Origin of the sequence: Lysinibacillus sp. NPDC096382 (assembly GCF_044762845.1) — a bacterium.
GTDB lineage: Bacteria > Bacillota > Bacilli > Bacillales_A > Planococcaceae > Lysinibacillus.
The window spans coordinates 1-57,671 of the sequence record NZ_JBIWFC010000013.1 but is presented as its reverse complement, the minus strand read 5'-3'; the positions used below and the strand labels follow the sequence as shown (position 1 = coordinate 57,671).

Annotated in this window: 55 protein-coding genes, 3 pseudogenes and 1 riboswitch (1 of these 59 running past the window's edge); of the genes and pseudogenes, 8 read left to right on the top strand and 50 right to left on the bottom strand. The window is 35.8% G+C overall.

Annotated elements, in window-relative coordinates:
* The 9 genes from ACIQZA_RS17170 to ACIQZA_RS17130 all read right to left on the bottom strand — a co-directional run.
* Positions 1 to 134: the 5' portion of a hypothetical protein gene (locus tag ACIQZA_RS17170; protein ID WP_402884020.1), read on the bottom strand. 58 nt of this gene lie to the left of the window's left edge; 134 of the gene's 192 nt are visible here — the first part of the coding sequence; it begins with the start codon at positions 132 to 134; the stop codon falls past the left edge of the window.
* A gap of 1,002 nt (positions 135 to 1,136) precedes the next feature.
* The gene (locus ACIQZA_RS17165; protein WP_400934957.1) at positions 1,137 to 1,733 is read right to left on the bottom strand and encodes a protein kinase; all 597 of its coding nucleotides are present in this window, start codon (positions 1,731 to 1,733) and stop codon (positions 1,137 to 1,139) included.
* Between the two features lie 287 nt (positions 1,734 to 2,020).
* Complete coding sequence (locus tag ACIQZA_RS17160) at positions 2,021 to 2,485, bottom strand: GNAT family N-acetyltransferase (protein ID WP_402884019.1); 465 nt, start codon at positions 2,483 to 2,485, stop codon at positions 2,021 to 2,023.
* Positions 2,486 to 2,689: 204 nt separating this feature from the next.
* Entirely contained in the window at positions 2,690 to 3,115 is a 426-nt protein-coding gene (locus ACIQZA_RS17155) for a MaoC family dehydratase (RefSeq protein WP_400934954.1), read from the bottom strand.
* A gap of 707 nt (positions 3,116 to 3,822) precedes the next feature.
* Positions 3,823 to 4,200: a CPBP family intramembrane glutamic endopeptidase gene (locus ACIQZA_RS17150; RefSeq protein ID WP_400934952.1), complete on the bottom strand. Its 378-nt coding sequence runs from the start codon at positions 4,198 to 4,200 to the stop codon at positions 3,823 to 3,825.
* Between the two features lie 238 nt (positions 4,201 to 4,438).
* On the bottom strand, positions 4,439 to 5,482 hold the full coding sequence (locus tag ACIQZA_RS17145; RefSeq protein WP_400934950.1) for a phosphotransferase family protein: 1,044 nt from the start codon (positions 5,480 to 5,482) through the stop codon (positions 4,439 to 4,441).
* 12 nt (positions 5,483 to 5,494) lie between these two features.
* Positions 5,495 to 6,271: an SDR family oxidoreductase gene (locus tag ACIQZA_RS17140; protein WP_402884017.1), complete on the bottom strand. Its 777-nt coding sequence runs from the start codon at positions 6,269 to 6,271 to the stop codon at positions 5,495 to 5,497.
* On the bottom strand, positions 6,268 to 7,503 hold the full coding sequence (locus ACIQZA_RS17135) for an acyl-CoA dehydrogenase family protein (protein ID WP_400934948.1): 1,236 nt from the start codon (positions 7,501 to 7,503) through the stop codon (positions 6,268 to 6,270). The genes ACIQZA_RS17140 and ACIQZA_RS17135 overlap by 4 nt, the downstream gene beginning before the upstream one ends.
* An 831-nt stretch (positions 7,504 to 8,334) precedes the next feature.
* Complete coding sequence (locus ACIQZA_RS17130; RefSeq protein ID WP_400934945.1) at positions 8,335 to 9,222, bottom strand: LysR family transcriptional regulator; 888 nt, start codon at positions 9,220 to 9,222, stop codon at positions 8,335 to 8,337.
* A gap of 140 nt (positions 9,223 to 9,362) precedes the next feature.
* Here ACIQZA_RS17130 and hutG point away from each other — a divergent pair, with 140 nt between their 5' ends.
* The gene (gene hutG / locus ACIQZA_RS17125; protein WP_402884016.1) at positions 9,363 to 10,319 is read left to right on the top strand and encodes a formimidoylglutamase; all 957 of its coding nucleotides are present in this window, start codon (positions 9,363 to 9,365) and stop codon (positions 10,317 to 10,319) included.
* A gap of 5 nt (positions 10,320 to 10,324) precedes the next feature.
* Entirely contained in the window at positions 10,325 to 11,509 is a 1,185-nt protein-coding gene (gene gltS / locus ACIQZA_RS17120; RefSeq protein WP_400934942.1) for a sodium/glutamate symporter, read from the top strand.
* Positions 11,510 to 11,580: 71 nt separating this feature from the next.
* Here the strand turns inward: gltS and ACIQZA_RS17115 are convergent, their stop codons facing one another.
* The 21 genes and pseudogenes from ACIQZA_RS17115 to ACIQZA_RS17015 all read right to left on the bottom strand — a co-directional run bounded on the left by ACIQZA_RS17115 (position 11,581) and on the right by ACIQZA_RS17015 (position 30,871).
* Positions 11,581 to 12,093, bottom strand: a complete 513-nt coding sequence (locus ACIQZA_RS17115) for a GNAT family N-acetyltransferase (RefSeq protein ID WP_402884013.1) — start codon at positions 12,091 to 12,093, stop codon at positions 11,581 to 11,583.
* A gap of 220 nt (positions 12,094 to 12,313) precedes the next feature.
* Complete coding sequence (locus tag ACIQZA_RS17110; RefSeq protein WP_402884012.1) at positions 12,314 to 13,579, bottom strand: polysaccharide deacetylase family protein; 1,266 nt, start codon at positions 13,577 to 13,579, stop codon at positions 12,314 to 12,316.
* A gap of 468 nt (positions 13,580 to 14,047) precedes the next feature.
* Positions 14,048 to 14,887: a D-alanyl-D-alanine carboxypeptidase family protein gene (locus ACIQZA_RS17105; protein ID WP_402884010.1), complete on the bottom strand. Its 840-nt coding sequence runs from the start codon at positions 14,885 to 14,887 to the stop codon at positions 14,048 to 14,050.
* Between the two features lie 237 nt (positions 14,888 to 15,124).
* Positions 15,125 to 15,736, bottom strand: coding sequence for a histidine phosphatase family protein (locus ACIQZA_RS17100; RefSeq protein WP_400934936.1), 612 nt, complete (start codon positions 15,734 to 15,736; stop codon positions 15,125 to 15,127).
* Positions 15,737 to 15,781: 45 nt separating this feature from the next.
* Positions 15,782 to 18,037, bottom strand: a complete 2,256-nt coding sequence (locus ACIQZA_RS17095) for a poly(ethylene terephthalate) hydrolase family protein (RefSeq protein WP_402884009.1) — start codon at positions 18,035 to 18,037, stop codon at positions 15,782 to 15,784.
* A 133-nt stretch (positions 18,038 to 18,170) separates the two neighbouring features.
* Positions 18,171 to 18,329: pseudogene (locus ACIQZA_RS17090) on the bottom strand (ATP-binding protein); the annotation flags it as partial.
* Complete coding sequence (locus tag ACIQZA_RS17085) at positions 18,287 to 18,571, bottom strand: sensor histidine kinase (RefSeq protein WP_402884007.1); 285 nt, start codon at positions 18,569 to 18,571, stop codon at positions 18,287 to 18,289. The gene ACIQZA_RS17085 and the pseudogene ACIQZA_RS17090, both read right to left, overlap by 43 nt.
* A 105-nt stretch (positions 18,572 to 18,676) precedes the next feature.
* Positions 18,677 to 18,874: a hypothetical protein gene (locus tag ACIQZA_RS17080; protein WP_400934931.1), complete on the bottom strand. Its 198-nt coding sequence runs from the start codon at positions 18,872 to 18,874 to the stop codon at positions 18,677 to 18,679.
* A gap of 100 nt (positions 18,875 to 18,974) precedes the next feature.
* Positions 18,975 to 19,397: a DUF3995 domain-containing protein gene (locus ACIQZA_RS17075; RefSeq protein WP_402884005.1), complete on the bottom strand. Its 423-nt coding sequence runs from the start codon at positions 19,395 to 19,397 to the stop codon at positions 18,975 to 18,977.
* Between the two features lie 226 nt (positions 19,398 to 19,623).
* Positions 19,624 to 20,133, bottom strand: coding sequence for a TetR/AcrR family transcriptional regulator (locus ACIQZA_RS17070; protein WP_402884032.1), 510 nt, complete (start codon positions 20,131 to 20,133; stop codon positions 19,624 to 19,626).
* Between the two features lie 383 nt (positions 20,134 to 20,516).
* On the bottom strand, positions 20,517 to 22,205 hold the full coding sequence (locus ACIQZA_RS17065; RefSeq protein WP_402884003.1) for an AAA family ATPase: 1,689 nt from the start codon (positions 22,203 to 22,205) through the stop codon (positions 20,517 to 20,519).
* A 175-nt stretch (positions 22,206 to 22,380) separates the two neighbouring features.
* The gene (locus ACIQZA_RS17060) at positions 22,381 to 23,358 is read right to left on the bottom strand and encodes a helix-turn-helix transcriptional regulator (RefSeq protein WP_402884002.1); all 978 of its coding nucleotides are present in this window, start codon (positions 23,356 to 23,358) and stop codon (positions 22,381 to 22,383) included.
* A 510-nt stretch (positions 23,359 to 23,868) separates the two neighbouring features.
* A complete protein-coding gene (locus ACIQZA_RS17055; protein ID WP_400934923.1) occupies positions 23,869 to 24,186 on the bottom strand; it encodes a YbjQ family protein in 318 nt (105 codons plus the stop codon).
* 12 nt (positions 24,187 to 24,198) lie between these two features.
* Positions 24,199 to 24,678: a nucleoside 2-deoxyribosyltransferase gene (locus tag ACIQZA_RS17050; protein WP_402884000.1), complete on the bottom strand. Its 480-nt coding sequence runs from the start codon at positions 24,676 to 24,678 to the stop codon at positions 24,199 to 24,201.
* A 10-nt stretch (positions 24,679 to 24,688) separates the two neighbouring features.
* Positions 24,689 to 25,123 (bottom strand): GNAT family N-acetyltransferase, encoded by a 435-nt coding sequence (locus tag ACIQZA_RS17045; RefSeq protein ID WP_142509502.1) that lies wholly within the window; start codon positions 25,121 to 25,123, stop codon positions 24,689 to 24,691.
* A gap of 249 nt (positions 25,124 to 25,372) precedes the next feature.
* Positions 25,373 to 25,702, bottom strand: coding sequence for a hypothetical protein (locus tag ACIQZA_RS17040; RefSeq protein WP_400934918.1), 330 nt, complete (start codon positions 25,700 to 25,702; stop codon positions 25,373 to 25,375).
* A gap of 192 nt (positions 25,703 to 25,894) precedes the next feature.
* On the bottom strand, positions 25,895 to 26,956 hold the full coding sequence (locus tag ACIQZA_RS17035) for a suppressor of fused domain protein (RefSeq protein WP_402884031.1): 1,062 nt from the start codon (positions 26,954 to 26,956) through the stop codon (positions 25,895 to 25,897).
* A 267-nt stretch (positions 26,957 to 27,223) separates the two neighbouring features.
* A complete protein-coding gene (locus ACIQZA_RS17030; protein WP_400934914.1) occupies positions 27,224 to 27,772 on the bottom strand; it encodes a hypothetical protein in 549 nt (182 codons plus the stop codon).
* Between the two features lie 1,116 nt (positions 27,773 to 28,888).
* Positions 28,889 to 29,662, bottom strand: a complete 774-nt coding sequence (locus ACIQZA_RS17025) for a MerR family transcriptional regulator (protein WP_402883998.1) — start codon at positions 29,660 to 29,662, stop codon at positions 28,889 to 28,891.
* A 12-nt stretch (positions 29,663 to 29,674) separates the two neighbouring features.
* Positions 29,675 to 30,013 carry a magnetosome magnetite crystal formation protein family gene (locus ACIQZA_RS17020; protein WP_402883996.1) on the bottom strand — a complete coding sequence of 113 codons (339 nt, stop codon included), beginning with the start codon at positions 30,011 to 30,013 and terminating at the stop codon, positions 29,675 to 29,677.
* A gap of 429 nt (positions 30,014 to 30,442) precedes the next feature.
* Positions 30,443 to 30,871, bottom strand: coding sequence for a GNAT family N-acetyltransferase (locus ACIQZA_RS17015; protein ID WP_402883994.1), 429 nt, complete (start codon positions 30,869 to 30,871; stop codon positions 30,443 to 30,445).
* Between the two features lie 142 nt (positions 30,872 to 31,013).
* Here ACIQZA_RS17015 and ACIQZA_RS17010 point away from each other — a divergent pair, with 142 nt between their 5' ends.
* Complete coding sequence (locus ACIQZA_RS17010) at positions 31,014 to 31,490, top strand: GNAT family N-acetyltransferase (RefSeq protein WP_400934911.1); 477 nt, start codon at positions 31,014 to 31,016, stop codon at positions 31,488 to 31,490.
* A gap of 489 nt (positions 31,491 to 31,979) precedes the next feature.
* On the opposite strand, the gene tlp is transcribed toward ACIQZA_RS17010, so the two are convergent.
* The 5 genes from tlp to ACIQZA_RS16985 all read right to left on the bottom strand — a co-directional run bounded on the left by tlp (position 31,980) and on the right by ACIQZA_RS16985 (position 34,683).
* Positions 31,980 to 32,216 carry a small acid-soluble spore protein Tlp gene (gene tlp, locus ACIQZA_RS17005; RefSeq protein ID WP_053595505.1) on the bottom strand — a complete coding sequence of 79 codons (237 nt, stop codon included), beginning with the start codon at positions 32,214 to 32,216 and terminating at the stop codon, positions 31,980 to 31,982.
* Between the two features lie 304 nt (positions 32,217 to 32,520).
* A complete protein-coding gene (locus ACIQZA_RS17000) occupies positions 32,521 to 32,868 on the bottom strand; it encodes a YhjD family protein (RefSeq protein ID WP_400934910.1) in 348 nt (115 codons plus the stop codon).
* Entirely contained in the window at positions 32,861 to 33,193 is a 333-nt protein-coding gene (locus ACIQZA_RS16995) for a YolD-like family protein (RefSeq protein ID WP_402883992.1), read from the bottom strand. Before ACIQZA_RS16995 ends, ACIQZA_RS17000 begins: the two co-directional genes overlap by 8 nt.
* 13 nt (positions 33,194 to 33,206) lie before the next feature.
* Positions 33,207 to 34,466, bottom strand: a complete 1,260-nt coding sequence (locus ACIQZA_RS16990; RefSeq protein WP_402883990.1) for a Y-family DNA polymerase — start codon at positions 34,464 to 34,466, stop codon at positions 33,207 to 33,209.
* Positions 34,456 to 34,683 carry a transcriptional regulator gene (locus tag ACIQZA_RS16985; RefSeq protein WP_400934906.1) on the bottom strand — a complete coding sequence of 76 codons (228 nt, stop codon included), beginning with the start codon at positions 34,681 to 34,683 and terminating at the stop codon, positions 34,456 to 34,458. Before ACIQZA_RS16985 ends, ACIQZA_RS16990 begins: the two co-directional genes overlap by 11 nt.
* 260 nt (positions 34,684 to 34,943) lie before the next feature.
* Between ACIQZA_RS16985 and ACIQZA_RS16980 the strand changes: the two genes are divergently transcribed.
* Together ACIQZA_RS16980 and ACIQZA_RS16975 are read left to right on the top strand one after the other, a co-directional pair.
* A complete protein-coding gene (locus ACIQZA_RS16980) occupies positions 34,944 to 35,273 on the top strand; it encodes a hypothetical protein (RefSeq protein ID WP_402883989.1) in 330 nt (109 codons plus the stop codon).
* Between the two features lie 230 nt (positions 35,274 to 35,503).
* Positions 35,504 to 36,112, top strand: a complete 609-nt coding sequence (locus ACIQZA_RS16975; RefSeq protein ID WP_400934903.1) for a DUF998 domain-containing protein — start codon at positions 35,504 to 35,506, stop codon at positions 36,110 to 36,112.
* 555 nt (positions 36,113 to 36,667) lie between these two features.
* On the opposite strand, the gene ACIQZA_RS16970 is transcribed toward ACIQZA_RS16975, so the two are convergent.
* From ACIQZA_RS16970 to ACIQZA_RS16920, 11 genes and pseudogenes are all read right to left on the bottom strand, one after another.
* Positions 36,668 to 36,808: a helix-turn-helix domain-containing protein gene (locus ACIQZA_RS16970; protein ID WP_400935070.1), complete on the bottom strand. Its 141-nt coding sequence runs from the start codon at positions 36,806 to 36,808 to the stop codon at positions 36,668 to 36,670.
* Between the two features lie 331 nt (positions 36,809 to 37,139).
* Positions 37,140 to 38,135 carry an ABC transporter substrate-binding protein gene (locus ACIQZA_RS16965; RefSeq protein WP_402883987.1) on the bottom strand — a complete coding sequence of 332 codons (996 nt, stop codon included), beginning with the start codon at positions 38,133 to 38,135 and terminating at the stop codon, positions 37,140 to 37,142.
* Positions 38,128 to 39,489, bottom strand: a complete 1,362-nt coding sequence (locus ACIQZA_RS16960; RefSeq protein WP_402883985.1) for an NtaA/DmoA family FMN-dependent monooxygenase — start codon at positions 39,487 to 39,489, stop codon at positions 38,128 to 38,130. Before ACIQZA_RS16960 ends, ACIQZA_RS16965 begins: the two co-directional genes overlap by 8 nt.
* A 305-nt stretch (positions 39,490 to 39,794) precedes the next feature.
* Positions 39,795 to 40,625: an AraC family transcriptional regulator gene (locus ACIQZA_RS16955; protein WP_400934899.1), complete on the bottom strand. Its 831-nt coding sequence runs from the start codon at positions 40,623 to 40,625 to the stop codon at positions 39,795 to 39,797.
* 259 nt (positions 40,626 to 40,884) lie between these two features.
* Positions 40,885 to 42,182 (bottom strand): annotated as a pseudogene (locus ACIQZA_RS16950) (opine metallophore biosynthesis dehydrogenase).
* A 10-nt stretch (positions 42,183 to 42,192) separates the two neighbouring features.
* Positions 42,193 to 42,993 carry a nicotianamine synthase family protein gene (locus ACIQZA_RS16945; protein ID WP_400934896.1) on the bottom strand — a complete coding sequence of 267 codons (801 nt, stop codon included), beginning with the start codon at positions 42,991 to 42,993 and terminating at the stop codon, positions 42,193 to 42,195.
* 468 nt (positions 42,994 to 43,461) lie between these two features.
* A pseudogene (locus ACIQZA_RS16940) lies at positions 43,462 to 43,941 on the bottom strand (Y-family DNA polymerase); the annotation flags it as partial.
* 843 nt (positions 43,942 to 44,784) lie between these two features.
* On the bottom strand, positions 44,785 to 45,999 hold the full coding sequence (locus ACIQZA_RS16935) for a M56 family metallopeptidase (RefSeq protein ID WP_400934894.1): 1,215 nt from the start codon (positions 45,997 to 45,999) through the stop codon (positions 44,785 to 44,787).
* 11 nt (positions 46,000 to 46,010) lie between these two features.
* Entirely contained in the window at positions 46,011 to 46,370 is a 360-nt protein-coding gene (locus ACIQZA_RS16930; protein WP_402883983.1) for a BlaI/MecI/CopY family transcriptional regulator, read from the bottom strand.
* A gap of 176 nt (positions 46,371 to 46,546) precedes the next feature.
* Complete coding sequence (locus tag ACIQZA_RS16925) at positions 46,547 to 46,792, bottom strand: hypothetical protein (RefSeq protein WP_400934890.1); 246 nt, start codon at positions 46,790 to 46,792, stop codon at positions 46,547 to 46,549.
* Complete coding sequence (locus ACIQZA_RS16920; RefSeq protein WP_400934888.1) at positions 46,789 to 47,010, bottom strand: transcriptional regulator; 222 nt, start codon at positions 47,008 to 47,010, stop codon at positions 46,789 to 46,791. The genes ACIQZA_RS16925 and ACIQZA_RS16920 overlap by 4 nt, the downstream gene beginning before the upstream one ends.
* 317 nt (positions 47,011 to 47,327) lie before the next feature.
* On the opposite strand from ACIQZA_RS16920, the gene ACIQZA_RS16915 reads away from it, so the two are divergent.
* From ACIQZA_RS16915 to ACIQZA_RS16905, 3 genes are all read left to right on the top strand, one after another.
* Complete coding sequence (locus ACIQZA_RS16915; RefSeq protein ID WP_400935068.1) at positions 47,328 to 48,038, top strand: cupin domain-containing protein; 711 nt, start codon at positions 47,328 to 47,330, stop codon at positions 48,036 to 48,038.
* Between the two features lie 116 nt (positions 48,039 to 48,154).
* Positions 48,155 to 48,442 (top strand): hypothetical protein, encoded by a 288-nt coding sequence (locus ACIQZA_RS16910; RefSeq protein ID WP_400934886.1) that lies wholly within the window; start codon positions 48,155 to 48,157, stop codon positions 48,440 to 48,442.
* 716 nt (positions 48,443 to 49,158) lie between these two features.
* Entirely contained in the window at positions 49,159 to 49,644 is a 486-nt protein-coding gene (locus ACIQZA_RS16905) for a DUF3231 family protein (protein ID WP_400934885.1), read from the top strand.
* A gap of 397 nt (positions 49,645 to 50,041) precedes the next feature.
* On the opposite strand, the gene ACIQZA_RS16900 is transcribed toward ACIQZA_RS16905, so the two are convergent.
* From ACIQZA_RS16900 to ACIQZA_RS16880, 4 genes are all read right to left on the bottom strand, one after another.
* Positions 50,042 to 52,648, bottom strand: a complete 2,607-nt coding sequence (locus ACIQZA_RS16900; RefSeq protein WP_400934883.1) for a cation-translocating P-type ATPase — start codon at positions 52,646 to 52,648, stop codon at positions 50,042 to 50,044.
* 841 nt (positions 52,649 to 53,489) lie between these two features.
* Entirely contained in the window at positions 53,490 to 54,443 is a 954-nt protein-coding gene (locus ACIQZA_RS16895; protein ID WP_400934882.1) for an alpha/beta fold hydrolase, read from the bottom strand.
* Positions 54,444 to 54,895: 452 nt separating this feature from the next.
* Positions 54,896 to 55,180: a hypothetical protein gene (locus tag ACIQZA_RS16885; RefSeq protein WP_323656434.1), complete on the bottom strand. Its 285-nt coding sequence runs from the start codon at positions 55,178 to 55,180 to the stop codon at positions 54,896 to 54,898.
* Between the two features lie 409 nt (positions 55,181 to 55,589).
* Positions 55,590 to 56,777: an MFS transporter gene (locus ACIQZA_RS16880; RefSeq protein WP_400934879.1), complete on the bottom strand. Its 1,188-nt coding sequence runs from the start codon at positions 56,775 to 56,777 to the stop codon at positions 55,590 to 55,592.
* 273 nt (positions 56,778 to 57,050) lie between these two features.
* A riboswitch (purine riboswitch) is annotated at positions 57,051 to 57,150 on the bottom strand.
* Between the last annotated feature and the right edge of the window lie 521 nt (positions 57,151 to 57,671).

Genomic DNA, 57,671 nt, shown 5'->3' with positions numbered 1-57,671 from the left:
ATTGTTCCAAAAATTCTCTCTACTTCTTCTTTATCTTTATAATCAAATTTATTAGCCATTGGAAGCAGTGTAATAAAGGAATCTGGTTCAGTTAACTCATCATAATTTTGGTCATCTAGAATAACAAAATCCATTGGGCTATATCCGTGATTCTTAACATAATGTACAGGTATCATTTGTCCATTCAAATCTATCTGGCAATCTACCAAATCATAATCACATATAGAATAGAACAAATTTAGTGAACCAGATTATTCTTTAATTTCATGAACAGGGTCTGAAATGGTAGACACACTGTCTGGTTCTTTTCTTGCTCTAATAATTCCTTTCCTAATAAATTGTTCAAGCTGTATAATAACAATATATTTTCTTTTGATACACTTTTTTTGTTACTACGAACTTCGCTTTGTCATCAACAGTTCGTTCGCTTTTATATTTATAGTCCTGCTTAACTTTATTCACATCTTTTTCCGTGCCGATAACTAATATTCCATTGGCCGGTTGTGGTGGAACGTTTTACTCCGAATCCTATGCCTATAAAACTTTCTTCCCCTTCTTTACTTGATGTCTAAATTATAGACTAGATATTCTTTATATTTGAATAACTGTTATCTAACTACTTATTTTCTATTCTTACTCATTTGTAAGAATAGCTACTTTTTCATGTGTTAGGAAATGGAAATATACTTACTGCAGGAGGAATTAGGATTGAAAGCGCTTTTGTAGATGTTAACAACCTTTGAAGCTAGAAAGTATTCCTATTATCCAAACATAAAAGGATATTTCTTATAGTTTTTATTAGGTCTTTATAATTCACTACCAATCAAAAAACATAAAAAAAAAGACTAGCTTGGCCAGTCTTCTTCAATTATGCAGCTATTGGATTGACAACACACGCACGTTTATTGTCAATCCTTTTATAATCCAAGTCTATTAATTTACAGGTAGCTGTTGCAACTTAACTTAGCTCAATAAGAAAAGCTCCTTTGACGTAGGCTTGATCTTAAACTCTTGTGCCCGTTAGCCATCCATGTCGTGTAAATTAACACTACACCACAGAAAATGTAAGATAATTACGTTCTTTCATGGGCGTTTAAGTACAATATTTCACAAACTTTCCGACATACTGATTCTCCTTATTCCTTACCACAATCATAACAACGTTTGTCTTTGTCATCGTCTCCGTACATACGTAGTTCATTTTCTAATCCACAAACGATGCAAAAGTCAAAATGTATTTGCGGAAGTATGCCCTCTTCTGCTAATGGAACCCACTCTTTCTCATATAATTTCTTTGTCATACCATAATCGATAAAAACAAGTTTACCATCATTGTTTAAACCGTAATTACTACTGTCTATTAAATCAAAGCAGTCGAAGTTTTTATCTAATATTTCTAAAACCTCATCCAACAAATTAGGGATCAAGCGTCGGTTTTCTTCAACTTTCACCTCATAGGACTGATTATTCTTTAGTTCTAAAGGTTTGCAATATTTTTGTACAGATATGAATTCATCAACATAGTATGTCTGGGCGAATAACCGGTCGAAATCTTTATCAGCCATTGAAGTATAAATTTCTAATTCATTTTTTGATTGTTTATAACCGATTGGATGCAAATGCACTTTTATTACATAATCCAAAACTCTATATACTTTTCTTGTAGAACCTATGCCAACAAAATTTTCATCTCTACAATACTGATTCCAATTTTGAATTATTTGTTTAATCATTGTTTTCCCTCCTTACACAACTAAAAACTTAACTGTATATAAATTCAATACTTTGTTACTTTTGCCCGCTTAAAGTAACCTACTTCGGTAGTTCAATAAGAAAAAAAGAGCTGCCTATGCAACTCAATGATCTTCACGGAAAGCCTCCGTTAGCCATCCATGAACCGCAAAATTCAGCTCTTCACCACAGAAATAAAAGATGATTAAGTTCTTTCCTGGGAGTTTAAGAAGAACAGCGACGCTTATTAAACAATCGTGCCCTATAATTGAACAAAGGAACTTTTAAATTAGCATTCATAAGCCATTCTTAGAAATTCATATGTACTGCCATTTGTATCTTGCATAAATGTATCAATATCTTTAAACCCAACTTTTCTATATACTTTTATCGCTCTTTGATTAAAAGTTGCCACTGATAATATAATTTTATCTGGTGTAAATCTTGATTGGACAAAATCAATACCTGCATTTAGAAATTCTAACCCTCTACCATCGCCAGTCAAATCTGGTCTCATTCCTAAACCTATATCATAAATATTAGAAGCTACTTTGTTAACACTGAAGAAACCAATGATTTCATCCTTCTTCAAAACTGCAAACATTGAGGTACCTCTTGTTTCTGGGTTTAAAAATTCAGCTAAATCTTCTTCATCAGCTTCTATATCATAAAAAGAATATTCTCCATCATAGTGCCAATTATGTGCAATATCCTCAGCTTGTTCCTGAGTCATAATCTTAAACTTATAAGTCATAAATATCCCCTCTCGCTTTCATCCCCATGTTCCACTATTCTGCCTGTTTGCTTAATACCAATCATCTCAAATATTCCCATTTTCAGCAATGTTGATCTTCAACAATCTGGCCCTATTATTGAAAAAGGGACAATTCCACTTAAGAATTGTCCCCTTTAATTGAAATACTATTAACTGGTGGTGTTCAATAATTTAAAATAACCTTCATCGCTTTATCAATGCAGATAATTCGCCCTCAAAAACTTTTTCTTCCTTATCATTAAAAGTAGATAACAATACCGTTAGGATACCCATTTCATTCTTTGTTGCTTTCTTATCAATAACCTTTACAATGATATGTAGTTCATCATCAGGATACACCGGCTTTATAAATCTAATATTATTCATTCTTGTTCCTGCAATAACATCCTCACTATATTTACCTTCTTCAACCCATAGCTTAAATGAAATAGCTAGTGTATGTATCCCAGAAGCAATGATTCCATTAAATCTTCCCTGATTTGCTTTTTCCTCATCTAAATGCATATATTGGGGGTCAAACTCACCTGCAAACCTCATAATATCCTCTTTTGTTAATTTGTATGGTTTAGTTTCGAACACATCTCCAATTGTAAATTCATCTAACTTCATAAAAACACCTCTTAAATATTAATTAACACGATTACTTAATCTATTCTAACACCTACTATTAATGGTTAGTATTACTTTTTCCTACCTCAAGAAACCTGATCGTTGACTTAAGTACATCTTCACAAGCTTTCATAAATCTTAACTTAAACATCTATTTTCTTTTAATGTGTTATTCAATTAAATGGCCCGTTTGCTTTACAGGTAATGGGAGATTTTTTTCTTCTTTACGAAAATTAAATTTAAACAAAATATAATCAACCTTCTAAAGTTTGGAAATAATTACTTATAGAAAACAAGGCTATACATCGTTAAGCTTTCAGAGATACATAACTCTAGGAAGTTGATTGTTTAGTAGCTATTCTTACTTTAAGCAAAACAGGGTTGATTCTATCACAATTTTGTAGGTCAAACCCTGTTAGACTCCCAAAATCCAATTTTTTAGTGAGTTCAGTATTAATTGTTGGTATTCATCTAGAAACCGCAAAGATAAAAAACTAAAAACTATAGACTTAAACCCAATCATAATTAAAAAGTTATAGCAAAAGGAGTTTATTAAATGATATGTGAATTTCAACAAATATTTAAAAAGGATTGGGAAAAAAATAGCGATGATTCCATCAAAAACTTGTGGGATCATTGCTGTTATAATTTGAGCATTTCGTGAATCGTATCGTTAGTTGAAGAAAGTTAATAATGTATTTTCTTTTCTAAATAATAGTGACAAAAAAATTATGAAGAGCATGCAATATAATAACTGACCATAATGAGCCAGTCTTTTTGTATACGAGCACAAAGAGTAAGCCTAAAATAAAAACATATACATGCGTCCCAAAATGAAAGAATTTTTCATTGTAAATCCAAACTGGATAGTGTATTACTAAAAATAATAAAGCAGTCATAACATTTGCTTTCCAAAAAGCCATTTTTTTATTAATCTCTTGTAAAATTAATCCCCTAAAAACAATTTCTTCTGCATTCCCAGCCATTAAAAAACCATTTAGATAATCATCAATAGATAATGAAAATTGAAATGATTGTTGATTAATCATATAAGTTTCAAAAGCAAAATATAAGCCAACTAACAATGCAAGAACTACTCCCCAAAATAAACCCATCCTAACATTAACGTTCATTCTTAAGAAGTCAAATGGGTAAGTATGTAAATAGTATTTTATGTATAACCACGCCTAAAATTCATTTCTTATTTTGGTAGGGAAGGATCCTACCTTATATAATTTGACACCTTAATTTCATTGACAGAAAAAGGTTTTAACAACATGAAATGACGGCTGCTTTACAAGCAACCGTCATTTTCACCATAGTTTATAGTGCCTTGGAAGCCTGATGAATTAGTGCAGCTACCATTTTATCCATTTGTGCAAAACGATCGTCCTTTGTTTGACCATTCACGTATCGATAATAGATTTGCTGACATATTACAGCTAATTTAAAGTAAGCAAATGTAATATAATAATCGATGGCTGAAACATCACGCCCGCTTTTCTCTGCATATCGATTAATGAATTCTTGACGTGTGTAAAACCCTGGTAAAGTCGTTATTGGCGGTTCTCCAAATGCGTATAGTAGCATTTTTGGGTCATCTGCATGCATCCAATAGCTCATGGCTACACCTAAATCTGCTAATGGATCCCCTACAGTTGTCATCTCCAAATCAAAAAGACCAATCATCTCTGAGTAATCGCTAGTAAACATGGCGTTATTAAGCTTGTAATCATAATGAATAATGGTTGCTTCATGATTAGAAGGTACTCGATTCTTTAACCACTTTGTCAATGTCGCTACTTCAGCATGCTCTGCCGTTTTCGCTTTGTCATAGCGCTCAATCCATCCATGTACCTGCCGTTCCATAAACCCTTCTGGCTTTACCATGTCCTTTAGCTTCGTTTCCTTATATGGTATTGCATGAAGAGCAACAAGTGAATCAACCATCTTTTCTGATATGAGCCGTCCTAAATCCTCCGTATTTTCAGTTCCAGGTGCAAAATGAGTATCGAGTACGATACCCTTTTTGCGTTCCATTAAAAAGAAATCACTACCGATAATTTCTCGATCTTCAACGTAAACATAAGGTTTTGGTACAGCAGATAAAAATGGATGTAATGCAGATATAATCGTAAACTCACGTTTCATGTCATGTGCTTTTTTAGCGACTGGTCCGTGTGGAGGTCGACGAAGAACAACTTCAAATTCGCCTACTTTTAGGCAATAAGTCAAATTTGAATGTCCGGCACTAAACTGTGAAATTTCTAGCTTTCCTTCTGGTAACTCTGGAAATTGGCTCTTTAGAAATGAATGCAATTTCACTTCATCAATACGTTCACTTGCCCTTACTTGTATCGTATCCATTGTACCCCTCCCTTAAATGATTGAACTCATACCGCCATCTACAACTATGACGTCCCCCGTAATATAATCTGAGGCAGCCGCGGCTAAAAATAATGCAACACCTTTTAGGTCATTTTCAGTTCCTAAACGTTTTAACGGCGTCACGCTCATTAAATAATCTTGTCCGCGCTCAATTAAGACTTTTGACATTTTTGTTGGGAAAAATCCTGGGGCAATCGCATTTACATTGACGCCATATGGCCCCCATTTTACGGCTAAATCTTTTGTTAGAGTAATGACCGCACCTTTACTTGCGTTATAGCCAATTGTATCCATGAAATCAGGTAATGTACCACCCAGCCCTGCAACCGAAGCGATATTGATAATTTTTCCGCTCTTTTGTTCTAGCATTATTTTACCAACAGCCTGAGTCATTAAAAATGTACCATTAACGTTAACATCGAAGACTTTTTGCCAAGCCTCAAATGGCATTTCAACAGCAGGAGTACCCCAAGACGCCCCACTGTTATTGACTAAAATATCAATCTTGCCGAATGTTTCAAGCGTTTTTGACACTACATTCGCGATATCCTCTGGCTTTGTCACATCACAAGCAAGAGCTAATGTTTGTACACCTAATTCAGCTAATTCTACAGCTACCTCTTCGCATGCCTCGACCTTTCTTGAGCACAGTACAATATTGGCACCAGCTTCGGCAAAGCCTTGTGCAATTTGGGCTCCAAGACCGCGTCCTCCCCCCGTTATGATGGCCGTTTTCCCCTTTAAGCTAAATAAGTCTAGTACCGTCATTTAACCAGCTCCTCTTGCTTTTTAGCATGCTTTTTCAACTCCAGCTTGGCAACCGTGTTACGATGCACTTCATCCGGTCCATCTGCTAATCGTAATGTTCGAGAATTAGCCCACTGTGCCGCAAGCGTCGTATCAGGTCCTACTCCAGCAGCACCGAATGCTTGAATTGCTCGGTCAATAACTCGCAATGCCATATTTGGCGCCACTACTTTAATCATCGCAATTTCTGCCTTCGCTTCTTTATTTCCTACTGTGTCCATCATGTACGCTGCCTTTAGCGTTAAGAGTCTTGCCTGCTCAATATCGATACGGGACTCCGCAATACGCTCGCGCATCACACCTTGGTCTGCGAGTGGTCGATGGAAAGCATGTCGCTCCTGAACACGAACGCACATTTCCTCTAATGCACGTTCAGCGGCTCCAATAAGACGCATACAATGATGGATACGACCTGGCCCTAAACGACCTTGCGCAATCGCGAAGCCTTTTCCTTCTCCCCACAAAATATTTTCAACTGGTACTCGAACATTAGTAAACGTCACCTCACCGTGTCCTTCTGGTGCGTGATCATAGCCAAATGCCGTAAGCATACGCTCTATTTTCACTCCTGGTGTATCCATCGGCACTAAAATCATCGACTGTTGCTCATGGATAGGTGCTGTAGACTCTTTATGTTTCCCCATAAAAATAGCGATTTTACAGCGAGGATCGCCAGCTCCTGTCGTCCACCACTTATGTCCATTTAAAATATAATAATCGCCATCACGTTCAATACTTGCCTCGATGTTAGTTGCATCACTAGACGCGACTGCAGGCTCAGTCATTGCAAAGCAGGAACGTATTTCTCCACGTAATAACGGTTCTAGCCACTGCTTCTTCTGCTGTTCTGAGCCGTAACGCACAAGCACCTCCATATTTCCCGTATCTGGCGCATTGCAATTAAACACTTCAGGAGCAAGTAAAGAGCGTCCCATAATTTCACATAAAGGTGCATATTCTAAGTTCGTCAAACCTGCACCATATTCGCTATCTGGCAAAAATAAATTCCATAGGCCCGCTTCTTTTGCTTTGTGCTTTAATTCCTCCATAATTGGTGGGATCGCTCCCCAACGATCTTCCATTGCTTCTACCTGTGCAGCAAACACGGCCTCATTTGGATAAATGTACTGCTCCATAAAATTTGTCAGCTTCTCTTGTAATTCGACTACTTTTTCACTATAAGAAAAATTCATAAAAAAGCCCCCTTTATTTGAACATCAAAATGACAAATGAATGAATATTCATTTTTATTCTTACATTAAATGTTACCGCTATATTTCTTGTAAATCAATGTCTATTAAACAAAAATTTGAATTATAGAGAAAATTCATACTTAAGGCAGTGTTTTTAGGGATAGAAAATCTCATTACAATAAAAAAATACAAGTTAAAACACTATTTTGCCATAATATGTATCTTTAAATCAGAATAGCGTCGATTGAGTTTATTTCGCAATGTGCACTTCATCAAAAAAAAGAGTAACTTTTCATTCATTGAAGTTACTCATCTCACTTAATTTAATCTTTAACTTTATTTTTGTGTCCATTAGCTAATTTCATAGCGAAAAACTAAGGGATTAAAATTAAGATACTCACAATTACTAATATAACCACTATCCCATCCTGCCCCTAGCGTGTCTTCCATCCTACCGATAAAGTAAAAGGACATAACTGCCGATACAATATTGCCGATAATAAAAGGAATTGAGTTCCCAAGAAAAGCAAGAAGTGAAGTCACTACAATGATCAATAAGTAGCTGAGCATTGATCGGTTAGCAAAATCTTGGTACATTGAAAAATAAACAAAAGGAAAACAGTATAAACAGACTATTAGAATACCAATTACTATTTTTCTCATATTGTCACCTTTCATATATATTTTGAATTCACGCAGAAACATAGATCAACCCAAAACTATTTTAGGTTATCAACGTTCTACAATCATTTTTCTTTTAGTTTCATTTTTAACATAATCCAAGAATAGGATTACTTTTTTTCAACCGTGGTCATTTAAGCTTTCAATATTCTAAAGTTTTTTGCCTATCTCCATAATATCAGTAAGCAATTCACGAATAGCCAAAGGTAAATGGCGATTTTTTAAGTACACCACATAAACATTTCGTCGTAAATTGGGGCAATCTACTTCTTTTTGTACAATAGTTTTAGCTGTAGGACCTTTTAAATAATTTTCTGGTAGAATGGTAACGCCTAAATTTTCACGAACGAGAGATACAGCCGTTTCAAAGCGTTCAATTTCAAATTGGATATTAATGTTTTTTCCAGCCTTTTCAAATGCATCTAAAATGTCATGTCTCGTTTGAAAGCCCCCTGTACTAATAATAAAAGGCTCTTCACTTAAATCTGCGATCGTCAACTTCTCTTTCTTCGTTAATGGGTGATTTAAAGGTAAAACGGCTACAAGTCGCTCTTCATATAAGCAGTTAACTTCGAGCTCTTCATCATCCATTATCTGATTTGTAATAATTAAATGTGTTTTATAGCTTTTAAGTGATTTTTCAACACGCTTACTCCCTAAAATATCTACTAGATGAATCATCATTTCTGGATATTCTTTTTTATACTCTGTAATGACTTTGGGGAGCCAATGCTTAATCGATTCCATCACGCCTATCGTTATGTCACTTGTGCCACGTACAATAACCTCATCCATTTCTATTTTTAAAACTTCCATGTTTTTCAATATAACGTTTGCTCGTTCATATAAAAGCTCACCTGCTTCTGTTAATTGAAGATTTCTTGTATTCCTTTCAAGTAAAGGTGAGCCAATTTCTTGCTCTAATTTTTTAATAGCATTACTTAGAGAAGGCTGAGAAATATGCAGTTTTTCAGCTGCCTTCGAGAAATTCATTTGGTCCACAACTGCTAAAAAATATTGTAATTGTTTAAAATCCACAGCAACATCCCCCCACATTTATAGTTTTAAGCTATAGATTAATATTAATTATATATTAGCATTTATAATTATGTGAATATATAATTTATTCATAACAATATTTTCACTAGAATAATATTGGAAATGGGGTTGATGAAGATATGTATACAATGACAGATCAAAGACAATGGAAAGGCCGTATAGATTCAACGACTAATACGAGTAGTTTCCGTTTACATCAAAAAGTGGAAAGAATTCCGATTAACGATGTAAGCGCTTCAGATAATCAGCATGCCGGAATTGTGGGCTTTATATGTGATGAAGGTGTACGTCGTAATCAGGGGCGTGTAGGGGCAGCAAGTGCACCTAATGCTCTGCGTGAATCACTATCTAGCTTACCTTGGACATTTAATGATGAACAGCAAATTATAGATGTTGGTAACGTTCTTTGTCTTAACCACGCATTAGAAGAAGCACAACATGAGCTCGGCGAAATTGTCAAAACATTGCTAAATAAAAAAATACAATGTGTCGTGCTTGGCGGTGGACATGAAACATTATACGGGCATTATTTAGGCGTTCGTGCAGCGTTACCTAAAGATGCAAAAATCGGGATCGTCAACATCGATGCTCATTTCGATTTACGACCATACGATGAGCAACCATCTTCTGGTACAATGTTCCGGCAGATTTTAGAACAGGATGCGCTTGCCGATTACTTTGTTTTAGGTATACAACGTTTTGGCAATACAAAAGAACTATTTGATAAAGCCGATGAATTGCATGTGAATTATGTGTTAGAAGAAAATATGACGCCAAAAAATAAAGCGCAAATCATGTATGACCTTCAGCAATATATGGATAATCATGATTATATTCTCTTAACACTTTGTATGGATGTACTAAATGCTGCATTTGCACCGGGCGTTAGTGCTCCATCACCGTTTGGACTAGATCCAAAAACGGTACGTACGATACTTCAACAAGTAACTTCACATCCAAATACACATTCTTTTGATATTTGTGAGGTAAATCCTTCACTGGATGAGAATGGACGCACAGTTAAACTAGGTGCTTATTTTGTTTATGAAGCACTAAATCACTTACTTAGGAGATAAAGTTCATGATCGAAATTAATCAAATTACAACAGTATTTCTAGCAGTTGCACTATTCGCATTGGGCGGCTGGCTCATCAATAAAATCGGTTTTTTAAAGCGTTTTTGTATACCAGCACCTGTTGTTGGCGGCTTATTATTTGCCGCATTGGCCACTATTCTAAAGACAACTGGCGTATTAGAAGTTTCGCTTGATACGTCATTACAAAGCTTATTTATGATTACATTCTTCACAACAATTGGTTTAGGAGCAAGCTTTAAACTTGTAAAGCTTGGCGGAAAATTATTAATTATTTATTGGTTGGCTTGTGGTTTCCTAGCATTAATGCAAAATGTTATTGGTGTATCTCTTGCATCGCTCATGGGGATTCATCCATTAATCGGTATGATGGCTGGTGCTGTTTCTATGGAAGGTGGCCATGGTGCCGCTGCAGCATTTGGACAAACATTAGAAGACTTAGGTATTTCATCAGCCATGACAATCGGTGCGGCTGCGGCTACATGTGGTTTAGTAGCTGGTGGCTTAATCGGTGGTCCGATTGTAAAATACTTAGTTGGTAAATATAATTTAACGCCAAATGAGCAAGAAACAAAAGAAATTGATTTTGAAAATAAAAATGAACAAATTACATCCGATTCATTCTTTACACAAGTATTATTAATTACGTTCTGTATGGCTGTAGGGACATATGTTGGAACATTATTCTCAGAAGCTACTGGCTTCGTACTACCTGGCTATGTCGGTGCAATGTTTGTAGCTGTACTAGTGCGCAATATTATGGATAAAATAAAACCTGAAGCGATTAACATGAAAAGCATTTCTTTAATCGGCGATGTGACATTAGGTGTTTTCCTATCAATGGCGCTCATGAGTGTTAAATTATGGGAAATTGCTGATTTAGCACTGCCACTATTCATCATTGTTTTTGTACAAGTATTCTTCATTGTCTTATTTAGTATATTTGTCTTGTTTAAGATTCTTGGAAAAAATTACGATGCTGCGGTGATGGTTGCCGGTTTTGCTGGTCACGGTTTAGGGGCAACGCCAAATGCGATGGCCAATATGTCAGCAGTTGTCCAACGTTTCGGTCCATCTCAAAAAGCATTTCTTGTTGTACCAATTGTAGGAGCGTTTTTAATCGACGTCTTCGGTATTCCAATTATTATTACGACGATCAATTTATTTAAATAAAGGCTCTGTTAAAGTTTAATGTTTATTTCTGAAGGAAAATATGGGGGAACCTTTAAACTGAGGTTTCCCTGTTATAAATTTAGTTCGTATTGTATTAGTTGGCTGTTCATTCCAAAATATTCTTCATTCCCTACTCTACTTATTTCTTTAAATCCTATCTTTTCAAGCATTTTTCGTGAACGAACATTAGCTTCGTGTGTTTCTGCGTTAAAAGTTGTAATTCCTAATTTCTTTGTGGCAAACTCCATCATACATATGGCAGAATTAAATCCTATCCCTTTCCCCCACAGCCCATTTTCACCAATTGCAATACCTAATTCAGCAGTATTCCCTTTAATACAGGCTAAATCTGCATATCCAACTATTTTATCGTTAAACTCTATTCCCATTCGGATAAAATCTTCAGCTACATTGTTAACACATTTGAGCCACCATTTATATAGTTCTTCGGGACTTCTATTTAACTCCCATCCATTGGCTAAACAAAAAGAGTCATCCATACTCCATTTTAAGGCAGTTTCATAATCATATAGGGTTAAAGGTCTTATCTTTATGCATTGTGAAAGATTCTTATTAGTAGTCATTTCTATTCCTCCGAATCTTTAAATTGAATTTAGACAAACGTATGTAGCCATACCTTTAAGCGGTCTACACAAGGACGCAGACCTGTTCGTAGCTAATACCTCTGTGTTTAACATTTCCCTTTTTCAGGGTAATGAAATAGGTCTCGTCAACTTCATAAAATAAGTGGCCGTGCAATTGTCTTGATTGACAGATGCACGGCCCTTTCCATTCGCTTATTGATTATTGTAATATTTCACTAACAGTTACAAATTCGTAGCCTTGTTTTTGCAAGTATAGAATGACATTTTCTAAACCATTTGCTGTCGTTTGATGAATATCATGCATTAAAATAATGCTGCCATCTTTTGCTGACGCTTTCACATACGTTAATATTTTCTCAGCATTGCGATGCTTCCAATCTAGCGTATCGATTGACCATAGAATAGAAGGCATCGTCATGACAGAACGAACTTTATCATTCGTTGCACCATATGGTGGACGGAAAACCGTTGGATATTGACCGATTGCAGCATAAATAGCATTGTTAGTTCGATCAACCTCTTGTTTAACATTTGCTGTCGATAAGGCTGTTAACTTTGCATGGTCCCATGTATGATTGCCTATTTCATGGCCAGCCTCATAAATTTGCTTTACGACTGCTGAATTTTTAGAGACATTTTGCCCAACCATAAAAAATGTAGCCTTTGCATCATATTTCTTTAAAATTGCTAAAACTTGTGGGGTAACTTTTGCATCTGGCCCATCATCAAATGTTAATGCCACACGCTTTTTTTCCCCTTTCGCTACTGGTACACCTTTATTGTATACTTTGTTATCCGTTATTTGGATATTTGCTAGCTCTGAGGCTTTCACATAGCCCTTTTGTTCATCTGCTTCTACATAGGCCCAGCCTGCTAGCATTGTATATTGCTGAACGACTGTTTTATTGGCAAGTGTACCAAGAACCTCACCACTTGGGCTAGCAGTTAAATGAAGCACAGCGCCATTAGTAGCATTTACTCGTTTTTTTGTCGCAACAGGTTTCTTTAAAGAATTTGTTGCAACATAACCTGTTTGATGACCATATTGGATAAATGACCAACCTCCAGGTGCCGATCCATATACAAAGATAATACTATTTTCGTAAATCTGTCCGGCTTTTTGTGCACTTGGACTAGGGTATGTAAATAAAGTTGTTCCATCTTTTTTCGTCACTACATATTTTTCCGATTTAAGGCTTACTAATGCTGCCGTTTCTACATATCCCTCTAGCTGTTGCGTTTTAATTCGAGTCCATTCCTCACTTACTGGTGTGGCTGTTACATAACTACCCTTCGCTATTTGCCCGATTACGGTACTTTCTACGGAAGGTTCTACATAAACTGTTGTGTCATTAGCTACGGATTGAATAACTGGTGTACCCTCAGCATTTGCAGGAGTATTACCTACAAACATAAAACTGATTAAAAAAGTCAAAATAATTGCATAGGGTAAAAGTTTTTTCATTGTTCTACACCGCCCTTTTCATCACAGATGTCTTTTCTCATATGTTTTTTCCATAAAAGTATAGGATTCGACTCTAATTATAGAATAATAAATTATTCCAGGAAATAGTAGAAATCAACTAGTTTTTGTGAATAAAAATTTCTTATTAACGTTTTTGGTAGCTAGGATGAACGGCATATTATCAAATTGTTTACTGATGCTTTTCTAAAAAACTTTCACCTTTTCTTCATAAAAATTCCTCTGTGGTAGCACTGGCATTAGATGATGAAAACAATTGGCACGTAATACCTCCCCACTTAAATGAAAATGATCGATTGTTCCCCAAGTATGAATACTGCGTTAGCAATTTTGCCAACTTTCATTTGTCAAAGGCCCCAAGACGCCTTTATCAGGTACTTGAACAGTGCACCCTATAAATAAGACGATTGAAACGATAAAAAAGTTATACCTTTTTCATAATTTTTCCTCTTACAGCGCATCGTACGCTGTAAGAGCATCTTCAATATGGAATGGTGGTGTCCAAGCCTGCCCATTCGCATTCGTCGTCACGAAAATATATTGTTTTTCATCTTTTTCGATAATAGAGGCTAAGCAAAGACCTGCTTCAGGTGTGTAGCCCGTTTTTCCTCCCAATATTGCACCTTCCCCAACTGGTATTCTCGCTAATAGTGAGCTTGTTATCGTTAATTCATTTGGAACATGAGTCATATAACTTTTCGAAGTCAAAATTTGATAAAAGGTAGGATTTTTAATGGCATAACGAAATAGCTTACTTATATCACGGACACTGGAGACATGAGCAGGATCATGTAATCCGCTGGCATTGACAAAATAGGTATCGTTCAGTCCTAATTCCTGTGCTTTTTTATTCATTAATGTTACAAATGCTTCTTCACTACCTGCCATCGCATCCGCAAGTGTTCCTGTAGCATCCGCCCCAGAAGCAAGCAGTGTGCCATATAATAAATCCTCTATCGTTACAAAATCTCCTGCCTTAAAGCCCGCCATGGAAGCATTTTGAGCAGTAAATTTAGAAATCGTTTGTGGTTTAACAATGGTTTGCTTCTGCAAATCAGTAGTCATTTCAATGGCAACAATCGCTGTCATAATTTTCGTTAATGATGCAGGATAAATAATGTCATCTGCATTTTTTTCAAATAGTACTTCTCCTTTTTCATTCAGCAACAAAGCATTTTTACTATGCAACGAAGGTAGCTCTACTGGTGTTTGTTCCGTTGCTATGTTATTCGTATAATAAAAAAAGAATGCTGCCGCACATATAAAACAAAATAAGACAAATTTTTTCATAAAAAAAACGCCCCCCACACATTATAATAGGAGGCATTTATGATTATTCCTGTAGGAAATTTATGAAGAAATTCTTAAAGTTTGAATGATGAATTATGCTTTGGCATAATTGCGTCCGGAATCGGCTTTGTGCTTAGGCCTGCAGATGTTTTTTGCGCGAAAGCGAAGCGGTAGCAACGTGTTTTTTGCCTGGGTTCCTCTATTTCAGCGGATGTTTATACACCCGCTCCAAATAAGTTAAAAATCATCAAAATCTGAACATATTTTTGTTATTGTTTTATTCGTTAATTTAAAAAATACATCCTGAGATACTTCTAGCTTAAGTGTATCTTCCTTCATTAAATCTGCATATATTCCTCGTAAAATACGACCTGTTAGACCATGTGAAATAACGATCACTTTCGGTATATGTTGAATGTTTTCTAGCCAAGCACTTAGTCTGTTCACTACTGAGTCGTAAGCTTCTCCATTTGGCGCATTAAAATACCAATTATACACATCTATGTTATGAAAAAGATTGGGCCAAGAACTTTCAATTTCTTTCGTTGTTAATCCAGCCCATTGTCCCACAGCCACCTCAGTTAAACGATCTTCTTTAACAACATTCTTCAAATCATATCCAATTGTTTCACAAATTATTTCAGTGCTCTGCATAGCTCTGCCTAATGGACTCGAAAAAATTTTCCATTCATTTGGATCTCCAATTAAACTTTTTAGCATTAGAGCATTTTGTTGTACTTGATGTACACCCATTTCAGTTAATGGTGAATCGAGCTCTCCTTGATATCGCCCTTGTGTATTAAATTCAGTTTCACCATGTCGGAGTAAGTAAATCGTTTGGTTCTTCAATTTTGTTTCCCCCCCATAATTTCTCCCTAGTTATTACTAATATTTTTATATATTTTCATTTCTAATCCCAATATTATTCATTAGTATCGTCCCTTGTTTGGTTAAATTAAATTGGAAATGGATCTTATTTAGCTTCAGTGGATCAAACTGTGGATTTACTTCTTTAAAATCGTTCAATAAAAATCCATAATGTTGAAACACTGATTCCGTCGTATTACCTATATTGGAAAAAGGTTTTTTCAGTAACTTTCCTTTTATGGCAGGTGTCAATTTGGCTATATAGCTAAGAGGCAGGCTCGCCTGGTTGCCATTGCTATCTTCTACAGTGACTGTAAAATCAATTAGTTCCTCCTGATTGTTCTCTTTTTCTTCCTTTCTATTATCTGCAAGTGAAAATACGATAGAACTGTTCTGCCCTATCTCTAATCCATTCTCGGGAAGAGTTAATGTATAAAAAGCTGGAGAAAATTTGTCTTTTGAATTCCAACCTAAACGAACGGCACTATAATCTGCCTCATCATTTTTCATTTTGACTTTTTCCTCTTTCCATTCCTTCAAATTCTTGCCGAACAGTTTGCCGCCTGGAACAGTGGTCGTGTTTAGATCAATATCTTCATTAAACGTAGCAATCAAAGATGTTTGCGAATCGTAGTAATTATTGATATACAGTGTGTCAGGAAGCCATTCTTTAGCATAACCTAGATCTTTAAAAATTTCCTTGTATCGTTTCTTTTCTTTCAACGTACTATCTAAAAAAGCAGATATCAATACTTTCGTGATGGTTTCTTGCTGATCGCGAGGCATAATTTGTTTTAGGTTAAAGAGTTGGTTAGCCATGCCAGCTAGATCTCCTCGTCCCCATTCTTCATTAAATTGCCCATGATTGGCTCCATAAATATAGACCGACGCATTCATATAATCATCTTTATTCGTATAGGAAATCCGATATTGCTGATTAGAGCTATCAAAGCTATTTACGTCCATATCATGCGCCCCTTGTAGTGCCAAATAGTTTACGTTTTTTAACGGAAGTGGTTTCCCAGCAGGCATATATTGACCGTCTACTCCAGCAATAGAAATAAGCGATTGGATTGAGAAATTATAATCAAATTGAATATTTCCGTTACTAGGTGGGTGTTGCATTTCGTTATAAGCAGCTGCAATCGCGATAGCTTCTCCACCTCTAGAATGCCCTATTAGTGCAATATGTTCCATATCCACTTTTTGATAGAATGGATTGTTTTTAGTACTGTTCCATTCTTTCCACGTCTGTAAATGCTCCAGCAATAATAATCCTCTCGCTGGATTCTCATTCTTTAGCGGACTAACCAAAAATAAATCATCGTAGGGAGAACCATTAAGAAAGTTTTCATCTACGGATACAACTATATAGCCCCTACTCGCAAGAAGGTTACCTAAATATTCGTAACCTGGATCAGAATAATCAGTCATTAAATGGTTTCCATGAACGATCATTACTAACGGAAAGTCTCCTTTCCCTTCTGGGTACCACACTTGACCATTTAACGGCATTGCCTCAGGTCCAAAACCAAGTGTTCTCGTGCGAACAGAAGACCACTTTTCTACAAAATCGCTAGCGTCTACTGTTTTAGTTGTCAAAGAATTTTTTTGGTTAAAGTCTTCTCGATAAGTATTCGGACTGCCATATGTGAGCTTTCTAATTGGATAATTGCCCGGTTTCGCTGGATTTCTAAGCATAGTATTGTCATATCGTTTCGATGTTTTCAGCTGCTTTAATACAACTACTGGGGTGTTCGCTTCCCCGGGATGAATCAACCAATAACCACATGCTCCAATCCCAATAGTCAATATAGATAAACATGTGAGGACGCTAACTTTTTGATATTTCTTTGCATTTTTATAACTACCCTTTAACCATTTGTATAATAGTGCACCCCACAAAGAAACAACAACCGCTACTAATAGAATAAATGGGATAGCTACTTCCAAAGGAGCGAAAAAGCAGAACACCAGAAATATTAGTGAACTAAAGAGTATCCATAAATATCGACTAGGAATTTTTTTCACTCCATGCAATAGAAGAGTGATAAAACCACTTATTAACACTACGGAAAAAATAAATACGAACATTCCAATAGTGAAATCTAAAAAACTACGCTGATCTAATAAAAACTTCCCTTGATTCAACATCAATAGGAATGCCATCGTACTTAAAGCGATAGCTGCACCTTTCCAACCTAATGACAATGGCTCTATCCGATTTGGTTTTTCATATAGCCTTCTAACAAAATAAATGAGTTTCCTTTTGAATACTTCCAATTTTTTAATCCCCCTACCTACAATCTATTTCATAAATATTCTATTGTAGGTTACAGGATGACTCTTCCAATCAACTTTCATCTTTCTTTCAATAATCTTACATTTCTTTTTCGGATATTTTTTGAAGAATAAATTAGTTAGATGTCAGAACTTTTTTTGGCAAGAAGAGTATAAAACTCGTCTCGCCATTCGTTGTCAGCTTAATATTTCCACCATGTTTTTCGATAACTTGTTTGGCGATCGCTAGTCCTAACCCTGTACCACCATCACTCTTGCGCGATTGATCCCCTCGGCTTGATCGATGATGTACGGGTATAAATCATCGCACAGCATTCGGAGGTCGCGTTGCGTATCATACAAACATTTTAACCAGACGACGGTCAACCGCTTGTCACTTTGTTCTGTATCGTGTAATTCTTCCAAATCGCGTGCAAGAAAGATTAGATTCTGCAAAACATGATCATGCAAATAATATGACATTCGAACTCGCTCTGCTTGCTGTGCCTCTAGTAATCTGTATTCTGAGGTTTTCATTGGTAACCCACTTCTCGCTCCTCGTAGTTCGTCGAGTAAGGCAGCTCCCATCAGCAGACGGACGGTTTCCAGCCTTACTTTGTCGATTAAGGTGTAAAAGACGTATTATTTTTTTGAACCAAGCAGCAAATAGCCAATTACCGTTCCGTCGGGCTGCATAAGATCTATCACTTGTGCAAAAACATTCGTGTCAAATTGACGGAAATGGGTTAACTCCTGCATCTCGGCAAATGACCCTGTTCCGTACATAATAGCCTCACTTCCCCGATTCCAGACAAAGCAAAGACCCTCAATGTCTGTCACGCTATGGACAAGCTCTGCAGGCATTCGCAGTAGATCGCGGCTATTGCGATATGTGGACTTTAAAGCTAGCTGCCGTATAAAACTTATACTTGTTAATTTGTTAAAACAATAGAATAATATAGACAAATCCAAAAAATAGACATAATGGACTGTAAAGCCAAGTATCGTATTTAGCAAACTGTGAGTGTTTTATTTTTTTTAAAAATCCAACATACTTAAAATCACCAATTGCCCTAATAATGAAAACGAAAGCACAAACAATACTTCCGATTTTAGATAAACTATTTGCTTGGAACCCCTGCAAATAACCTCCTTGAACAACAATAATGGCACTAGCCAGTAGAATAAGAATAGCCACGAATAATGTTCCCCATTTTTTAGGAGTGAAAGCAGGTCTATGCTCTCCTACTTTTACAGGGATAGCAGCGGCAGAACCCCAACGACCTCCAAAAGCCCAATAAATATGCAACAAACTGATAAACCACAGAAGCCCTACAGCTACTAATATTAAAAGTAATTTCATTTTTTCGCCCCCTAATGTTTTAATTCAAACAAAACATACACAAGCGTATGTTTATAGTAAAAATTTTGTCCCTTCAGGTTTTACAACCTTATTAGGGACATTTATTATCGAATAATCAATTTTGCCTCGGCAGGATGTTTTTTTGTACGAAAGCGTAGTGCCAACGTAGCGGTAGCAACAGATAAATGCCACGGGACGTGACGTTCCTAGACGGAGTTCCTCTATTTCAGCGGATATTTGGCCAACCGCTAAAAGAAGTTAAAAGTACTACCATTTTATCAATATCAAAATTAGGATTCTCTTCAAACCTTGTCATCCATCCTACATACGTTAAATAGGCAAGTCTCGCTCTATCAATCGATTCAGCTTTATCGATGCCCTTTTTTTGATACAATTTCGCAACACACGAAATTCTTTGTTCTTCAATATTCACTAAGCGTTCTGCAACAACAGGATCATATTTTGCCCAAGTATAAATACCAATCTCCATTTTTTTATCTCGATTAAAACTAATTCGGAATAGCTGTTCCAATGAGGCATCCTGTTGCTCCATACTTTGAACAATCAGCTTTGTTGCATGTATTTCCCAATAGTCGACCATTGAATCTAACAGCTCTTGATGATCACGAAAATAGTGATAAAAACTACCTTTACTTATTTTTAACAATCGGGCAAGTGCTTCGATGCGAATTTTATGTATTCCTTCATTAGCTAATTGTTGTAATCCTGCTTTTATTCAATCTTCTCTTGTTAATTGCATGTCAACTCTCCACTAAGATACGATAGCGTATGTTTTTCGTTAGATTACTACCAATTTCATTTTTTTGTCAAATATTCAATTTATTTATCTTTATGAACTTTAATGTTATTGTTAATCGTAATATTTATAGTCATTACCCTTGGTAAAATACAGGTGCATACTAATATAATAGCTAAAAGTTTTTCATCTTTAAATGTTTTTGCGCGAAAGCGTCGTGCAACGTAGCGGCTGCAGCACGAAGTTGGTCACTCAGTTATGTGTTGTTGTTATTGCTTCGCTTTCGCACAGATAAATTGCCACAGGGCGTGGCGTTCTTAGACTGAGTTCCTCTGTCTTTAGCGGACATTTGCTGAAAGAAGTTAAAATGTATTATCAAATAGATTTTCTGCAATGCCTTGTAAAATATCTTTCTCTGTAAACTCCATTAATTCTTCTCTTGTAATAGTTTTCTGTTGAATTAAGCGGTTTGACTGAATCGTCACGAGCTTTTCAAATAGGTTTCGGATATAGCGACCGTTCGAAAAGTTTGGAATAGATTCGACTGGAATTTGATGCAATTGCTCCTTCATATGATGTGCAAATACGTCACCATACTCGTAATCATTATTTTTACATAGCATGGCAAAAATATCATAAAGCTCATCCGTGCTAAAATTATCAAACTGCACAAAATGATTGAAGCGTGATTTAAAACCTGGATTGGCAAGTAAAAATTCCTCCATGAGCTCCGTATAACCAGCAACGATCACAACTAAATCATCGCGTAAATCCTCCATCGACTTTAATAGACTATCAATCGCTTCTTTACCAAAAGCGTCCTGTTTATCATTAATTAATGAATAGGCTTCATCTATAAAAAGCACGCCGCCCTTTGCTTTATTCACAACTTCCTGGACCTTCAAAGCCGTCTGACCAACATATCCTGCTACTAGGCCTGCACGATCTGTTTCCACAAAATGCCCGCTTGAAAGTACACCAAGATGCTTATATATTTGGCCTATAATACGTGCCACTGTTGTTTTTCCTGTACCTGGATTTCCAGAGAACACTAGATGATAGGTGATTGGGAAGCTTGTTAAACCATGGTCGACACGCAAGCTTTGAATTTTAATGAAGTTAATTAGATTATGTAATTCCTTTTTGGCATTTGGAAGTCCTACAAGTCCATCCAGCTGCTTCTGTAATTTTGCAATTTCTCGCTCTATTTCTGGTGTTATTCGTAAACGTTCACCGTTAATAAATTCACCACTATAAATAATTTTTCCCTCTTCATTAAAATAATCTCCTCGACCGTGCTTTTCTCCATTTACAAGATCTCCGATATAGGAAGCCTGTCCATTAGTATAGTAAAGAGTACCATGTCCCGTCATAGCATCCTCTTTAAATTGCCCCTCCGATACTAGCACACCTTGACTAGAATAGTTCTTACCTTTTCCATGCTTCATATCTTCAAAGAAATAGCCTTCATATTGAAGCGTTGTTACACCATTTGCAAGTTCCTCAGCACTTGGCGATTCTGGTGCGAAGTAAAGCTTTCCAGCACCTTGCATATGGTTCCAGATAAAATCACCTTCATATTGTAAAAAACCACTTGGATAGTATTGTTTTCCCTTGCCTTTCTTCATGCCATGGACAAAATCACCTTCATATTGCGGCTGATTTAAATGCGGATACTGTGTACGAAGCTCTTTAAATGGAGCAATAGCATCTTCCTCATAATACAAAATCCCGTAACCTTCCATTAAATCATTACGAAAATGTCCCTCGTAATATATCTGACCATCCTTATATAAAATACCATTACCTTGTTTTTTATTTTGAATAAATTCGCCCTGATAAATCATTTGACCTTTTAAATACATAATGCCATTACCTTGCTTCATATGATTGACGAATTCTCCCTCGAATAACAGCTCCCCTTCTTGGTCAAATAGCGTACCCTTCCCATCATATATGTCATGACCAAAGTCATTTTTCTTCACACCCCCACGATACATTAATGTACCATCTGGATACAATATATCTTTTTCTTCATGATTATATGTCATTTGATTGCCACCCTTTATCCATTTCAGTATATGTTCAATTATAGCGTGGAAAAGAACACTTATGTGCGAATTTTCGGAATTCACAGGGGGTGATCTTTTTAAGAAATTACATTCTTATAAGGAAAAATCCGCTTCGATTAGAATCTACGCGGATTTTTACCTTTATTTTTTGTTTTTATATGTAGCGATAATTTTGTTGCATCGATTGAATCGTTTCAATCATCTCTTCTCTAAGCTCAATTGGCTCTAACACTTCAATGTTTGCCCCTTGGCTCAGCAACCACATTTTAATACCATGTCCAAAAACTTCCGCTTCAAATAAATATTGCCCATCATTTTCAGATAATATTTTTGCTGTTGGCAAGCGATCTAACACAGCTTGTGGGGATGGTCCTTTAAAGATAAATTTCATACGCATTAGCTCGCCAGCATGCATAAACTGAATACGTTTGCGAAATTCTCCTTCTTGAAAACGTTCGGCATATTGTATTTGGAATTTTTTATCAAGCTCACAAAACTGTTGAATTCGGTCGACTCTATAAACAATGGGCAAATCCTTTTCGTGCTTATTATCATAAGCAATTAAATAAAAGTAGTATTCCGAGAAAATGACGGCGAGTGGTTTTAAAATCTTTTCTGTAGGAATTGTTTCACCTTCACGTAAATAATCAATTTTAATGATTTTCTTTTTTTGAACCGCCTCTGATAGAACCCAGATTAAAGGCAATAGAGACTTTTTATGATTTAAATCTACGTACAAATGCTTTTCGTTTAAAATAATATTGTGAATAAACTCCTGCTTATCAGCCGCAACAATCGAAATAAGCTTATCTATAATATCGCTCATTTCTGATTTTAGCAGTGCTCTTGATTCGATGAGAATTTTAACAATCGCTAAAACTTGCTCCTTTGATAAAATACTTTCTCCTTTATTTGTCAGCCTGTACACTTTTTCCGTCCGCACATATTCTAAATGGCAATCCAATTTAGCTTTTTCCAGGTACGCTCGAATTTCATTCAAATCCCGTTGTATGGTTTTTTCACCAACATTATGTGTAAATGCTTCTTGTTTTTTGTTAATTCCTTGACCATCCATTAGTCTGTCAAACATCGAAATGACGCGATAGCCTTTGTGTTGTTGTGAATCTACCATATATCCCACTCTCTCTTCAAAGTTACTTTTCTATTATACAAAAAGAGTTGGACACTATTAGTCCTTTTAACTACAAAATTTCTATTTTATTGGTATAATTGGCATGACATACTATACTTTTGTTATAATTCACTTTATTTTTACAGTTAATTCCGTATAAGCAGATAAAAAGGACCTCAATCTGGGTGATTGAAGTCCTTCATTATTATGTCAATGAAATACAAATGTCATGTTGCTCTTCGGCAAAGTGAGAGGTTGATTTCCGTTCCGACTGAGCACTTTGTTGTTGCTGCCGCTTCGCTTTCGCACAGATAAGATATTAGTCTCTGACGCTTCACTTTCGCGCAAAGCAAGGTTTCCTGGGGGCGTCCGATACCGCTGATCCCCGATGAGTCGCTCAGTCTACAATCCAATCAACCACGTCACATAAAATTTTTTGAGATAAAACGAAACTTCAGCAAAATGAGTATTTATGCGAAAATGTGTAGCCGAGACGGAGTTTTTAGCGGATTATTCCTTTACTCTTACTGCTGTTCCATATGCTAATACTTCTGATGTGCCGTCCATGACCGATGATGTTGAAAATCTTACCGCAACAATCCCATTTGCCCCTAGTCTTCTTGCTTCTTCTTCCATAGCTTGTGTAGCAATTTCTCGAGAGCGAGTGAGCATTTCTGCATACTCCTTCATCTCTCCTCCGACAATATTGCGAAGTCCAGCCATCATATCGCGGCCAATATTTCTCGATTGTACCGAATTACCTTTTACTAAACCTATAGTTTCTACAATTTCTTTTCCTGCTATAATATCTGTGGTTGATAGTAACATACAATAGCCCTCCTATTTTTTATATTTTTCAACGGCTTTAACAGCTTCAGCAATGGAAGTCGTAATTACTCCCGTGCGCTTAATTAAGCCAATCACAAATAAATTGCGATAAACAAACTGATTTTCAACTCCGTCGCGTACAAGTGCTTCTATTTTCATCATATTGTCCCGGCCTTGTTGACGAACATCTGTAAAGACGCCTACGATTGGTCGATTCAACATCGCAAATGCACCAATCTCTGCTGCTACACCTGAATCAATCTCAACCCCATCTAAAACGGCCACTAATATATCGCTATTTTGCAGCATCTCTAAATCCGCTTGCGCAATCGCCAAACTATCAGCATATGCCGCTTTATCATTTATCGCATCATTCTCCTGTGGTACGTATAATTCAATACCTAGTACTGCTTCTCTTATTGCCGCAGCGAATTGCTCGTTGACTAAACGATCTCCTAAAGAAAATAATCCATTTGCTAAGTATGCCTTCATAATAAAACTCCTATTCCAATGTTTTTTCAAACACTATTTTATGTCGATTTTTCTTATCCACAAAAGTGGAAATAATATCAAATCCATGTTTAAGATTTGTGATGAGCATTGCTTTTCGCTCATTTCTACCATATGTACGAACTTTTTTAAATCCAAGTGCCTGTAGATGTTCATGCTGTCGCCCCATTAATTGACTGGCAATCCCTTGACCCCGTTTCTTTTCATGGACACCACCTAACCAACTGTAAAAAACGCCATCAGGATGTGTATAGCCTAGTTTAAAGCCTAGGATATCTTCATTTTCTACTGCTAATAAACAAAGAAGTCCTTCTTTGCTTTTAAGTTTTTCTAGTGGTAGATTTGCCCCATCAAATACATGTGCATGAATTTCCTGTAATTGCTTCAACCAATCATACGGTACGCCTTCAATTATGACGATATGCATTTTTATCACCCTATCTCTACAGTCATTCATTATAGCAGAAAAGCTCGAACTATAAGGTTGAACATTGCAGTATTATTTTTCTGAAAAAAATAACGTCCTTTATACAGTGCTAAGTATTTATCCTATCGAACAGGCGAACTAATCCGCTCGGAGTTTTTGGATTAAATAAAGAATATTACGATATAGTTTGAGATAACAGGACAGTTTCTCAAGCTAACGGTTAAGTCAGGTGGTAACCTTTCCAAGACATTAACAACGGGAACGGCCACGTGACGCCCATTCTCCTCTATTGTCGCCGAAATACGGGGAGGTAGGAATCATCCCTGTAGACGAAATAAATATGCTATTGCGTAGCTCCCTAACATAAAAATGCTGGTATCCAATACTCATGTCATTTATCAAGTCTTCTAGTAGTTCAAGCATCTCTCCCCAATAAACGGGAAAGAAATCCTTACGGTATAGTATTTTCTCTAAATGCTCTTCGGTAATATCACCGTTTTTAATGCTCTTTTCATCGGTTTCTTCATTTGAACACTTCGCCCCTTTACAGAAAGGTTCATCTTTCATGTGAATAGCCATCTATACCTCTCCAGGTTACCATTGACATAAAATCGGTACCCCGTTCACGCTCCTTACGGTAATCAGAGTAAACCGATATATCCCCAGCCTTCACGTTTCGTCCCAAAATAATAAAAAACCTCCCACTTTTATACGAACCCAAACTCATATCATTTGGATATTTTGTTCGTTTTAGCGGGAGATTATATTCTATTATCCGATTGTTTCCACTATGTTTCCTTGCCGATCTTTAATATATGTTTTTTCAATTAAGAGTGAAAGTTCCGGTATAGAAGATAATTCAAATTCTTTTTCTTGTGGCATCAAGTTTTGAGTGAGTTCCATAACTGCCTTTTCATTTAAAGTTATGGTAACATCCGCTTCCTCCACGCTATAGCCACATTTTTCTCCTGGCTCAAAAACAACTCGGATTTCTCGACCAACTAAGGTTAGTCTTTTCCCTTTTAAAATCCGTCCGCGTAATAGTTTACCGATTATTCCTGCTTGCTTTGCCCCCAGCGTTAACTTATTAAGCTGTTTGCTGAACAACCCTGTTTTCCCCTGCTCCCAAGCTAGTTGGTCCACAAATAAATAGCCGGTGTTTGAGCCTTCTTCCGCCATTCCTTTTTCTACCGCTTCAGCAATGGATGAAATCTGTAAAAGAGATGCACGAGATAAGTCAGTAACATAGCTCGGGATATATTCTAGACCTGCCTTTAGTACACCAATCGTATTCCAAGTTTGCATTGCCTCAAGCTCATCGTCTGTAATCCCTACCATTTGAATAAACTCCACTTGTCCATTTGGTGTATCAATAGCAGGTAACTCGGGATCTAACGTATATGCAAGCGCCGTTAAAAGCGTATCAGCACCTTCGCAGATTGGACCATTAGCATCCAAATAATCACCTGCTCTGAAAACATTGCCACTGTCAAAAACATATCTTCCCATGTTTTGCAGTAAATTTAGCGCCCACGCTGGTGGCTCCTCCTCATCTTCATTTCGAGCAAGACGAAATGTTAACTCAAACCCATATCCGCTATATTTCGCATCTTCAGATTCTTTTTCATATAACTCGGAAAATCCATAAGTTACAAAATGCCAGTGTGGAACTGGTGTCTCACTCTTATAGGCGCTGATTCCTTCAAGTGGATCTTCTCCCCCTAATAAATATGGAATAACCGTTCCATAATGCTTCGGCTCCTGTTCTCCGTAAACTTTTAATAATTCCTGATCAATCGCATCCCAACCATATGCATTTACTTCTTCGCTCATCATCAACGCCCCTTATCCATTTCTATATTACCTATAATTATACTATAAAGTATATAACACACTCTAAAGTGAATAATACCTAGTTTAATTCCTCTAATCTTACTAGATTTTTTTATTAATCGGTGGTGGATATTGAGTAAAAGTTACTAAGTCCTATGGCAATCTATAGAGACCTGGCTAAATATGAAGCCTCAACGGATATCTAAATTCGCCGAGGCGTTATTATAGCTTGGATAAAAAATAATTTGAATGCTTCAAGATTTCGCCTTAACCGTATAACATAGCTGGTGAACGCACACTTTGTAAGTAATGTGCAAGCTTCCCAGCATATACTTTTTCTAAATAAGGTAATTGTGCGATACAATGGGGTGTCATTAATGCTGGGTTTTGATAAACTTTCAGCCCACCAACCTTTAAAAGAGTCGCTACAAATTGTGAGCAAAAATAAGCACGCTCTCTTCGTACCTCCTTTTGCATCATAACGCCAAAGAGCCCGATAAAATTATATTTATAGCGATCACGATTCCAATACATATAACGCACGATTTTCATCATCTCTAAGTATTGATACTGAGATATTTTACAACGATAAATTACACAATCAGCTGTTTCAAATAGCCCTCTTACTGCATCTTCTTGCAAAAAACCCCCACTTAAAGGATTATTTAATTGTCTACGTCCAAAGCTATACATTTCAAAAAGTTCCTCATCAAAAGCAATGGACGCATGATTCATCTCTTTTCCAGTATACATGCCTATAGCTTTTGATAATAATGTACCTGTTTTTGTTAATACTATGTAAATGGTATATGCCATGTCCTCACCCACTTCAATATTCTTCCACACTACCAATACGTTTTAAATATTCAAACGGTTTCATAAATTTCCTTTTTTTATAAGTATAGCTAACGAAGTTGATTTTTTCTTAGAAAAAAATGAAAATTTTCTTAATTTTCATCAATAGACTTATGTTTTTACGCCATCTTGTGATTTACTGATTTTTACTAAGAATTTAAGTATAGGTATGTACAAGAAATTTTAAATATGATTGCCAATGTGCGTGGTGTAAAGTTTGAGGCTTTATAGGAGCTTTTAGTAAAAATTTGAATGTAGCATAGAGTCTCGGACACATCCTGGTTAAGTAAGTATCCTTATAACCAATAGAGGGCGTGTCTTTTTTTTGAGTCAAAAACGATACAATAAAGAATTGAAACAAACTGTAGTGGAGCTTATCACTATGGTATGTTGATCAGTCAACTGTCTAGCGAATATAATGTTTCTGAAGTAAAACTATTTATAAATGAGATTTAGTTACATTCACCAATCGAAGGTGCAGAGAATTAACCGCAGCGGAAGTTTCTTCGATCCAAAAAAATCTTCGATTAAAGCAGGAGATTGAAATTTTAAAAAAGCTATGACCATATTCGTGAAAAAATAACAGAACAAAAACTAATTGACCATATTGAAAACGAAAGCAAACATTATCCTATTCAATTAATGTGTCGCGTTTTAACGTTCGTATTACCAGTCTTTCTACAAGAAACCTAACATGTAAGAAGTTTGAAAACAAAAAAATTATGGCGCGTATTTGTGCCTTCCACAAGGAATCGATTATCTAACACCAGATGAATGCGAAAGAATATAACGGCTACAGCGTAAAACTTAAGGTGTACAAGTTATCTTCCCCTTCATATTTTTGGCGTAACCCCTGAGTTTTTCATTCTACATCCCTGTCAAAGGGTTCTTTTCACTTTGACAGGGATGTGGAACACTCCATAGTGGTTGCCACAAAACCAAAACTTAACTTTTGTGTGTCTAAAATCATGACTTAGATCAAATTTCCATTAAACCCCAATCACTAGACGCAATTGGGGTTTAATTTTCATACTAGCAATTTTTCAACTGGCTTTTTTATTGCCGGATTTTCATATTTTAATTCTTTATCATTGCCTGGGTGTTGGAACAATTATTTTGGTATATACTTATCGCTTCTTTTAAAAATATTTGCTCCTTTTCTGTAAAAGGATTTGGAAATTTGAATGATTCTGTGAATGGTAGCTTTTTCTCAACCAAATCTAAATTTCCTTTCAATGTTTCATTCATAAGTTGCAGAAGTGTTTTAACAGTTTCTTGAGCTTCTTTTGAAGAAGGTATAGCTTCTGTAAATGTTAAACATTTAATTTCTGATAGAACTTTAGTCCATTTTTTATCTAGATCAATTTCTTCGGATTTATTTATATTAAATAATTCATCAGTTATATCTGAAAAGTGTTCTTTAAACCATGTTTCAGTATTTTCAGCAAACATTAATTTTTGAAGCATAGCACAAAATATCTCGATATTAATGATTTCCTCATCTTTCACTGTTTCAATAAGGTGGTTTATATCAGATAATATATTTATAATTTCAAGTTTTTTTGCTTCAAATAACTGTTTTTGTGCGTTTAAAGATTTTAAGATAATTTCACCTTTAACAGTGTTTTTTTGCAGTATGTCTTTAATTTCCTTTAGCGACAAGCCTAGAAACTGTAATGACTTAATGTTTTGTAAAGTAGATAGATCCTCTGTAGTATATAATCTATGTCCACCCTCTGTATAATCACTTGGTTTCAATAGGTCTATGCTGTCATAATATCGAAGTGTTCTAATACTAACACCAGACGTTTGCACAAGTTGACCTATCGTAAAAATACCTTTCTCCGACAAATTATTCTCTCCTTAATGATTGACTTTAAAGTATCGTATAACGGGATAAGAAAACTTTTTTCCATTTAAAGTATAAATTGCTGCAATTAAAATTAATATTGTTTCAAGAATAATAAGTGCAAAAGAAAGGTTGGAAACTGCGCTCCATTTTTTAGACATAAAAGTTAATAACAAAAAAACTGGGAAGAAAGTAAAATGAAGGTTCATCCCTTCTTTTGCATGGTCAGCAAAATATTTATTCTTATTCCTTGATACTAAGTATACCAATATAGGTAAAATAAAGGTTAATAATAGTGAGAACAGATGCATTGAACTTGCTAATCCTCTGTTTAATATACTCTCTTTTTTCACTGTGCTTTTCCTCCAATAGCATATTTTTAATTGTTACCTTTTAAAGTGAGTAACTAAATTCATCATAAAAGGTAACGCTACTGGAGATTCAAGGACAAATGATAATTTTATCATTAAACACTTACATATAAGAATTCACGTTTGGATTTTTGTGATTTTGGTATCTACGTTTTGGTGATTAACTCCAAATAAGGTAGCGAAGTAAAAGGATAATGAGTGAAATTTCATTTGAAATTGTTTGTTGCAGATTTAAATAAAAACAAGTGATTTCTTTAAAGTTTTCCTATGTTTAAATACTTTATCAAATATAGCTGTTGTTATTTTTAGTTTGCTCTATTGTATGATATAATCGCTTTACTGACTAACCTAAGCAAGTCAAATTGAGCTGTAGCGATACCGTACGCTACAGCTTTTTTTGTATTCTCTTCCTCAAGGATTATTGCTTTCCAAATACTCCTCGGCTAGTTGTGGATTTTTATATATGGCCATACCAGTTTTCAATTTTTTAAAGCCGATCTTTTCGTAAAAAGGTTCATTTCCTGTTGTTGCAATTAGCTGAATACAAGAAACATCCTCTAATTGGTCGATGATGTCCTCTAAAAGAATTTTAGCTATCCCGCTTCTTTGATAATTTTTATGTACTACAACATCATAAATCGTAGCATTAAATACTCCATCTGAAAGAGCTCTCGCAAATCCTATAATTTTATGATCTTTTACTGCGAAAACTTGATGTGTACTTGCATTGTAAACTTTTTTTATTATACGTTCGTCATGTTTCATCCACCCTACTGATTGATAAACTTCTTTTAACATTGTTAGCTCGTTTTCCTCTACCTCATATTTAAGTAAAACCATTTTTACTCCCCCTATTTTTTCTTTTAGTGTTGATTAACTATATTTAACCATCAAATTAAAGATGATTACATACCATTTATAAACCAAGTCTCTTGACGAACATTCGTTCTGGTATTAAAATGATAGAAAAGGAGGCAATTTTATGCAAAAAACGAACACCATTGAATTAGCACATTTCTCAGAAGAGTATGTGGCTATTTTGAATGCCTTTGAGCTTCCGGAAGAACAAAGGCAATTTACTGCCCTTCCAAAAGAGATTTCTATAGAGAGGCTTGGTCAATATCCGATTGTTATTCTGAGTGACCATGTACCTGTAGGTTTTTTTGTCCTGTACGCAACAGAAAGAGTAAAAGAATACTCTAATAATCCAAATGCTATGCTGCTTACTGCATTATCTATTGACCATAAACAACAAGGAAACGGGTACGCCAAAAAAGGGATGTTAGCATTGTCTGAATTTATGAAGAGGGAATTTAAAGAATATAATGAAGTTGTTTTAGTCGTTAATCATAAAAATATTCCGGCTCAAAATTTGTATTTAAAAGCTGGCTTTGTCGATAACGGGGAAAGAAGAATGGGACGTATTGGCGAGCAAATTGTTATGAACCTAACCATTTAATAATTGTAGATATGATTTCTCAAAAATCACTCGTTATGACATGAGTGATTTTTTTCTGTCCGCCCCTTTACTGATGGCGCCCATACATATGATTGTTAGTACGGATAGCTGTTTTGACAATCGGCTATTTAAAGAAAAAATGCCAACGACATGTGTAAGAATTATACTCTTTTGTGTGGGATTCCACTTCAAATTTTCAAGTTCCTTCCCATAGTTTACATAATATTTTTATTCAGAAATAAAGTGTTCCTCTATTTTGTAAGTTCTCATAGTAGCTCTCTTGCTTCCACACCATAAGAAGTTTAAACTGCTTTAGAACATGCTGTCCCCACCGTCATCAACAGCTATACCTTTATTACAACCTCATAATAAAAGCAGATGGCCATGTAGAGGTCCATTACAGAACTCTAAACCATCTGCTTTTATAAGCACTTTTTTATCATTAAAAAGAATGGAGATATGTTTGTTCCTCTTCCTAAGTCTCCAATTCTACACTTCTCCTTTTTTACGAGCTGCCATTTCATCTTTCATTTCTTCTTTTAATCCTTCAATTGACTTTTGACGTCGCTTATTTTTTTCTTTAATCATTTCACTTTGCATAGGGTCTGCAAACTCCAAACTAATTTCCGCTTCATGAAGTTTTTCTTCAGTGTTTTTAACGATATCACGGATTCGTTCAACGTTATTGGATCTATCATCTGGTTTTGAGTGTCTTGAATTAGCCATGGTAACCTCCTAAAATTTTGACATAAATCTAGGTTGGCTAATTTAGAATGTTCCTATGTGTACTAATTTTTACTAAGAAGAATGCTACCTTTTTTATTTCCACTTATAGTAAGCATTTTGGAATAACAAGGGTCTTATTTTTTTGTTTTTATCGGAAATATTAGTTGTAACTTTCTTAAATATCTTCTCAAATCTTTTTAAAAAAGGTTTAGAAAAAGAGAAACAGTTTTTATATGAAATCAATGAATAGTAGACAACAAAGCAAACGAGTGGCTTTTAATACAAAAAACAGGACTGGTACCTGTCATTTGTTATTGCTTATATGATTAATCAACAGCTTTTCCACCTGTGATTTAAGAGCTTGATTTGCATAACGAAGTACTACATCATTACCTGCAGTGGCAACTTGCACGTCACTAAAGTATTCATCTACTGGTTGCCAACCTACGACTCGTATACGTTTTTGTGCAAGTTCTCGTTTGAGGTTAAAATATTCTTGTCTTAGATCCTTTAGTAATGAATCCATCATTGGAAGAAATACCGTTTTCATTTTAAACTGCTCTAATTTACAATAGTCAACCTGCAATGATTTAACTGCTAGCTCTAATAAAAGATACTTATGAAGTAACTGTCTTTCGTCAGCTTTAATCATAATAATCAGCATCCAGTTGGGCTGATTGAATACTTTGGATTGGAATACTTTTCGTTTTAAGTAGTGTTTCAAGTATGAGTTCATTAGTATTCATCGATTTAATTATCCCAGTCCACTGTGTGATTTTGTAGTCTTTCCACTCTTCTAATTTTATGTGCAATTGCTGGTTAAAAGCTCGATCGATTGTATTCTGTAGTTCTTCCAGTTCCCACTCAGTCAATTCTCTTGGCTGTTCTTTGCGCTCTTGTTTGTACTCTCTAAGAAGCTCCAAATGCTCCGGCAACATCATCGATGCCCATTTAATATTACCTCTATCTTGTATCATAAATAAATCACTCCTATGCCAAATGACCACCAACTAAGCGATCTCGATTAATAGCTGTACCAGCTTTTGTGAAAGAAACTGCTCTTAATATTGAGGTAGCTCCAAACCTGTTGCGTATTGCATCCATTGTAGGACCGATTATTTGACGCTGTGGCTTACAATCATCAAATAAATCCAATTGAATGCTATGCTCTCTCTCTAAGTTGGATATTCGGACAGATAACTGCCGAGCTGGTTCACCTGCAAAATGTTCATCCAGTAATTCAATACAAGTTTTATACATCACAAGTGTTTCGCTTGTTGGTACTGCAATCGTTTTAGATCGATGGAATCCTTTGGTCGTGGCATTATGACTGTAGGAAAGACCTAAGCTGATTGTACGGCCAACAAACCCTACATCACGTGTGCGTTTCATTACGTCTTCACACATTTCTAGGAGCACTACAGAGATTTCTTTTCGTGTGTGATAATCCCTCATCAGCATTTGACCCTTCCCAAAACTTAAAGCACCGTTTGTTATTAACGGCTCCCCTAATTTGGATAAATCGATTCCCCATGCATGGTAATAGAGTTGATTGCCCATTACACCAAAGCGCTTTTCTAATTCTTTTAGATCTGTATTAGCCAAACCACCAACTGTTTGTATTCCCATAGCATTTAGATTTGCTTCCATCTGTTTACCGATTCCCCACATTTCAGAAAGGGGTCGAACTGGCCATACTTTCTTTGGAATATCTTCATACGTCCATTTAGCAAAGCCTGTTTTCTTTGCTTCAAGGTCTAAAGCTAATTTAGCTATTAACATATTGGGTCCCATACCTACTGCACTAGGTATATTAAATTGGTCAAGAATAGCCCTTTGTATTTCCTTAGCCGTTTCTTCAGGTGAACCCCAAAGCTTTTCAGTGCCGGTTAAATCAACAAAACTTTCATCCACACTATACACATGTATAGCATCGACTGGTACGTAATTAGAGATCAATTTTGTAATCGTCATCGACATTTGAATAAAGAAACTCATTTTAGGCTCAAACAATCTAATGTCAGGGTGTTTAGGTATTTCATAACGACGACTACCAGTTTTGATATTAAATTTTTCTTTCATTAAGGGGGAGGCAGCAAGCACTACGCTACCTGGTTGGTCAAAATTTGCTACTACTGCAACTGGAGTTTTTAAAACATCTAGCCCATGTAACATCGCTACGATACTGGCGTAAAAGCATTTCATATCGATACACATAATAGGTCTATTGGGCATACTTTCATAATTCATACAACTTCACGCCCTTACTAACAAAAGGAATAACGACTAGAACATTACTGATCAAAAAAGTACGTTTTGCACATCTTGTAAAATAAAATGCTTGAAATAAATCGCCAACAATTTTAATGATTTTTACATACCTTTTTGCTAAGGAATCATCTTTCACTACATACATCATGTTCACTAAATGATTGCGCTGCATAGCTTTAATCAGTCGCTCTCTCATCTTAGCTTTCCCCCACTATCTCTCAAATTTTATAAATAACAGCTGATATTTTTTATTGGCACATTGATTTTCCCTTTACCTATCATATGTAAGAACATTTGTTTGTATACATTCTAGAACAAACGTTTGCGTTTTAGCAAGATGGAATTTTTGGAAACGATAAAATACCAGGTACTCAATGGCACTAGACTTACCACTGTCAAGTAGACATCTACTTAATCTTTTTTTTGAAGTGTTGTTTCCACATAGCCACAAAGTAAATGAAACATTATAAAACTAATAAAATTAATAACAGCGGTATTTCGTTCTTTTTCTCAAGCTATTGCAACTTAACGAAAAACTCCCTTGCTTTTGGGGCTGGTATCCCTATTGCCTTTTTCTTATTCCAGTTGTTAAGTACAGTTGACGAAAGCCTTAATGTACTTAATTACTTCACAGTCAATGCATTATTTGATACAACTGCTATTCTAGAAGGCGAAAACTATTGGTGGAAGCTAATCATTCTTTTAGGTATTGGTATAGTTCTCTATATAGCAAGTCTAGAAGTATTTAAACGAAAAGACCGCTTTAATTTTCATGAAACGAGCTAGCGAATAATTAAATTCGCATGCTCGTTTTTTGCTTTTTTTCTAAAGTGAAAATGTTGTATATCTCAGTTTACAAAAATGGATTCTCATAAAAAACATGTTTCGTGATAATAAAGTCGTTTAAATCATAAAATAATAAAGTCATTTAAAATTAAATTGTCGACGATGCTATTCAACAAACGGGGAAGGAACTGTTGGGGAACTGAATCTGATGAACTTTGGGAGGTCTGAAATTGTCCATCGAGAAAATCCTATCGATTGTGGCCGTATTGTTCTTTTTGAGTTATTTCATTTTTTTTCTCATACTTCACTTTAAAAATACAGGCTATCATCCTATTCGACATGCTGTAAGTGATTACGGTGTAGGTGCTACGAAAAATTTATTTTTAATTTACGCTTGGTTCAGCAACTTAGGGGCATTGTCACTTTCTATCGTGTTGTTGAATGTAAAAGATCGCTTCTCCATATCCTCGTCCATTCCGATTCTAATCATTCTAATGGTCATCTCCCGTATCCTCATGTTATTCTTTCCAACTGACCTAGAAGGAGAAAAACTTACGGTTCGAGGAAAACTCCATTACTTATTTGCTATTCTTGCGTTCGCTTTTTCCTATATGGTCATTGATCGTGGAGGAAGTCATTTAAAATTACTGGAAGGCTTTAAAAATCTAAATCTATTTTTTTACATCATAACAATGATTTCTTCTATCTCGCTTGGGGCTGTTATTGTAACGATGTTCAAGCCGTTGCGATTTATCTTTGGGATTTGTGAGCGAGTGTTCCTGTTGTCAATCAACATTTGGTTTATTGTCGTAAGCATCTGGTTCGTTTACCTTCTATGATAAATGAATGAAGGTTTTTAACAATTAAACAAACACGTGTGATTGTTGCATAATGATTGGGTTTTTAAACGACTTTATTGTTATTTCTAGGAGTTCTTATTCAGTAATTGTTCAAAGAATTAAAACATCTTTACTTTTACACCGTTCACATTTACGGACGGTGTAATGCGTTTTTCTGCTTTAAGATTAAACATCTATATTATCATTACATAAAACATAAAGTTTGGTCTTTGATTGATTGTGCATTTTATTCACTTAAACTAATGGATGCTTTTTATTGAATATTCGATTCACGAAATACCCAACAAAAAACAAAGTTAAAACCGATTCCCTAACATACAGGGGATCGGTTTTTCTTCGTTAGTAGCTACTTTTAACAATAAAGTAATCCGTTTTTATCTGTTTGCTATTGTCTTCGATGGACAAAAGAGAAAATTAAGAAACATATAAAATCATTTAGTGTGTGTTTCCTATCTCTATACTATAGCTCTTTTTCAATCTTTGTATGTATTAAATATCTCATTAGCTATATTTAATATTAATTTTACCTCAGTTTCACTTTTGTCTTCTACAAAATTTTGCAAGATCATAATCAACTCTTTTTTTCAAAATAGTAATATTCCTATCCCCTCTTTCAACACCAGCTAAATACGAAGTTTGTAGTCCACATTTTTCAGCTAATACTTCTTGAGTGATTAATTAATCTCCTGAAAAAACATGAACATAAGTTAATTTCCCCGTAACAAAATGAGCTATAAATAAAATGAATTTGAAAATTATAAAAAACCCTAAAAACATAAAAATTTATTTAATATTGTTCTAAATTCTTCAAAAGTTGCTTCACTTTTTTGATAACCAAAAGAGCATGCCATATTAGGCTAGGCATGCTCTTTTTTCGAAAAATAAAGAAAGGGAGATTTTTATCGATTAATTAAATCTTTTAACGTCTTATCGTACACCCGATAAACAATAGAAATAACTTTATAGGACCTATCACAACGATTTCATTCCTCCTTGATCCATTCCATTACTTGTTCAGATGCTTTTGCACACTTTCTAAAAACTTGATTCGACTATAAACAGGACCTCCTTCCATAAGAGGATCAACCACATTGACATATACGTGATCGTGTTTAAAGGCATTAATATTTTGGATAATTGGATTCTTTTTCAAGTCTTCGAATGCATTTTCCGCATCTTTGTTATCATTCGTAGAAAATTGCACAAACAAATAGTCTGGGTTCATCTCTGCCAATTGCTCGGCAGAGATTGCATCTTGCAATTTAGCCATACCTATCTGATCTGGCATTTCTAAACCAATGTCATTGTATAAAAAGGGGTTAAAGTCTACATTTTTCGCAAAAATGTAAGTTTGCCCTCCGCGAATACGAACAGCGGCTACTTTTTTACCTTGAAGCTTTTCTTTTAACGATGCTTTTACTGCTTGTGAATCTGTTTTATATTGGGATAGAATTTTTTCTGCCTCACCTTGCTTTCCAGTCAATTCAGCCATTAATTTCAAATTATCTTCCCAGTTTGTAGAAACGTGCGACACCAAAATAGTGGGAGCAATTTTTTGCAATTTCTCCACTACTTCTTTTGGGAACTTGGTTGAACCTAAAATAACGTCTGGCTCTAATTGCAATATCTTCTCAAGGTTAGGTTGTCTTTTTTCACCAATTGATTCCGCCTTGCCCGTTACCGAAGCAAATATTTCTGGAAACTTTCCGCCCACCGATATTGCCCCTACTGGATGAACGTCAAGCATTACCGCATCTTCCATTGCTTCCATAGCCCCAGTAATCACAATTTTTTCTGCTTTTTGTGGAACGGTATACTGTTCACCGAGATACTCAATCGTTCTTGCTTCACTTGTTCCTGTATTGTTCACTTGAGACTGCGCTAAATCTCCGTTGCTGCCGGAGATTGAGCTTGATTTGCTCTGTTTGTCTCCTCCTCCACATGCAGCCAAAACAATCATGAATGATGCTATCAAACCAACTAGTATAAACTTATTATTCATTCTTCACCGGAACCCCTTTCAAAACAGTATCCTTATCATAATGATCAGTATTATTAATCCCTAAATGCTCACGCAAGGTGACACCCGTATATTCACTTCTGAACAAACCTCTTTCAACCAATTGCGGCATCAGCTTTTCAAAAAATATTTTCGAAGATTTTTCTGAACCGCCGGGAATAGCTATAAATCCGTCGATAGCTCCAGCCTCAAATCGCTCAATTATATCGTTCAATACGTCTTCAACCGTTCCAACTGACACCCAGTGAGCAGACCCGACAACCTCTGGCCTTGCTAATACCTCTTCCACTGTAGGCTGATGATTTGTAATATACCGACGCAGCAGCTCAGCATGTGTTCGGCTACGGACTGGCTGATTCGGATCAGGTAGCATATCCAAAGTTACTCGACGATCCAAAGCAAAGCTACTCAAATCAAGACCCAGTACTGATTTAAGCGATGCATGTCTGCGTTCAATAGTCAAATGTGCGTGTGCGGCCTTATGTAATTCATGGGCTTCCTCGCGAGTTTCGGCCAAGAAAAAATATAAACCTGGCAAAACTTTTATGGCGTCCGGATCGCGCCCATGCTCAATAACTCTTCTTCTCAGATCATTTCGCAATTCCACTCCCGATTCAAGATCTGGCATCGCTGCAAAAATAGCATCTGCTATTGAAGAGGCAAAATTTCGTCCTGTATCCGACGCACCTGCTTGAAATAAAGGAATCGATCCCGATTTATGGGCAGGCAAAGTAAGTGGTCCCTTAACACTAAAAAACTCACCTGAATGATTAATTGGAGAAATCTTATTCATATCAGAAAAAATACCTGACTCACGGTCAATAACGATGGCTTCATTCGGAAAACTTCCCCATAGTTTGCTTACGATCTCAGTAAATTCAATTGCTTTCGCATATCTTTCTTGTGATGATGGCATAGGTGACTCACCGAAATTTTCAGCACCTTCAATAGAAGTGACAATATTCCAGCCAGCACGTCCATTGCTTAGCCAATGCAAAGACTGAAGCTGTCTAGCAACAACATACGGTGGATTAAAAGTCGTAGAAATAGTCGTAACTAACCCGATCCGCTCTGTTTCACGAGCAATCGCTGCAAATATCATAGTAGGGTCAGGACTACCGAAATTAGCGGAATCGCCAAGCATCTGTGGACTAACAAAAAGATAATCCGCCCTGAAAAGAAAATCGAGCTTTGATCTCTCCGCCATCTTTGCCAAATCAATGTAAGGTTCAATTGAACCCATTTTTTCCACACCGCTGTCTGGGCGTCGCCAGTCGCCTCCTTTCAACCAAGCAGATAGGACTAATCCAATACATAATTGTCTATTTACAGTCAATATTACCAACCCTTCCTATATAGAAAAAATAGTTTTGCGCCCATGAAATACTCTGATCAGATGTTACCTCTAAAGGGCCATTAGTTAATAATGATTCTCATTATCGATTACAGTGTAGCAAGGTATGCAACAAATGCAAATACACAAATCATAAATACTATATGCATTATTATCTAATCTAGGTTTGCTGAATGATGATTTAGCCGACATGTAAGATAGGGCTGTAAGGAAAAAATGAGACAAAGAAAAAAAGCCTGCACTCCCGGTTCATCACCAGTTGCAGGCGTAATATATCAATCAGTAACTCAATTTATATGATTATCTAAATTATGTATGTATGCAGAGGGAGACACACCAAATTTCTTTTTAAACGCTCTACTGAAATATAGCGGATTGGTATAACCAACACTAATAGCAATATCGTGAATGGGAAAATTGCTTACTTTAAGTAAGTCACTCGCTCTTTCCATACGATAATTGATAAGATAGTCGATTGGACGAAATCCAGTATGTTTGTGAAAGAAGTAGGAAAAACGCTTGGGACTCATTGCATGCAGCTCCGCCAATTCGTCGAGTGTCAACGGATTCATATAATACCGGTGTATGTATGCAATAGCCTCCTCTATCACCCTTTCACTTGGTGAACTGCCACTCTCTCGATGCTTACACCCCACCAAAACTTGATGCATGACACTTAAAAATAACTCCTTAACACGAAGCTTTCCAATACCTCTAAGTGTGTTGGCATTCTGATGAAGCATGATAAGTAATTCTAGCACTCTCGGATTTGCTCCCGCTTCCAGTTTGAAATGAGCGTCGCATTCATGACTTCCATATACTTCGTCTAACTTGTCAAATCTATAAAACAGTAAATAGTACTCGTACTCTGATTGACTTAAAACTTGCGCGTCCAGTTGCATACCTGGAGCCACATGAACTACTGCGCCTGGATGTAATTCATAGACAGTTCCATTCACACTCATTCTAGCCTCTCCACGAATTACAAAAAGAAATCCATGCCGGACAGCCTTAAATTCACTTAGTATACTTTTCGGCTGGATGACTAAACGGTGAACACCTTCTATATCATAGAAACCTCTAGCAAATATCTCGGCTAATTTATCCAAATCTATCATGATATGCACCTGCTCCCTCTCCAAACATTGTACATGAAGTATAGTTAATAATGATTCTCATTATTAACTATAGTCTAGCAAGGTTTGCAACAAATGCAAATACACAAATCACAAATGCTATATGCATTATTATCTAATTCAGGTTTACTGAATGATGATTTAGGCGATATTGTAAGAGCCTTGTTAACTTCCACATACAATTTCCAGTGTTTAATTTCTTCATCACATTGTATCTCGATTTAGTCAAAATCGTGAGTCCTTATATAACACCTATTAATTCCTTACATATCATCTCTATTTCTTGTGAAAAGGATTTTACTCGAAAGGCTTCTGAATATACTTTGTTCTCAGATAAAGCTTCTACTTGCTGTAACTTTTCTTCATAGGTTTGTACAAAATGATCCAGTGTTGGACTTTTCAATTTCAGGGCATTAGCAATCCCTTGAATGATTTTCACACGATAGTAATCCTCTTTTGGCATTCTAGGAATATCCCATTCCCCATCATGATTTTTAAAAATCCTTCTAAGAGGAACTGCAGAAAAATCAAAGTATCGTCCTTCTTGATTTGGTATAGAAAATGGGTCAATTAATAAGGATGCATAGCGAATATAGAGCAGATACTCTTGATGTATGGACTCAAGTTTGTTAAAATCCTTATTTCTTGTCTGGCTATACTTTCTGGCTGTAATGGATAATTATCATCTACCATAAATTTCAATAGATTTAGAGGTTGAATATTGAAGTGTTTTACAATCGCCATCATTTCTTTCCAATAATTTAATAAATGACGAATCATTGTATAAGTAATAGGACCTTCAGGATAAAGCTTATACACATACTTTGTTATTTTCTTTTCGTCAAATATTGCTTTTAATGAGAAATCATTCATAAATAAAGGAGGGTGCACGTATAAAGAAATATTTCTTGTTTCTGCCTCAAGGGGAGACGCTACTTTTTTCAGATGAACCCCTAAATAATTAAACAATTCAAATAATCTATCTAATCTATCCGATTTTGAGTAAGTTGAACCAATATAAACTGTTTTCTTTACTCCTGTCGTCAATACTTCATTTGATGGAATCTCGCTTAACCATCTAGTATCTCCATAATATGTTGAAAAACTAATTACCTCAGCCTGGGGAGATACATTCTTTAGGAAATTAGTTATTAAATGACTAGAGCCAAATGTAGGTGAAATTAATATAAAGCAGCTAGCCTCCTTCAACACTTTGCTATCGATTTGTGCTAATACTGATATATAAGAATCTGTTGTAACACTAAGTACAACGGTATCCCATTCGCCAGATATTGTATGATAACCTTTAAAAAAAGCATCAATAGTACATGTTCCTGCAACAGACTGATGTTGTGTATTTTGTATATATACCTTAAGTGCAAGTTGATGCTGAACGATAGTTTTAAAAAAAATTTTGGAACGTAAAGATTCTCGACCAGCAATAGCTACTTTACCATTATAATAATTCTTGAAATTCACAGCTAATTGAATTACCGTGGGCCCTGTTCCTAACAGTAAAACCTTATTAAAATAGGTCATAATCTTCTCCTCATCTATTTATCATTACTTTTCGATATAAAATAACATCAAATACACTTTGAGGGTGAATAATTTTCTCTATTATATGCCATTTGGTTTCGTCTACTTTTTGCATTGGATAATTAAAAAGAGACTTTAAACCATTTCCATAACGCATAGCAATAAGCACATCTTTATTTGTTAAATCATATAATTGGTCTAGTATGTCATATTTATAGCTAACAGTTGAACTAAATATAATATGACTAATCTGTTTAATAACTGCGAGTTCCCGTACTGACTTATTGTCAATTTGAACTGATAAATGACTTCCTATTTTATTTACTACATGTTTTCCCAACTGAATCGCTTCATCATCAATATCAATTCCAAACACATCTGCGCCTGTTCGTTCCGCAATCATTAATAATGTTATAGGAAAAGGTCCGGATCCTACCAAGAGTACCTTTGACTGGCTGGTGATTTGAAAACCTCCAAATTCTTTTTCAATGCAGTTTTCTATGTTAAGAAAATAATTAGTAATTTCCTCTTGTTCATGACTTAATAATAAAGCTCTATATTTTTCCATGATTTGGACGCAAATAGAAGAGTTATTTCTTAGATTCTCGACTAATGATACTATTTCAATTGATTGATCTAAATTATTCCATTGTTTTTGATTGTCATGATTAATAATAAAGGAAGAATAATCATCAATTATTCCACACAACTCTGAATACTCAACTATTAAATGATTGTTGTTTTGATTGATCAATAACTTAAATTTTTTATCAAAGTAATGTAATTTCTTTAAAAACACATCTATATCCATGGCTTGCCTCACTCCTATATTTAGGATTAAAGTTCAATATATGCGGTAGCCTTTAATACTATTTCAACGCTTCCCTCTATATGAAAGTTAACTATTTAAACAAAAGCAGCCTCCAATTTGGAGGCTATTTTTGTTTAAACGCATATAGTATTAGATTCCCTCCCCAAAGAGCGCCTTTTGCTTTTTTCTCTACTTTTCTTCGCACGATCGCCATCGCTAAATAGACTTCGGATGATTTCCTTTATCAAATCAAGCAAGGCCAGGTACTAATGAGCCTGGTCTTTGCTGTTTATTTAGTCCCTAACTAAAACATCTAAATAGCCGCAAAACTGGTTACTGTCTGAACTTATGTTTGTTTACACGGGTGACAGAGCTGGATGAGCAATTGCTCCACTTCAGTTTTAAGGGCTTGGTTCGCATAACGAAGCATTTCATCTTCACCTGCTGTCGCTATACACAAATCACTAAAATATGCACCATCAGCATGTTAGGACCCATCCCAATAGCACTTGGAATACGAAACTATCATATATCGCTTTTTGAATTCCCTTTGCTGTATCTTCAGGAGGTCCCCAAAGCTTTGCTGTTTCAGTTAAGTCCACCCAACTTTCATCGACACTATAAATATGTATGCACTCTGGAGGCACATACTTTGAAATAAGACGAGTAATAGCCATAGACATTTCAATGAAGAAACTCATCTTCGGTTCAAAAAGCTTTATATCTGGATGCTTTGGTATTTCAAAACGAAGATTTCCTGTTTTTATCTTGAATCGCTCCTTCAGGTGGCGATGCAGCTAAGACAACGCTACCAGGTTGAGTGAAATTAGCTACTATTGCGATTGGGGTTGTCATGAAGTCTAAACCTTCAAGCATTGCCATGCAACTAGCGTAAAAGCTTTTCATATCAATACATATAATGGAACGTTCAGGCAGGTTTTCATACATTAAATAATCCCTCGCTCTTTATAGACAGCTGGAACAATAACAAGAACATTATTGAGAATAAAAGTGCGCTATTGACTACCTTAATTATTTTAATATACCTTTTCGTGATGACTCCAGACTTTGAAATGTACATCATATTTACTAACTGATTGTGTTGCATCGCTTTTATTAACTGATCTTTCATTGTTTTTACTCTCCCTCCGCAACAAAAAGAACGTTCGTTCGTATGTATGCCATACGCACAAATGTTCTTTTTTTAGAAGCGGTAATTTTTAAATCACTCCTTTTAATTGATCGAAAACTGACTTAAAGTCCTGTAATTCCCCAATTTCTCGGAAGTTTCTCAATGGATTCCTACAGTTCTAATTCTTCCTAATACAAATGGTATTGTAAATTTTTCTGGACTTAAGGAGTTATTCACTGCTTCCCAATATAACGGTGTGGCGATTAGTCCTTTATCATTACCCCGGGGCGGTTATTCTTACAGACAATTAAAAAACGCACACTGCCTTGATGTGGACATCTGCAGTCTCTGCAATTCACATTCCACTTAGTTGATGAAAAACATGAATTGCTGTAACTACAATCGAAGGTGTATTAGCGCTTGATGAACATGTACTTAAAACCTAAAACAAGCATAACCCCGTTCTAAATTTAGGACGTAGACCCAACTTCACTGTACTTAAAAATATAACAATAAAGTGATCAGACTTGGTTTTAAATTATCAAACTTTATTTTAAAACCACACCAACAAAGAGGAAGGCATTCGAGTTTTATTATGAAAAAATGATGGAGTAAATGCAAAAACTAGTCCCAGATTTCAGGACTAGTCTTTGGGTAACTTATTTATTCTTTTTTGTTGCGATTACACGTGGTTCCGTCGTACTATTTGATGCATCAGTAACAACAGTTGCATTTCGTTCTTTGCCTTTATTTGTTGCGATTACATGTGGTTCCGTCGTACTATTTGATGCATCAGTAACAATAGTTGCATTTTGTTCTTTGCCTTTATTTGTTGCGATTACATGTGGTTCCGTCGTACTATTTGATGCATCAGTAACAATAGCTGCATTTTGTTCTTTGCCTTCTTTCAGCGTTGGTGGCTCTTGGCCAGTTGCCGCAAAGACGGTCATCCCTCCAATGACTAATGTACATGCTAATGCTGTTCCTAAAACCGACTTTTTCTTTAAGGTCATAATAGACACTATCCTTTCTTCAATCCCGTTTTTACTAAAATGATTACAAAGCGGCGTAACCGTATAGGTTTCATCTGCCATATTGATGAGAGATAGTGCATATGCTGACTTTGCCTTATCTCCAAACTGTCTAATAACCCTTTCGTCGCAAGACAATTCAATGTCTCTGTTTACTATAAAATACATAAACCAAACTAATGGATTAAACCAATGCAAAGCTACCATAATCGTTAAAATTACTTTCCACAAAACGTCAAAGCGTTTAATATGAATTAATTCATGTGTGAGAATAAACTGAATACTTGCAGCGTCTTCCCAATTTGTTGATTTCGGCAATAAGATGACTGGTTTAAAGATTCCATATGTTAATGGGGTTTTAATTCTATCTGATACTGCAATTTGAATCGTTCTTTTTAACTTATGATCGTTTAGCCATTGATTGAGATGCTCATTATTCTTCACTGGGATGGCTGTTTGAAATTCTTTATAAAATCTAACATAGGCCACTATAAAGAATAATAAAACCCCGATACCCCCACATGCCCAAAGGTACTGAACGAAATCGCTTGTCATCACAAGCAAAAGCTGATGATTGAACGTGTTTGATGTTTGTGCGACTTCGATTGTATTGTGCATACTTTCCGAATCATTTGAGTGAGTGAGCGTAACAAATAAGTTTTTCAGCATAGGCTGTATGCTTAACTTTGAATAAAAGGAGTAGGGGATGAGTAGTTTAAATGCAACGAATCCCCAAAGAATTAAAAATGTTTGCTTTGGCACTTTATTTCTTACTAACATCCTCATCAATAGCACAATGATGAGGAGGAGAGATGCGTCTACACTCATGTTGAGAATACTCATATCATAATTCCTCACTCAAGATCTTTAACAATTTGCTTTAATTTATCGATCTCACTCGCGGACATTTTTTTCTTGTCTAGTAAGGATGCGAATAGTAAAGATTTAGAACCATTAAATATTTTATCAATCAATTCCGTCGTTTCTTGTTCTTGTATCTGTTCTTTTCTGATGATTGGATGACAGATAAAGTTAGGTTCAATTCTTTCAATGGCCCCTTTTTTTATACATTTTTTTATAACTGTATAGGTGGTATTTTTATTCCAACCTATTCGTTCGTTTAATATTTGTGAGAGCTGTTTAGCTGTCAAATCGCCTTCTTCCCATAAAATATTCATGACTTGTAATTCCGAATCAAACAATTTAACTTGCATACGCGCATGCTCCTTTTCTTAAGTGGACTATTGCAATAGTTTGCCACATTTTTATACTACTGCAATAGTCTGTAGTTGTCAAGACTACCACGATAGTCTTGGAGAGAATCCTTTTTAAGGGCATAATTATACGGGTAAATTAACCTTTGGATACTGTGTCTAAACCCATTTAAAATTCAATAAAAACTTAGTAAAGCCTTCTTCGATGGTGGCTCTTTTAATTTGCCTCGGCTTATTTTAAATTTTCCCTTCATCACCGGCGAGGCTGCGAGAACGATACTACTAGGTTGCTCAAAATTGCCAATAACTGCAATGGGATCTTTCAAGACATCTAAACCTTCTAACATTGCTATACAGCTTGCGTAAAAACATTTCATGTCAATACAAAAAATGGCCATGTGTGGCAGATTATCGTAATTCATATCACCTCACGCTTCCGGTGTGTGACGGGCCTTATTGCTAGAACATTGTTAATAATAAACGTACGCTTTGCCTGCCTCGTAAAGCAAAATGCTGTAAAGGAATCACCAACAATCTTTATGATTTTCACACGCCTTTTTGTAATAACACCGGACTTGGCTACATACATCATGCTAACTACTTGTTGACGCTGCATTGCTTTTATTAACTGTTCTTTCATCTTAGTTGCTCCTTTTCACGCTGTTATATGCACTGAGCACAGCAGGACTGTTTTTTAGAGAAGAACAAACGTTTGTATACCTAATATACGCACATACGTTCCTTATTAGAAGAGGGAATTTTAGTTGATTTTTAAAAAGTCTTTAGAGGGTACATAAATCAATTTTGCCTTGGCCGTAATTGTTGCTGTCGCTTCGCTTTCGCACAGAAAACATTTTGTTAAATGAAGACAATAGGCGTTCGTGTAAGCCTAAAATAGCTTTGTACATATTCTGTGCTTAAGATATGTATTGAAAATTAATTAGAAAGGATGTAATTATTAGCTCGAATATTGACTATACTTCGTCATCAACCGAGTTCACTTCAGATGTAAATGACAATACGCTTTTCAAAAAAGATGATCGAAATTTTATTAATATTCTAAGTGTAGAACAACTAAATACGTTAGAAAATATATCTTTGCTTGATATTTTTCTAAGTAGAAATAAGGTGATAGAGCCTCACTATCATCAAAATGCAGCAGAACTTATTTATTGTATTTCTGGTGCTGCCATTGTTTCTATATTTAATCCTTTTACAAAAGAGTTTAAAAACTATCCTATCGAGCCTGGCCAAGTTGCCAATGTACCACAAGGATGGTGGCATTATGAAATAGCTACTGAGAATGACACACATTTATTGGCTATTTTTAATGCTCCAACTCCTGATGTTATTTTAGGTTCAGATATTTTGAAATTTACACCTTCCAATGTTATGGCTCACACTTATTGTTTAGATGAAAATCAGTGGAAGAAAACAATCACGCCTATTGTACCATCAACATATATCGGTCCACCTAAAGACTGTAACCGTGTAAAATCAACCTCTGAAAAGCAAAAAGATCAAAAGGAGCAAAAAGATCCCCATCATAAACATAAAAATAAGTATAGACCTTCACAATTTATGAACCCATATCCGCCATATCACTATCCAAATATGAATCCATATATGAATCCTTATGGCTCAAATCCTTATGGCTCATATTATTAAGCAATAGTGTATGACTCGACATCATAAGCGCTACACCTTTCATGGCATAAAAATAAATAAAAAGGAAAATCTAATTTTAAGTCATAGCTTCGTTATTACTAAAAGAGGTGTAGAAAATGGAATTATTTCCAGTGATCCATACGAATTTTTGGGATGCTGTAATAGCCGTTCCAGCTGTGTTACTTATTACACAGCTCATTAAGGTGTTTATGCATGTTCAGCCTAAATATGTTCCCGCGATCGCCCTTGCTATTGGCTTGATTATTTCTATTTTCATTAGCCATAGACATAATCTTATCGCAGGAATATTTATGGGCTTTTTTTATGGTTATGCAGCTATCGGAAACTTTGCCGCATTAAAAACAACTATTAATAGCTATAAAAGCAAGAAGTTAAAAGAATAACACTTTCAGCTTATCTACAAATAATGCGTAACAATAAACAAAGGTTGATTTTCACTCCGAGTTGGCGCCTTTCCGCGAGCTTGACTTCAATCTCCTCGTCACTGCGTTCCTGCGGGGCTTTCAGCGCAAGCTCATCCCGCAGGAGTCGCCACTCTCCGTGAAAAATCAACAGCTCCTCATCTTTATTATGAATAGATAAGCTAGAGCCAAAACAGTATTATAATTTTGATTAAAACACCAAAAATCCCATATCATCAAATTACTATACAGCTTTATGCAATCAGGAGTAGCGTTTGTCTACAATCTAATAGGGATAAACTTATTAATTTAGGATGACATTTGTTTAAACACATGCCGTGTATATAAGTTGATTGGAGTGGAGACTGGGCGACTCCTTGGGGGTTAGCAATAGAGGAACGAAGGCGTTATCACATCCTGTGATAACGCCTTCGTGACCAACATCGTGTTGGCCCGAGACCCTGCAGCGTAGCGGATGTTTTCTGTGCGAAAGCGTAGTGTTAACGTAGCGGCAGCAACAAATGTTTTCTGTAGCGAAAGCGAAGCGGCAGCAACAACAAAGCGCCCAGTCAGAACGGAAATCAACCTCACGTTATGATCGCTAACCCCTTTTATTGTAAAAAGTGATTAGAATTTCATTTATTAACACATCCTAATCTCAAATAAATGAACGAGAACATGAGTTAGGAAGTGTAAATATGGAATTGGTAAATGGAAATCTAGCATCACTACGCTATAGGGAAATTTTTAAGATATGGACACAGATCGGCGTTAATAATGGCTATATAGCTTCAAATCATGCATTTTTCAAGCATGCCGTTGATAAAAAATTGAAGGCTATTATCGTGGATTTTGTGCAATGTTTAAAAGAGGAAAATAAACATCTAACTGTGTTATTAAAGGAAAACGGGGTACTTGCTCCTACTACTTCAATCGACTACAGACAGTTGAAAATGGGCAATATCCGAGGAAAAAAAGCCATTAATGATACAGAAATTAGCACCATTTTATCGATGAATATAGCTTCTTCACTTATTTCAGTTAGCCAGGCTTTAGAAATATCCGTTAAGAAGAAGCATACTGCAAAATATGGAGAACTTCATATGAGGTATGCCATACTTGGTGCAAAGCTAGTGCGACTCAGTAATGACAGAGGCTGGCTACTAGCCCCTACTACAATTTAATAAAAGCTCTCGTTTTGTTGAAACGAGAGCTTTTATTGTTGCTTCGCTTTTTCACAGACAAACCTCATGCTAAAGTTTTGTTTAATCACTATAAATTAGAGTGATATGCTAGAAAGCACAGGCTCTGTGAAGAGGTTGATTGGAGTGGAGACTGGGCGACTCCTTGGGGATAGCGTCACAGATGAGACTCTGGAGCGTAGCGAAGCGGCTCATCGGACGCCCCCAGGAAGCTTTGCTCTGTGCGAAAGCGAAGCGGCAGCAACAAATAGTTTTATCTGTGCGAAAGCGAAGCGACAGCAACAAAGCGCCCAGGCGGAACGGTAATCAACCCCTCATTTTGCCGAAGATTATACCTTATTTAATATGATATCTTAACTTTCAGCCTCTTTTTTCCTCATTATCTCCTTCTCACAAACAACAGCTTGTACCATTGATTCACAAGGAACGGTAGCACAGACAAACTATAAATAAAGCCTAATTGTGCGGTGCTTAATGTGGCAACCTCAAACACACTTGTAAGCATTGGAATAAACAATACTGCGTGTAAGCTTAAAAAACCGATTAAGAATGCAAGCCAAGTATATTTATTCGAAAATAGTCCAATGGCGAAGATCGATTCTTTAGCTCGGGAGTTGAAGCCATGCACTAATCGTGACAGGCATAATGTCGTAAATGCCATAGTGCTTGCCGTTAGAGTATCTCCCGTTGACAATCCGATTTCAAAGGCAATAGTTGTAGAAATGGCGATTAGTAATCCTTCGAGTACCACTTGAGTAGTAAATGCTTTGTTTAATAATGGTGTATGAATATTTCGGGGCTTGTCCTTCATTGTTTTTTTATTATTCGGCTCTAGACCGATTGCAATCGCCGGTAAACTATCCGTTAGTAAGTTAATAAATAATAGATGCACAGCCGCAAAAGGAACTGGTAAACCTAATATTGTTGCATATAAAACAACAAAAATGGCCCCTGCATTCCCAGATAATAAGAACAAAATAGCATTTTTAATATTCGTATAGATACTCCTACCGTTTGCAATCGCCTTAACAATCGTTGAAAAATTATCATCTGTTAGTATCATAGAGGAGGCATCCTTAGCGACCTCTGTTCCGGTAACGCCCATTGCCACACCAATGTCGGCCTGTTTTAAGGCAGGGCCATCATTAACACCATCTCCTGTCATGGCGACGACATGTCCTTTTTCCTGCCACGCTTTAACGATACGAATTTTTTGAGCTGGTGTTACTCGGGCATAAACAGAAAAATCATTAACCTTTTCTTGAAGCTGCTGATCTGTTAGACCTTCTATTTCATGCCCTTCAATCGCTTCAGAGGGATCATTTAAAATCCCGATTTGATTGGCAATAGCGGTTGCCGTAATTTTATGATCCCCTGTAATCATCACCGGTTTTATACCAGCCTTTATACACTTTTCAACCGCACCTTTAGATTCTTTTCTTGGCGGATCCATCATCGCGACTAAACCAACAAATATTAAATCTTTTTCAGCTCTTGCATCAATTGCTTGATTTCCCTTTACCTCTTTGTAGGCGACTGCTAGCACCCTTAACCCATTCATAGAAAAATCACGATTTACCGCTTCGATTTTTTGGCGTTGTTGTTTTGTAATAGTAACTATACCTTTTGAAGTTTTTATTTTTATAATTTTAGGGAGAAGGACGTCTAATGCTCCTTTTGTAATCATGATAGATTGCTGATTGATATTATTTACAGTACTCATAAGCTTTCTATCTGAATCAAAAGGGATTTCGGTCACCCTTGGATAATGATCTCTTATCTGGATTTCGTCAAAATCATATTGCTTCCCTAGTTTTACGAGTGCAATCTCAGTAGGATCGCCGAATTCCTTATCGTCCCTTCCTACAGCATCATTACATAATATTGCCTTTAACATAAGATCTTTCTCAACTGCATTTCCAGTGTGTAGCTGATCATGTGGAATAACTTTTTCATCCACATATACCTCTTGTACAACCATTTTATTTTCAGTTAATGTTCCTGTTTTATCTGAACAAATGACAGATACACTTCCAAGACTTTCAACAGCATAAAGCTTTCGAATAATGGCATTTTCCTTTGCCATTTTTTGTGTTCCAAAAGCTAGCACAATGGTAACAATGGAGCTCAATGCTTCTGGAATTGCTGCAACGGCAAGTGAAACAGCAAACATAAACGATTCTACTAGCGCACGCCCTCTAACAAGGTCAATCACGAAAATGGCTAAACAGATTAACGTAATCCCTAAAGCTAATTTTTCTCCGAAATGATCTAAACTTACTTGTAAAGGTGTTTTCTTTTCTTTCGCAGTATCGAGTAAATTTGCAATTTTGCCGATTTCCGTTTGCATCCCGATAGCTGTAACCATGACAATACCTCGACCTGTTGTCACAAAGCTTCCAGAGTACACCATATTCCTTTTATCAGCAACCGTTACATTGCCTTCCTTAATAGGATCGATACTTTTCGCTACAGCGATTGATTCACCTGTCAGCGAGCTTTCATTGATATGCAAATTATGATTTTCTAATAATCTCCCATCTGCATTTATATAATCGCCGGCCTCCAAATACAGAAGATCCCCAACGACTATATCTTCTGAAGAAATCTCTATGAGTTGATTATTTCGCATTACTTTGGCAATCGGAGAGGTTAAGGCTTTTAAATTATCCAAAGACTGTTCTGCCTTGATATGCTGTACAGTGCCTAGGATAGCGTTCAATATAACGACAACCATAATCACAATCGTGCTTCCTACTTCCCCTAATAGAAATGAAACGAAAGCAGCGATGATTAAAATAATGACTAATAAATCTTTAAACTGCCCAAAGAAAACGGCGAATGCACTTGTTTTTTTTCCTTCCTTTAATACATTATAGCCGTACACTTCTTGCCTCTTTTGAACGTCATAATCACTCAATCCTTGATCTGTCACGTTCAAATTTTTCATAACTTCAGCTGATGATTGTTGATGATAGTCTGACATTCGATTCCCCCTCCAATTGAAATTATTAAGTAACTCACAGCAGCTATCCTATCCCGAATTCCTTCTCACTGACTGGATTCAGGAGAAAATACTGTTATTAGTTAATACGTTAGATTCCCAACAGTAGACCCCTTTGAATTATCTATCTTAGGCAGAGATAAACTTATATATCCTAAAAATAGTATTGAATCATCAGACTCTCTATCTACTCGAGCCCCTAAAATACTTTAACTACAACAATCTATTCCTTGCCCTATTCCAGTATGATAATAATCGATATAGAAATTAAATATTTATTTGATAGGTAAACATATAAAATGGATTCTGTATTATATTTATGTAAATTTCATCAATTTTCGAGCAGTAGTACTCGTACTACTAAGAAATTAAGAATCTTTATTACATGAAAAGTTGAAGGGCAAAGAACAAACGAAAATCGCTGATAAAACCTCTGCGTTAAAGCGCTCGAGAGATTGAAGTGACCTCGAGGATATAATGTCTTAGCTTAGAGAAAACTCTGCCCTTGATTATCCACAACTTAAAACTCTACAATTTCCTTATCGAGTAGGAGGTGCCTTGCACTTGGCTAACACTACTTCTATCTTTGTGGCTGACTGGTACCAATTAGATTACGTCCATGCTAGGCGTACAATAAAAAAACAGCTTGCGATTACAAACTGTTTTCTTTAGATATTATTAATATAATTTTTTTAGAAGACGCATTTTGATTCTCTAATTATTTCACGTACAGAAAGCGTTTTTGAGTTACACATCTTACAATACAACTTTTACATAAAAATTAAGAGTTTAATTAAAACAATTGAAGAAACCTGAATACATTTTAATCGAGTTGTTCTAAAAATATTTGAATTTCATGTGCCATAGGTTCAGCTTTTTCATGATGAATGTAGTGCTTAGTGTTTTCATAAACTACTTGCTTCGTATTTGTAGATAACCCCAATAATTCTGTTTGTGTTTGTGACCAATTTTTATAGCCATTATTTGTTGCACTAAACAAAAGTAATTGAATATCTCCTATGGTCCCATTTTGTAATATTATTTCTCCATTAGAGCTCATCTCTTGTATTTCGTTCTCCATTGTAGAATTGTTCATATTTTTTATGGCCATGAATTTTTTTATATCTTGTAAGTCCTTTGGTAAATTATCAATATCAATGAAAACCTTATCTAGGACTCCTGTTTTAGATATTGCATTAATTAGTCCTATTTCACCGATACTCTTTATCGTATTCCAACTAATTTTTTTAGTGAATGTATATTTAAAGTTCTTTGCGTATGTTGGACTAATGCCATCAATAAAAACAAGCGCTTTTATTTCTTGCGGGTAACGCTGTGCATAACGTATTGTTTCTAAGGCCCCCATAGAATGGGCCACTAACACATAAGGAGGAGCCTCATTTACTCTTTGAAGCGTTTCTCGTAATTCATCTACCATTGTATCAATATTGCGATCGTCAGCTGTTTTATCGCTCCAGCCATAGCCAGGACGTTCATATAAAATGATTTCATATTGGTCCTTTAATTTACTATATAGAGGATAGAAATCAGCATAAGGAGAAGTCGTTCCACTTCCAGGTAGCAATATGATTCTGGAATTACTTTTTGATGATTCACCCGTTTTATAAACATGAATATTATGTTGATTGATTTCTACCATCTCTCCAGGTATTGGGTAATTACTCATGTTATTCATCTCCATATTATACGTAATCCTTGTTACAAGCAGCAGTATTGCGATGATGAACAAAATAATAAAAATGTGTTTTTTTCGCACAATCTAACCCTCCTTAGTTCCATTACGCCCGTACCCGATTGGCTATCCAAATTACCAATTGGTTCATCAGCTAATAATAACTTTGGCGAATTAAACAGCGCTCTAGCAATAACTACGCGCTGTATTAATTCAGCTAGAAGGAAATTTAAATAAAATTTCTTTTTAAAAAATTAGTCCTTAAGGGATATCATTTGATAAATTACATAGGGGAAAACACTTCAAGAAATGTAGAGCATGGGGTGTTCATAATTATTAACTATTTTTACCTAAAAAAGCTAAGAGAAGTCTATCACTTTTATTAGTTAGTAAAATTATTTATCATGAATCAAAATATACAAAGGGCATTTGAATATAATTACTCAAAATGGGCCCTTTGTATATTTCTGGATTGTCAAATTAACGATAGTATCTAACCCCTCTTTAAATTATGGACAATCCCAATTAACCTTATATCATTTAGCTTTTTTATTCGATACTAATAAATAATCGAGTGCACTCATTCTAGTAAGCTTATGAGTAAATTTTATAGCATCTGCTTGAGAGTCGAACAGAAAGTTTTCGAGTTCGTCTGTTGGTATATATTGATCAGCGATTTTTCGTTTCAATTTTCGTACAGATAAAGTGTGTGAATCCTCTTCATATAAAATAATAGCACCCACATTTCGGTAAAGCGTCTGGTCAATCGTTGCGAACACTTTCACATTTGATTCTTTAAATTCCGTTAAATCTATCTGCATGTATTTACCAACCTCCTCTAAACTTACATTCTATCTCTCTATATAATTGTCCTTCTTTTACAGTAGTATTTTCTGGATATTTAAACCAAAAAATTTACTCTAAAAGTTCGTTACCATAACGTGGTTGATTTCCGTTTTGACTGGGCGCTTTCCCGGGGGCGTCCACAACATGATGTTGGTCACGAAGGCGTTATCACAGGACGTGATAGTTTTAGCCTTTGTTCCTCTTTATTGCTGACCCCAAGGATTATCGCCAAGCCTCCACTCCAATCAACTTTTCACATGATATACGTTTTCGCAAAATGCTTTATGATAGGCCAAATTTCATCGGAAATTCCTGCTATTACTTTAATGTAATTTCTGTTCCGACTAAGCGCTTTCCTGGGGCGTTCGATTTCGATGAGCCACTCTAATTGTTGTGAGCCGATTTCAGCCCTAGCTCAGCCTCATGTGAAACTGGCGCTCTTTTTAGAGAGAAAATAGCACAGCCTAGCGCACATAAAACTAAAATAACACCGAAGCTAGATAAATGCATAGCAGATCCTGTAACAGTAAACATAGCCCCACCAACAGCTGAACCTATGGATATACCGATTTGTAATGCAGCCGTATTTAAACTTTGTTGAATATCAGATGTTTTTGGATCAGTCTGTATTAAATAATTTTGTAATGGCGGTGTAAGAGCCCAGCTAAGTGCACCCCATAAAATTGTTACGACTAAAAAGAGTGGTAACGCAACAATCGTGTAAGGAATACTAAATAATACAACGGCGAAGGTAGATACAATCAATAGAATGGCTTTACCAGTACCAATTTTGTCAGCTAGCCAACCACCGAGAGCATTCCCACTGACAGACGCTATTCCGAAGATTAGATAACAGATACTAATCCATGAGGCACTCATATCAAATGCTTCTACTAAAAATGGTGTTAAATATGCGTAAAGCATATAATGACCAGCCAGCATAAATAGTGTTGTTAATTGTGCACTTAAGATTTTTAAATTGGCTAATGATTTAATTTGAGCCTTTAATGGAACAACTTCTACAACAGGCATTTTTTCAAGCAGTAACGCAATAAGAATCATAGATACAGTTGAAAGAAGTGCTATTCCTAAGAACACAGCTCGCCATCCAAATGCTTCAGCCACAAATATCCCCATTGGGACACCGATGACAAGTGCAGAACTAACACCTACGAAAACAAGCCCTAAAGCTTTTGCACGATGTCTTGATTCAACAATTTTTGTTGTAATCGTTAAGGATAAAACGATGACCAATGCAGTACTCATCGCTGTGAAAATTCTAGCAATCATGACGATCGAGAATGTCGTACTAAAATACGTCATCAGATTACCTAAAGTAAAAATAAATAAAGAAATAAGATAAAGGCGCTTCCTTTCCACTTTTGCGGTTAATGATAAAAGGACAGGAGCAGATATTGCATAGACAAGAGCAAATATTGTAATTAATTGTCCCGCAGTTGCTAAGGATACATTTAAATCCTCTGCAATTGTTGGTAATATACCACCTACAATTAATTCCACCAATCCTACTGCAAAGGTAGTAACGGCAAGAATATATACTCTCCAATTCATAATAATCACCCTTCTGTTACACTTTCATTTTTGTAGAGAGGTATCAATTATGCCTCGGCATAATTGCGTCCGGAATCGGGTTGTGCATGCACAAAACCGATACTGTGACATCTGCCGAAGGCTTTAACTTCTTTCAGCGGATGTTTTTTGTACGCGACAGGTACAGATGTTTGGACACCGCTGAAAAGTGACTTAAAACCGCATTCATCTTACCATTTATAAAGGTGGGAGACTTTTGCTGAAAGAAGTTAAAAGAAAAAAATCCTGACTACAAAAATAAAGCAAAATTTTTGTAGTCAGGATTTTATGGTTCCTGGTAGAGACCCTCAATCCATATCATTGAGGTTATACAGATCAAATATTTACGTTAGCTATATTAGCATATTGAATTTTGCATGACAACATTTATTTCATAAAATCGGTTTACTATACCTTTCAATCATTGAAATACAAACGTTTACCGAATAAAAAATCATTTCAAAAGAGAGAAATTTTAGATTTTACTTATATTTTTTTAAGTTTGACCATACATACTAATATAACAGAATATTGCGAGGTGATTGTTTGCGTATAGTAGGTTTAGTATGCTATTTTTTATTGTTGTTTTATGGTGTAGAACCAGTAATAGAAGAGCTCTCAATCGATAAACAAGCAATCATTTCTCCTAGTCTCAGCAAACAGCAAATCCCCATAAGAGAAACAGTTGAAAATTCAACAGTTTGTGTCTATTACCCCACTTATAAAGTTTGTCAAGCGTTATCAGCCAACTAAAAAAGTGGAAAAAGAGGCAACACAAGCGGAGGGCACTGAAAAACTTACGTTTTCATAAAAGCGAACCTTTCTCAGATAAAAATAAGGCACTTCTTGTTCGATTTTGAACAGGAAGCGCCTTAT

Excerpts from the sequence above, each read along its gene's own strand:
- ACIQZA_RS17075 (WP_402884005.1), bottom strand. The coding sequence starts at position 19,397 with ATGAAATTACTTTTAATATTAGTAGCTGTAGGGCTTCTGTGGTTTATC.
- ACIQZA_RS17145 (WP_400934950.1), bottom strand. The coding sequence starts at position 5,482 with ATGGATACGATACAAGTAAGGGCAAGTGAACGTATTGATGAAGTGAAA.
- tlp (WP_053595505.1), bottom strand. The coding sequence starts at position 32,216 with ATGGCTAATTCAAGACACTCAAAACCAGATGATAGATCCAATAACGTT.
- ACIQZA_RS16945 (WP_400934896.1), bottom strand. The coding sequence starts at position 42,993 with ATGGATATAGATGTGTTTTTAAAGAAATTACATTACTTTGATAAAAAA.
- ACIQZA_RS17165 (WP_400934957.1), bottom strand. The coding sequence starts at position 1,733 with ATGATTAAACAAATAATTCAAAATTGGAATCAGTATTGTAGAGATGAA.
- ACIQZA_RS16955 (WP_400934899.1), bottom strand. The coding sequence starts at position 40,625 with ATGATAGATTTGGATAAATTAGCCGAGATATTTGCTAGAGGTTTCTAT.
- ACIQZA_RS16925 (WP_400934890.1), bottom strand. The coding sequence starts at position 46,792 with ATGAATTACGATAATCTGCCACACATGGCCATTTTTTGTATTGACATG.
- ACIQZA_RS16885 (WP_323656434.1), bottom strand. The coding sequence starts at position 55,180 with ATGCAGATAGATTTAACGGAATTTAAAGAATCAAATGTGAAAGTGTTC.
- ACIQZA_RS16930 (WP_402883983.1), bottom strand. The coding sequence starts at position 46,370 with ATGCAAGTTAAATTGTTTGATTCGGAATTACAAGTCATGAATATTTTA.
- ACIQZA_RS17160 (WP_402884019.1), bottom strand. The coding sequence starts at position 2,485 with ATGACTTATAAGTTTAAGATTATGACTCAGGAACAAGCTGAGGATATT.
- ACIQZA_RS17035 (WP_402884031.1), bottom strand. The coding sequence starts at position 26,956 with ATGAGCGAAGAAGTAAATGCATATGGTTGGGATGCGATTGATCAGGAA.
- ACIQZA_RS17050 (WP_402884000.1), bottom strand. The coding sequence starts at position 24,678 with ATGAAGGCATACTTAGCAAATGGATTATTTTCTTTAGGAGATCGTTTA.
- ACIQZA_RS17040 (WP_400934918.1), bottom strand. The coding sequence starts at position 25,702 with ATGGCTATTCACATGAAAGATGAACCTTTCTGTAAAGGGGCGAAGTGT.
- ACIQZA_RS17015 (WP_402883994.1), bottom strand. The coding sequence starts at position 30,871 with ATGGTTTTACTTAAATATGAGGTAGAGGAAAACGAGCTAACAATGTTA.
- gltS (WP_400934942.1), top strand. The coding sequence starts at position 10,325 with ATGATCGAAATTAATCAAATTACAACAGTATTTCTAGCAGTTGCACTA.
- hutG (WP_402884016.1), top strand. The coding sequence starts at position 9,363 with ATGTATACAATGACAGATCAAAGACAATGGAAAGGCCGTATAGATTCA.
- ACIQZA_RS16880 (WP_400934879.1), bottom strand. The coding sequence starts at position 56,777 with ATGAATTGGAGAGTATATATTCTTGCCGTTACTACCTTTGCAGTAGGA.
- ACIQZA_RS17060 (WP_402884002.1), bottom strand. The coding sequence starts at position 23,358 with ATGGTAGATTCACAACAACACAAAGGCTATCGCGTCATTTCGATGTTT.
- ACIQZA_RS16985 (WP_400934906.1), bottom strand. The coding sequence starts at position 34,683 with ATGAGAGAGCGACTGATTAAAGCTATGCAGCGCAATCATTTAGTGAAC.
- ACIQZA_RS17135 (WP_400934948.1), bottom strand. The coding sequence starts at position 7,503 with ATGAATTTTTCTTATAGTGAAAAAGTAGTCGAATTACAAGAGAAGCTG.
- ACIQZA_RS17155 (WP_400934954.1), bottom strand. The coding sequence starts at position 3,115 with ATGAAGTTAGATGAATTTACAATTGGAGATGTGTTCGAAACTAAACCA.
- ACIQZA_RS16920 (WP_400934888.1), bottom strand. The coding sequence starts at position 47,010 with ATGAAAGAACAGTTAATAAAAGCAATGCAGCGTCAACAAGTAGTTAGC.
- ACIQZA_RS17140 (WP_402884017.1), bottom strand. The coding sequence starts at position 6,271 with ATGACGGTACTAGACTTATTTAGCTTAAAGGGGAAAACGGCCATCATA.
- ACIQZA_RS16965 (WP_402883987.1), bottom strand. The coding sequence starts at position 38,135 with ATGAATAATAAGTTTATACTAGTTGGTTTGATAGCATCATTCATGATT.
- ACIQZA_RS16935 (WP_400934894.1), bottom strand. The coding sequence starts at position 45,999 with ATGAGTATTCTCAACATGAGTGTAGACGCATCTCTCCTCCTCATCATT.
- ACIQZA_RS17105 (WP_402884010.1), bottom strand. The coding sequence starts at position 14,887 with ATGAAAAAATTTGTCTTATTTTGTTTTATATGTGCGGCAGCATTCTTT.
- ACIQZA_RS16905 (WP_400934885.1), top strand. The coding sequence starts at position 49,159 with ATGGAATTGGTAAATGGAAATCTAGCATCACTACGCTATAGGGAAATT.
- ACIQZA_RS17010 (WP_400934911.1), top strand. The coding sequence starts at position 31,014 with ATGCAAAAAACGAACACCATTGAATTAGCACATTTCTCAGAAGAGTAT.
- ACIQZA_RS17110 (WP_402884012.1), bottom strand. The coding sequence starts at position 13,579 with ATGAAAAAACTTTTACCCTATGCAATTATTTTGACTTTTTTAATCAGT.
- ACIQZA_RS17115 (WP_402884013.1), bottom strand. The coding sequence starts at position 12,093 with ATGACTACTAATAAGAATCTTTCACAATGCATAAAGATAAGACCTTTA.
- ACIQZA_RS16980 (WP_402883989.1), top strand. The coding sequence starts at position 34,944 with ATGAAACATTATAAAACTAATAAAATTAATAACAGCGGTATTTCGTTC.
- ACIQZA_RS17055 (WP_400934923.1), bottom strand. The coding sequence starts at position 24,186 with ATGTTACTATCAACCACAGATATTATAGCAGGAAAAGAAATTGTAGAA.
- ACIQZA_RS16900 (WP_400934883.1), bottom strand. The coding sequence starts at position 52,648 with ATGTCAGACTATCATCAACAATCATCAGCTGAAGTTATGAAAAATTTG.
- ACIQZA_RS17065 (WP_402884003.1), bottom strand. The coding sequence starts at position 22,205 with ATGACATATAATCATGAAGAAAAAGATATATTGTATCCAGATGGTACA.
- ACIQZA_RS17000 (WP_400934910.1), bottom strand. The coding sequence starts at position 32,868 with ATGATTAAAGCTGACGAAAGACAGTTACTTCATAAGTATCTTTTATTA.
- ACIQZA_RS16995 (WP_402883992.1), bottom strand. The coding sequence starts at position 33,193 with ATGATACAAGATAGAGGTAATATTAAATGGGCATCGATGATGTTGCCG.
- ACIQZA_RS17045 (WP_142509502.1), bottom strand. The coding sequence starts at position 25,123 with ATGCATATCGTCATAATTGAAGGCGTACCGTATGATTGGTTGAAGCAA.
- ACIQZA_RS16910 (WP_400934886.1), top strand. The coding sequence starts at position 48,155 with ATGGAATTATTTCCAGTGATCCATACGAATTTTTGGGATGCTGTAATA.
- ACIQZA_RS17030 (WP_400934914.1), bottom strand. The coding sequence starts at position 27,772 with ATGGCATATACCATTTACATAGTATTAACAAAAACAGGTACATTATTA.
- ACIQZA_RS17085 (WP_402884007.1), bottom strand. The coding sequence starts at position 18,571 with ATGAAAACCTCAGAATACAGATTACTAGAGGCACAGCAAGCAGAGCGA.
- ACIQZA_RS16990 (WP_402883990.1), bottom strand. The coding sequence starts at position 34,466 with ATGAATTATGAAAGTATGCCCAATAGACCTATTATGTGTATCGATATG.